40 protein-coding genes and 1 pseudogene (1 of these 41 cut by a window edge) are annotated in these 47,106 nt (G+C 43.9%); 13 read left to right on the top strand and 28 right to left on the bottom strand.

From position 1 onward, the window contains the following. Positions 1-420 precede the first annotated feature (420 nt). The 4 genes from Q3W13_RS02300 (at position 421) to Q3W13_RS02285 (ending at position 5,626) form a co-directional block, all read left to right on the top strand. On the top strand, positions 421-1,956 hold the full coding sequence (locus Q3W13_RS02300) for an IS1182 family transposase (protein WP_302861021.1): 1,536 nt from the start codon (positions 421-423) through the stop codon (positions 1,954-1,956). A gap of 443 nt (positions 1,957-2,399) precedes the next feature. After that, on the top strand, positions 2,400-2,675 hold the full coding sequence (groES, locus tag Q3W13_RS02295; protein ID WP_302861020.1) for a co-chaperone GroES: 276 nt from the start codon (positions 2,400-2,402) through the stop codon (positions 2,673-2,675). A 103-nt stretch (positions 2,676-2,778) separates the two neighbouring features. Further along, the gene (gene groL, locus Q3W13_RS02290) at positions 2,779-4,410 is read left to right on the top strand and encodes a chaperonin GroEL (protein ID WP_302861019.1); all 1,632 of its coding nucleotides are present in this window, start codon (positions 2,779-2,781) and stop codon (positions 4,408-4,410) included. Positions 4,411-4,819: 409 nt separating this feature from the next. Continuing rightward, positions 4,820-5,626: a mechanosensitive ion channel family protein gene (locus Q3W13_RS02285; protein ID WP_302861018.1), complete on the top strand. Its 807-nt coding sequence runs from the start codon at positions 4,820-4,822 to the stop codon at positions 5,624-5,626. A 54-nt stretch (positions 5,627-5,680) separates the two neighbouring features. Here Q3W13_RS02285 and Q3W13_RS02280 read toward each other — a convergent pair whose 3' ends face one another. From Q3W13_RS02280 to Q3W13_RS02255, 6 genes are all read right to left on the bottom strand, one after another. After that, positions 5,681-7,027, bottom strand: a complete 1,347-nt coding sequence (locus Q3W13_RS02280; protein ID WP_302861017.1) for a DUF58 domain-containing protein — start codon at positions 7,025-7,027, stop codon at positions 5,681-5,683. A 95-nt stretch (positions 7,028-7,122) separates the two neighbouring features. Next, positions 7,123-8,100 carry a MoxR family ATPase gene (locus Q3W13_RS02275; RefSeq protein WP_302861016.1) on the bottom strand — a complete coding sequence of 326 codons (978 nt, stop codon included), beginning with the start codon at positions 8,098-8,100 and terminating at the stop codon, positions 7,123-7,125. A gap of 2 nt (positions 8,101-8,102) precedes the next feature. Continuing rightward, positions 8,103-9,281 (bottom strand): DUF4350 domain-containing protein, encoded by a 1,179-nt coding sequence (locus tag Q3W13_RS02270; protein WP_302861015.1) that lies wholly within the window; start codon positions 9,279-9,281, stop codon positions 8,103-8,105. Continuing rightward, complete coding sequence (locus Q3W13_RS02265; protein ID WP_302861014.1) at positions 9,278-9,973, bottom strand: DUF4129 domain-containing protein; 696 nt, start codon at positions 9,971-9,973, stop codon at positions 9,278-9,280. Before Q3W13_RS02265 ends, Q3W13_RS02270 begins: the two co-directional genes overlap by 4 nt. A 43-nt stretch (positions 9,974-10,016) precedes the next feature. After that, a complete protein-coding gene (locus Q3W13_RS02260) occupies positions 10,017-10,889 on the bottom strand; it encodes a hypothetical protein (protein WP_302861013.1) in 873 nt (290 codons plus the stop codon). Next, on the bottom strand, positions 10,873-11,850 hold the full coding sequence (locus tag Q3W13_RS02255; protein ID WP_302861012.1) for a stage II sporulation protein M: 978 nt from the start codon (positions 11,848-11,850) through the stop codon (positions 10,873-10,875). The genes Q3W13_RS02260 and Q3W13_RS02255 overlap by 17 nt, the downstream gene beginning before the upstream one ends. 80 nt (positions 11,851-11,930) lie before the next feature. On the opposite strand from Q3W13_RS02255, the gene Q3W13_RS02250 reads away from it, so the two are divergent. Next, the gene (locus Q3W13_RS02250) at positions 11,931-12,656 is read left to right on the top strand and encodes an RDD family protein (protein WP_302861011.1); all 726 of its coding nucleotides are present in this window, start codon (positions 11,931-11,933) and stop codon (positions 12,654-12,656) included. Here the strand turns inward: Q3W13_RS02250 and Q3W13_RS02245 are convergent. The 3 genes and pseudogenes from Q3W13_RS02245 to Q3W13_RS02235 all read right to left on the bottom strand — a co-directional run bounded on the left by Q3W13_RS02245 (position 12,638) and on the right by Q3W13_RS02235 (position 13,492). Next, entirely contained in the window at positions 12,638-12,787 is a 150-nt protein-coding gene (locus tag Q3W13_RS02245; protein WP_302861028.1) for a hypothetical protein, read from the bottom strand. The genes Q3W13_RS02250 and Q3W13_RS02245 overlap by 19 nt on opposite strands. 3 nt (positions 12,788-12,790) lie before the next feature. Beyond that, positions 12,791-13,003, bottom strand: a pseudogene (locus tag Q3W13_RS02240) (DUF2752 domain-containing protein); the annotation flags it as partial. Further along, positions 13,004-13,492, bottom strand: coding sequence for a DUF5684 domain-containing protein (locus Q3W13_RS02235; protein WP_302861010.1), 489 nt, complete (start codon positions 13,490-13,492; stop codon positions 13,004-13,006). A 118-nt stretch (positions 13,493-13,610) separates the two neighbouring features. On the opposite strand from Q3W13_RS02235, the gene Q3W13_RS02230 reads away from it, so the two are divergent. The 3 genes from Q3W13_RS02230 to Q3W13_RS02220 all read left to right on the top strand — a co-directional run bounded on the left by Q3W13_RS02230 (position 13,611) and on the right by Q3W13_RS02220 (position 16,929). Beyond that, the gene (locus tag Q3W13_RS02230) at positions 13,611-15,038 is read left to right on the top strand and encodes an L-serine ammonia-lyase (protein WP_302861009.1); all 1,428 of its coding nucleotides are present in this window, start codon (positions 13,611-13,613) and stop codon (positions 15,036-15,038) included. 150 nt (positions 15,039-15,188) lie between these two features. Continuing rightward, positions 15,189-16,490 (top strand): aminotransferase class V-fold PLP-dependent enzyme, encoded by a 1,302-nt coding sequence (locus Q3W13_RS02225; protein ID WP_302861008.1) that lies wholly within the window; start codon positions 15,189-15,191, stop codon positions 16,488-16,490. Between the two features lie 43 nt (positions 16,491-16,533). After that, positions 16,534-16,929 carry a glyoxalase/bleomycin resistance/extradiol dioxygenase family protein gene (locus tag Q3W13_RS02220; protein ID WP_302861007.1) on the top strand — a complete coding sequence of 132 codons (396 nt, stop codon included), beginning with the start codon at positions 16,534-16,536 and terminating at the stop codon, positions 16,927-16,929. Between the two features lie 8 nt (positions 16,930-16,937). Here the strand turns inward: Q3W13_RS02220 and Q3W13_RS02215 are convergent, their stop codons facing one another. From Q3W13_RS02215 to Q3W13_RS02205, 3 genes are read right to left on the bottom strand one after another with little or no spacing between them, the layout of a single operon-like run. Further along, on the bottom strand, positions 16,938-17,663 hold the full coding sequence (locus tag Q3W13_RS02215) for an SGNH/GDSL hydrolase family protein (RefSeq protein WP_302861006.1): 726 nt from the start codon (positions 17,661-17,663) through the stop codon (positions 16,938-16,940). Further along, complete coding sequence (gene lipB / locus Q3W13_RS02210; RefSeq protein ID WP_302861005.1) at positions 17,660-18,406, bottom strand: lipoyl(octanoyl) transferase LipB; 747 nt, start codon at positions 18,404-18,406, stop codon at positions 17,660-17,662. The genes Q3W13_RS02215 and lipB overlap by 4 nt, the downstream gene beginning before the upstream one ends. Position 18,407: 1 nt before the next feature. Then, entirely contained in the window at positions 18,408-19,043 is a 636-nt protein-coding gene (locus Q3W13_RS02205; protein WP_302861003.1) for a 4'-phosphopantetheinyl transferase superfamily protein, read from the bottom strand. 237 nt (positions 19,044-19,280) lie between these two features. On the opposite strand from Q3W13_RS02205, the gene Q3W13_RS02200 reads away from it, so the two are divergent. From Q3W13_RS02200 to Q3W13_RS02190, 3 genes are all read left to right on the top strand, one after another. After that, positions 19,281-20,123, top strand: a complete 843-nt coding sequence (locus tag Q3W13_RS02200; protein WP_302861002.1) for a phytanoyl-CoA dioxygenase family protein — start codon at positions 19,281-19,283, stop codon at positions 20,121-20,123. A gap of 80 nt (positions 20,124-20,203) precedes the next feature. After that, the gene (locus Q3W13_RS02195; RefSeq protein WP_302861001.1) at positions 20,204-21,394 is read left to right on the top strand and encodes a Gfo/Idh/MocA family protein; all 1,191 of its coding nucleotides are present in this window, start codon (positions 20,204-20,206) and stop codon (positions 21,392-21,394) included. Between the two features lie 141 nt (positions 21,395-21,535). Continuing rightward, on the top strand, positions 21,536-22,234 hold the full coding sequence (locus Q3W13_RS02190; protein WP_302861000.1) for a head GIN domain-containing protein: 699 nt from the start codon (positions 21,536-21,538) through the stop codon (positions 22,232-22,234). A gap of 199 nt (positions 22,235-22,433) precedes the next feature. Here the strand turns inward: Q3W13_RS02190 and sprA are convergent, their stop codons facing one another. The 14 genes from sprA to Q3W13_RS02120 all read right to left on the bottom strand — a co-directional run bounded on the left by sprA (position 22,434) and on the right by Q3W13_RS02120 (position 44,244). Next, positions 22,434-29,636 carry a cell surface protein SprA gene (gene sprA / locus Q3W13_RS02185; RefSeq protein ID WP_302860999.1) on the bottom strand — a complete coding sequence of 2,401 codons (7,203 nt, stop codon included), beginning with the start codon at positions 29,634-29,636 and terminating at the stop codon, positions 22,434-22,436. 25 nt (positions 29,637-29,661) lie between these two features. After that, positions 29,662-30,246, bottom strand: coding sequence for a Holliday junction branch migration protein RuvA (ruvA, locus tag Q3W13_RS02180; RefSeq protein ID WP_302860997.1), 585 nt, complete (start codon positions 30,244-30,246; stop codon positions 29,662-29,664). A 179-nt stretch (positions 30,247-30,425) separates the two neighbouring features. Next, entirely contained in the window at positions 30,426-32,705 is a 2,280-nt protein-coding gene (locus tag Q3W13_RS02175) for an NADP-dependent malic enzyme (protein ID WP_302860995.1), read from the bottom strand. 178 nt (positions 32,706-32,883) lie between these two features. Next, the gene (locus Q3W13_RS02170; RefSeq protein WP_302860992.1) at positions 32,884-34,296 is read right to left on the bottom strand and encodes a lytic transglycosylase domain-containing protein; all 1,413 of its coding nucleotides are present in this window, start codon (positions 34,294-34,296) and stop codon (positions 32,884-32,886) included. A gap of 138 nt (positions 34,297-34,434) precedes the next feature. Next, positions 34,435-35,859: an Asp-tRNA(Asn)/Glu-tRNA(Gln) amidotransferase subunit GatA gene (gatA, locus tag Q3W13_RS02165; protein WP_302860991.1), complete on the bottom strand. Its 1,425-nt coding sequence runs from the start codon at positions 35,857-35,859 to the stop codon at positions 34,435-34,437. Positions 35,860-35,969: 110 nt separating this feature from the next. Then, on the bottom strand, positions 35,970-36,158 hold the full coding sequence (gene tatA / locus Q3W13_RS02160; RefSeq protein WP_302860989.1) for a twin-arginine translocase TatA/TatE family subunit: 189 nt from the start codon (positions 36,156-36,158) through the stop codon (positions 35,970-35,972). A gap of 33 nt (positions 36,159-36,191) precedes the next feature. Further along, positions 36,192-36,710: a twin-arginine translocase TatA/TatE family subunit gene (locus Q3W13_RS02155; protein WP_302860987.1), complete on the bottom strand. Its 519-nt coding sequence runs from the start codon at positions 36,708-36,710 to the stop codon at positions 36,192-36,194. Positions 36,711-36,768: 58 nt separating this feature from the next. Continuing rightward, on the bottom strand, positions 36,769-38,064 hold the full coding sequence (locus Q3W13_RS02150; protein ID WP_302860986.1) for a murein hydrolase activator EnvC: 1,296 nt from the start codon (positions 38,062-38,064) through the stop codon (positions 36,769-36,771). A gap of 14 nt (positions 38,065-38,078) precedes the next feature. Continuing rightward, complete coding sequence (locus Q3W13_RS02145; RefSeq protein ID WP_302860984.1) at positions 38,079-38,903, bottom strand: DUF4292 domain-containing protein; 825 nt, start codon at positions 38,901-38,903, stop codon at positions 38,079-38,081. Beyond that, complete coding sequence (locus Q3W13_RS02140) at positions 38,881-40,653, bottom strand: tetratricopeptide repeat protein (RefSeq protein ID WP_302860982.1); 1,773 nt, start codon at positions 40,651-40,653, stop codon at positions 38,881-38,883. The genes Q3W13_RS02145 and Q3W13_RS02140 overlap by 23 nt, the downstream gene beginning before the upstream one ends. A 78-nt stretch (positions 40,654-40,731) precedes the next feature. Further along, the gene (gene dut / locus Q3W13_RS02135) at positions 40,732-41,166 is read right to left on the bottom strand and encodes a dUTP diphosphatase (protein ID WP_302860980.1); all 435 of its coding nucleotides are present in this window, start codon (positions 41,164-41,166) and stop codon (positions 40,732-40,734) included. Then, positions 41,163-42,647 carry a polysaccharide biosynthesis C-terminal domain-containing protein gene (locus Q3W13_RS02130; protein WP_302860979.1) on the bottom strand — a complete coding sequence of 495 codons (1,485 nt, stop codon included), beginning with the start codon at positions 42,645-42,647 and terminating at the stop codon, positions 41,163-41,165. Before Q3W13_RS02130 ends, dut begins: the two co-directional genes overlap by 4 nt. A 44-nt stretch (positions 42,648-42,691) precedes the next feature. Further along, entirely contained in the window at positions 42,692-42,967 is a 276-nt protein-coding gene (locus tag Q3W13_RS02125; protein ID WP_302860978.1) for an acylphosphatase, read from the bottom strand. A gap of 101 nt (positions 42,968-43,068) precedes the next feature. Further along, complete coding sequence (locus Q3W13_RS02120) at positions 43,069-44,244, bottom strand: amidohydrolase family protein (RefSeq protein ID WP_302860976.1); 1,176 nt, start codon at positions 44,242-44,244, stop codon at positions 43,069-43,071. Positions 44,245-44,371: 127 nt separating this feature from the next. Here Q3W13_RS02120 and rlmN point away from each other — a divergent pair, with 127 nt between their 5' ends. Further along, on the top strand, positions 44,372-45,424 hold the full coding sequence (gene rlmN, locus Q3W13_RS02115) for a 23S rRNA (adenine(2503)-C(2))-methyltransferase RlmN (protein ID WP_302860974.1): 1,053 nt from the start codon (positions 44,372-44,374) through the stop codon (positions 45,422-45,424). Between the two features lie 60 nt (positions 45,425-45,484). After that, on the top strand, positions 45,485-46,183 hold the full coding sequence (locus Q3W13_RS02110; protein ID WP_302860972.1) for a ComF family protein: 699 nt from the start codon (positions 45,485-45,487) through the stop codon (positions 46,181-46,183). A 175-nt stretch (positions 46,184-46,358) separates the two neighbouring features. Here the strand turns inward: Q3W13_RS02110 and Q3W13_RS02105 are convergent, their stop codons facing one another. Both Q3W13_RS02105 and glyA read right to left on the bottom strand, forming a co-directional pair. Then, complete coding sequence (locus Q3W13_RS02105; protein WP_302860970.1) at positions 46,359-46,748, bottom strand: response regulator; 390 nt, start codon at positions 46,746-46,748, stop codon at positions 46,359-46,361. A 104-nt stretch (positions 46,749-46,852) separates the two neighbouring features. Further along, positions 46,853-47,106, bottom strand: partial view of a serine hydroxymethyltransferase gene (gene glyA, locus Q3W13_RS02100; RefSeq protein WP_302860969.1) — the final stretch only. The gene runs 1,039 nt beyond the window's last position; the window shows 254 of its 1,293 coding nt (coding positions 1,040-1,293); the start codon falls outside the window, past its right edge; it ends in the stop codon at positions 46,853-46,855.

The following is a 47,106-nucleotide window of genomic DNA, read 5'->3' as shown; positions in this document are numbered from 1 at the left end:
TGGACGAATGGATACGCAGACGGCTTAGGCTTATTCTGTGGAGACAATGGAAACGCAGATGGACGAGGCGAAATAAGCTAATCGCTGCTGGTTTAAGCGAGCAACGAGCAGTTGAATCTGCCTTTAATGACCGTGGGCCATGGTGGAACTCGGGAGCCAGTCATATGAATCAAGCCATTTCAAAGCGCTACTTACAGAAACTGGAACTTGTTAGTCTGCTTGACAGGTACTTAGATTACAAGAAATCAGTAACTATTGGAACCGCCGTATACGGAACCGTACGTACGGTGGTGTGAGAGAGCGGTGAAACGAATAAAAGTTTCGCCCTCTACTCGATTGAATAATTTATTGGAATAAAAAGGCTGTCCTGTTGATATAATGATTTGATTTTCATATATTTATATATCAAAACAAAGCAGTATGCGTTCTAAAAGACCTGTTTTTAAGCCCTATCAGCAACGCCAGTTGCTGGCCATTCCGCCAACGCTTGATGAATTAGTCCCGGCAGCACACCCGGCGCGGGTAGTGAACGATGTGATCGACAGGCTCGACCTGGAGCCATTGTTAAAAGCCTATCATATCCGCGGCAGTTCGAGCTATCACCCTCAGATGCTGTTAAAGGTACTGGTATATGGCTATGTGACCAACACTTACTCCAGCCGAAAGCTGGCCGCAGCCTGCCGGGAAAGCGTTTACTTGATGTGGCTGAGTTCGATGAGCTATCCTGATCACAACACGATCAACCGTTTCCGGGGCGTGCGTTTGAAACATGCGCTGCGCGATGTGTTCGAAGATGTTGTAAAACTGCTGGCAGAAGAAGGCCTGATCAGTATTGAAGAAGTGAACACGGACGGAACAAAGATAGAGGCGAATGCCAACCGGTATACCTTTGTCTGGAAGAAAGCTATTCAGACCAACAAGGAAAAGATGAAAAAGCAGCTTTCTGAGATATGGGACTATGCCCAAAGCGTAGCAAAGGAAGAGGACAGGCTGCCTGATCCGCCTGACTTTACCCTCATTGACAGCGAAAAGGTCAATGCCACAGTAGATAAACTCAATGAGAAGCTTTCCTCCCGTGAGGATGTTTCCAGGCAGGTCAAAAGCAAACTGCGGTATATCAGCAAGCATTACCCACAGGCCATTGCCCGCTATGAGCAGCAGGAAGCCCTGCTCGGTGAACGTAACAGCTATTCCAAGACTGATACGGATGCCACTTTTATGCGCATGAAGGAAGACCATATGCGTAACGGGCAACTTAAACCGGGGTATAATGTTCAGATATCTACCTCCAACCAGTTTATCGTCAATTACACTATTCATTCCAACACTACCGACACCAATACATTAGGAGCTCATTTAGCGCAACATGAAGCCAGCTTTGGCAAAGCACCACAGGCACTTACCGCAGATGCCGGATACGGCTCAGAAGAGAACTATACCCTGCTTGAACAAAAAGGCGTCACCGCCTTTGTCAAATACGGAATGTTCGATAAAGAGCAGAATGAAAATCACAACCGCAAGCACCCCTTTTCCGCAGATAAGCTTTTCTATAACCGCGAACAAGACTGTTACATCTGCCCGATGGGACAGCAGATGTATTATATCGGTAATGGCAAAAGGAAAACCACTACCGGATTCGTGCAAGTCAGCCGCCGTTATCAGGCGCGGAATTGTGAGGGCTGCCCGCTTAATGGTGTATGTCATAAGTCTAAGGGCAACCGGATCATAGAGGTCAACGAAAACCTGAACCGCCTTAAACTAAAAGCGCACAGCTTGTTAAACAGCGAGGAAGGCATTGAAAGGCGAAAGAAGCGCTGCTTTGACGTGGAACCCACTTTCGGCAATATCAAACATAATCATGGCTTTAAAAGGTTCCTTCTGCGTGGCAAAGAAAAAGTTGAAATTGAATGGGGTTTGATCGCGATTGCTCAAAATCTGAGAAAAAAGGCTGCCTGAAAGCCTTTTTACCCCCTTTAACCCCGACCCTTCGGGTAAATCCAGTCTGAAAACAGAGCTCCTAAAACGATAACTCGCCCAAACAAGAAAATATCCCTAAAATGAAAAAGACCGCATCACTTTATTTGTGATACGGCCTCGTTTTTTTTGCAACAGATTGAGTTAATATCGTTGTTCGCACATCCTGCATTCGCGCCTCATCCTGCCAGCTCAATGGAGGAGGTTCATGATGCCGCGACGAGGTGAGACATTTCTATTGAAACTATTGAAGCACTGACATCATGACACAACGATATTATGTCATTGTTAATAATAAAAACACTACGGTGATATTAAGTGACAATTGAACAGTTATGCTGTCAATTTTTAACTTTTCGCCTGCTTGGCACAATTGATGATGCTCAAGAGCGAAAACTTAAATTATAATTTAATAAAGTATAACTATGTCATTAAACATTAAACCTATCGGAGACAGGGTGGTAGTAGAAGCCGCTGCCGCCGAAGAAAAAACTGCTTCGGGAATCATAATCCCGGATACTGCAAAAGAAAAACCACAGCGCGGAACTGTTGTAGCTGTTGGTGCGGGTAAAACAGACGAGCCTTTGACTGTAAAAGTTGGTGACCAGGTTTTATACGGAAAATACGCCGGTACCGAAATTACTTACGAAGGCAAGGAATATTTAATTATGCGCGAAAGCGATATTTACGCGGTACTGTAATTGTTATAAAGTTGCAATGTAGAAAGGTTGTAAAGTTGCCTTTCGACATTGAATATCCGAACATTAAAACTTTACAACACTCAAACATTCAAACAAAAAAACAATGTCAAAACAAGTAAAATATAATGTAGAAGCACGCGATGCCCTGAAAAGAGGCGTTGACGTATTAGCTAATGCTGTTAAGGTAACATTGGGTCCTAAAGGCCGTAACGTAATTATCGACAAGAAATTCGGTTCGCCGGCCATCACTAAAGACGGTGTTACAGTTGCTAAAGAAATTGAACTGAAGGACGCTCTTGAAAACATGGGCGCACAAATGGTTAAAGAAGTAGCATCAAAAACTGCTGACATTGCAGGTGACGGTACCACTACTGCTACCGTACTGGCCCAGGCCATTGTAACTGCTGGTATTAAAAACGTTGCCGCCGGTGCAAATCCAATGGATTTGAAGCGCGGTATCGACAAAGCTGTTGCAGTTGTTGTTGAGGATTTGAAAAAACAATCTCAGGCCGTAGGTGACGATAACAACAAAATTCAACAAGTTGCTTCTATATCTGCCAACAACGACGAAGTTATCGGTGCGTTGATTGCTGAAGCTATGGGTAAAGTTGGTAAAGACGGTGTTATAACCGTTGAAGAGGCAAAAGGTACTGAAACCGAAGTTAAAACTGTAGAAGGTATGCAGTTTGACCGTGGTTATCTTTCGGCTTACTTTGTTACTAACACTGATAAGATGGAAGCTGAAATCGAAAATCCTTATATCCTGATCTACGACAAAAAGATCTCCTCGATGAAGGAATTGCTTCCTATCCTTGAAAAACAGGTACAAACCGGTAAGCCATTGTTAATTATTGCTGAAGATCTTGACGGCGAAGCGCTTTCAACTTTGGTAGTTAACAAAATTCGCGGTTCGCTGCGCGTAGCTGCGGTTAAGGCGCCTGGCTTCGGCGACCGTCGTAAAGCTATGCTGGAGGATATCGCTATTCTTACCGGCGGTACAGTAATCTCTGAAGAAAGAGGCTTTAAATTGGAAAATGCTGATCTTAGCTATTTGGGTACAGCAGAGAAAGTTATCGTTGATAAAGATAATACTACCATCATTAACGGCAGCGGCAATGCAGAAGAAATTAAAGGCCGCGTAAACCAAATAAAAGCCCAGATTGAAACCACAACTTCCGACTACGATAAAGAAAAACTACAGGAGCGTTTAGCCAAATTATCAGGCGGTGTTGCTGTGCTTTACGTAGGCGCTGCTACCGAAGTTGAAATGAAAGAAAAGAAAGACCGTGTTGACGACGCTTTACACGCAACCCGTGCCGCTGTTGAAGAAGGCATAGTTGCAGGTGGTGGAGTTGCTTTCATCCGCGCTGTTGAAGCTCTTGCAAATGTTAAAGGTGCAAACGAGGACGAAAATACCGGTATACAGATTATCCGCCGTGCTATTGAAGAACCACTTCGCCAGATCTGCGAAAACGCTGGTATCGAAGGTTCAATTGTAGTTCAGAAAGTTAAAGAAGGTACTGCTGACTACGGTTACAATGCCCGTTCTGATAAATACGAAAACCTGATTGGCGCCGGTGTCATCGACCCAACCAAGGTAGGCCGCGTTGCATTGGAAAATGCAGCTTCAATCGCTTCGATGTTATTGACTACCGAGTGCGTATTGGCTGATGATCCTGAAGAAGCACCTGCAGGCCCTCCGATGGGCGGCGGCGGCATGGGCGGCATGATGTAAGCCCATTAGTCTAAAGTCGTGAGTCAATAGTCTTAAATCAGGAGTTTTTGGCTCAAGACTAAGGACTTTAGACTCAAGACTTATTAAAAGAAAACCCTGTCTGAAATAACAGACAGGGTTTTCTTTTGTGTACATAACTACTACCGTCATCACAACGTAAACGGACTGTCATGTATTAATCAAATGATTGATTAATCGATATCAGCGTCACAGAAACCTGTATTTTTGTATGCCTGATCAAAAAAAGCCGCTTAGGCACAGCTTTTGAATAGAAATGAGTACCATGAAAAATATTACAGAAACAGCAAAACACATACAAAGCCAGATAATTGACTGGGTGTTGTTTAAAGGCCCCGAACTTTTTATTACCATTTACGGTAAATAATAATTCATTATTTTCGCACTCGCTATGCATGCGAGGCTACAAAACTATTACAACCTGGTTTACGATTGGCTCCTGATAAACGGAACCAGGCTCATCGGCGGATTTATCGTCCTGATAATCGGTCTTAAAACCATCAAATTCATACGATTGCGGCTACGGGCGCGAATGGACAGGCGCCAGGTGCACTCTGCCCTTCAGCCATTTTTTTTAAGCCTCTCTATAACCTCGCTTTATATATTGCTGGTTATTACCATAACCACTATTGTAGGCATCCCGTTGGCCACATTTACTACCATCATTGGTGGTTTTGGTGTTGCACTGGGCCTGGCCTTGTCAGGAACGTTTCAAAACTTTGCAGGCGGCGTCCTGATCTTATTACTCAAGCCATTTGAACTTAATGACAGTATTGTAGCACAAGGCCAGGAAGGCAAAGTAACGTCTATCCAGATATTTTATACCGTTTTACTTACTATCGACAACCGGACCATCATTATCCCCAACGGCAAATTATTCAACGAAGTTATTGTTAACGTAAGCCGGGAAAACCGCCGCCGCCTTGATTTTGAATTCAGACTGGGTTATAGTGCCGATATTGAAAAAGCTAAAACAATTGTAAGCAATATCGTTGCAAACACTAAAACAATCCTGGTCGATTTTCCTGTAAGAATTGGCATAGTAAGCCTTGATGTTGACAATATCCGCTTCACCGTGAATGTGTGGGTAAAACCTGATGACTATTTGTCAACTAAAATTGATCTGATGGAAAATATTATAAAGCAGTTAGGCGCAGCAGGAATAAGCTTTCCGAAACCAGGATGGGATAGAGCGTAATTTACAAATTACGATCGACGTACGATTAAAAAACAGTGAACCGTCATCCGCAAATTAAATTTTCTGCCTTGCCTTTAGCTCCAGGTATCGGTTAACCGTATTTACAGTTAAGTTCTGCGGAGTTGTCAGGATAGACTGTATATTATATTTTGCCAGTTCCTTTACAATAAGTTTTTTATCATAAACCAACTTTTCTGCGATAGTTTTAATATAGATGCCTTCCACATCAGAAGCCGGCTCCTCGGTTAGTCTTTTCAGTTCGGTGTTTTCGAAAAATACAACCAGCAGTAAATGAAACCTGGCGATGCGCTTTAAATATGGAAGTTGCCGTTCTAACGCATACATACTCTCGAAGTTGGTAAAGAATACTACCAGGCTGCGTTGCTTAATAACATTGCGGATGGTGGCATACAATAACTCCATATTCGTTTCCAGGTACCGCGTTTTTTCCTTATACAATACTTCAAGTATCTTGTTGATTTGAGTTGGGCGCTTATCAGCAGGAACCACTGCGCCAATTTTTTCGGCAACCGTAATCAAGCCTGCTTTGTCTTCTTTCAATAAGGCTACGTTTGATAATACCAGGCTGGCATTGATGGCATAATCCAGTAAACTTAAACCCTCAAAAGGCATTTTCATCGCCCGCGACTTATCTATTACACAGTAAACCTGCTGCGATTTTTCGTCTACGTAAGCATTGGTCATCAACGCCCCGCGACGGGCCGTAGCTTTCCAGTTAATAGTGCGGTAGTCGTCGCCCTGCACATAGTTTTTCACCTGTTCAAACTCAAGACTGTGGCCGAGCCGCCGTATTTTTTTTATACCGAGCTCGCTCAGGTTATTTGATATAGCCATCAACTCATATTTGCGCATCTGAAGAAATGACGGATACACCGGAAGCACTTCTCCCTGGCTGAAATTATATCGCCGCCTGATCAACCCTAGTGAAGTGGACACAAATACGCGTATGTAGCCAAATTCATACTCGCCGCGACGCGTAGGCCGTAAACTATAGCTGATCAGTTTCCGCTGCTGTGGCTTTAGAGACGTCGTAAACCAGATATCTCTTTTTTGGAACTGAACCGGTATTTCGTCTATAATGCCGATATTGATAGAAAATGGATACCAGTTCTCGGCATAAATTCCCAATTCATTTTCGTCGCTGTTACTCAATCGCTCGGGGGCGTGCCGCTTGGCAAATACCCCCTTCTGCGTCCGGTAAAGCATAATTAAATCAGCAAAAAAAAGCAGGCTCAGTGTCGCAAACGTCAGTTCGGGCACAATTTGCAACCACGGAAAAAAGAATGCCAGCAAAAACAGTACGACACAGCAACCCAACCCGGCAAAAAGGCGGCTGGTTAAAAATAAATCGCTGTAAAATAACCGGAATACTTTTTTCACTTGTTATTATTTAAAGCGGACAGAGAGCGGAGAAATGCAAGTGGTTAAAACCGTCGTCCCCGGTTTGCTCTCCCCTCTCTCCTACCCAATGACCACTACCTCGGCACCTCAACCTTTTTAATGATCTGGCCAATTACATCATCCGGCGAAACGCCCTCCATTTCTTTGTCGGGTGTAAGCATAATCCGGTGCCGTAATACCGGGGCTACTACGTAATTAATATCGTCAGGCGTTACAAAATCACGTCCCTTAATTGCGGCGACTGCCTTAGCCGCATTGATAATCGCCAGCGACGCCCGGGGCGAGCCGCCCAGGTACAACGATTTATTATTCCGGCTTTCGTGTATTATTTGCGCAGCGTAAACCATCAGTTTTTCTTCAACGTGTAAGCCCCGCACAACCGACCGTAATAAAACAATGTCACTTGCAGATAATACCGGCTTAATACGGCTCAATTGATCGGTTGTTTTCTGCTGATGCTGCTGGTTAAGTATTGCAATTTCCTCATCAAGCGTTGGATATTTAACCTCTATCTTAAATAAAAATCTGTCGAGTTGTGCTTCTGGCAAACGATATGTTCCTTCGTGTTCAACCGGATTTTGCGTGGCCAGTACAATAAACGGCTCGTCCATTTTATAAACCTGGCCATCCATGGTCAGTTGCCGTTCCTCCATTACCTCGAACAAAGCCGACTGCGTTTTCGCCGGAGCCCGGTTGATCTCATCGATTAAGATAATATTACCGAAAACCGGACCAGCCTTAAACTCAAACTCGGTGGTTTTTGGATTAAAAACTGAGGTCCCCAATATATCAGACGGCATCAAATCGGGGGTAAATTGTATCCTGGAGTATTTAGCGTCAATTGACCTGGCTATGAGCTTTGCTGTAAGGGTCTTAGCCACACCCGGTACTCCTTCAATCAATATATGGCCTTCTGCAAGAATCCCCGCTATCAATAAATCAATACTTTCCTGCTGGCCAACAATAATAGTGAAAAGTGTTGCCTTTATCTGCTCAACCGCGGCGGTTAGCCTGCTAAGGTCAGTTCTTTGTTCAAATATTTCATCTTCCATAATTACCTGGCTTGATTATAAAATTGTTCTATCTGTTTGTTTAATTCTATTAGTTCCTGGTCGCTCGCGCGGTACTGCACGTTCAGGTAGTTTATAAATCGCACAAAATCTCTTGCAAATGAGGGTTCGAGGTTAAACTTGTTAATGATTTTTTCGGTAAAGTCATTATCAAGCTTGTTGGTTTTTACCTGGTGTTCGTCGCGCAGCCACGTTAAAAAGTATAGTATTTTCTTTTGGGCAATATTGGCACTGTTACGTTTTTCATAATACAGTCCTCCTACTACGTTCACAAACTCGAGTGAGGAGTTTTTTAGCGGCTCTATCACCGGGATAATGCGCTGGCGGCGTTTGATCTCGTAAAGTACAAATAGCAGCAAGCTGAACAAAGTAATATAATATGCCCATTGCAATACGGGGTTTGACAGGAACACCCGCATAGGCGAATCTTCCCCCACATCGCCCTGGGTGTAATATTCGTCAACCGCGAGTTTTTCGGGATTCTTCAGAAATGATAAGGCCGTTTCCACATATGTACGGCCGCTGGCAGTGAGCAAGCTGTAATTGCTGAAAAACCTCGGGTTAGCACACAGGTACAGGTTCCCGCTGCCGTAAGTATACTTTATAAAATTCGCCTTTTTTTCCTGGTTCTGACTTATCACAACAGCGTGGGTTGTGTCGAATTTCGAAAAATAGGTGTCTGCTATATTTTTATCGATGCTTATAGGCTTTTTAGGGTTAAGGGCAGGGCTGCAAAAATCGACGCCGGTAAATGTGCTGAACATACTGGTATGGGGTTCCGTTGTAACGGAGAGTTTTTTCTGAAATACATTACCAAAGTCTGCCGCCGCTATGAACACGTCGTTACCTTTTTTTACATAATCGATCAGATGACTATACTCGGTTTTTGATGGTTCAATATCACGGCAGATGATCAGATAAGCAGAGTTTGCGAGGGAGTCATCAACGACTACGTTATAGATAGGCCGCCGGTACCGGGTGATAGCAGCACCCGGGAAAATATCTTTCAGCCGGTCATTCAAAATATAAGTACCAAACGGTATCTTATCTTTGCTGCTTAAGGTTTCTGCCCAGTCCACCGCTTTTGGGCGGTTAAATTGCGCCACAATGTAAATGATCAAAATTACACCTCCGGCTATTAAATATGTTTTCAGGCTTTTCATGACAATTGCTTTTTGAAGTTTTGAAAAAGCAGGTCGATATCTGCAAAAGCCTGTTGATTTATCGGAAAATTTCCGTACCACACATATTCAAATCTGTTGGTAAGCAAGCTGAAGGCACGTCGCTGTTCGCCATTTTTTAGCTCGTATAAATATGCAGTGTTAGTTTTATCTATTTCCCATTGTATCAGTTTTTTGTCGCTTAACTGTTTTAGGCACTTCAGGTACAATAGCCTTACAGCCAGCCGGTAGTTATGGTGAGTCAACGCTTTTTCAACTTCGGCATCAAAATCAATTCCATGAATATCCTCCAGCGACTCGCTGTATGGAACGGCAACTTTGGCTGCCTCGCCGCGCCATAGCCGTATCGGGTCAAGCCCGAGCGATTTAAATATTACATAAGCCAGGAACGCAACCGACCCGCCAATCAGCAAATACTCTAAAATCTTTCCTCCATACGGTATACCCCTAAATAATCTTGTTATATGGTCCCATACCCAGTCCCAAAAAATCTTCCAGAGGGTCGGCTTGCCGGTGCCGGGGCCATTATAATTGAAATCTTCGTCTGTGCTATATTTATTTATTGCCTTTTGATCAAAGTGTTTTATAACTATTTTTGAGCTGTCGGCAGTCGTTTTCAAAGAGACCTTCGTTTTCTGCGGCACGGCAAATACGTTGCTTATAAAAAGCAGCATTATTATCAACGTACAAAAAAATGCTGTTGGCCGATGCATAAAATCAATATTCTTCGGTTGGCAGATCAGATACTTCATCTATGTTCATCCCGAACTTCTCTATGCGGCTTAGCAGGCCAGTACCTTCTTTTTGCTCTTCAAGGTTAAGGTAGCAAACAGTGATCGCTATACCAGGTAATACATAAATCAACATCAATATGCTGCGCATGATACTGAAAAAAACGATAAGCGGTATTTGGATGCTTTTAAGTGATAAAAAACGTGTGCCCATTGCAATCACGCTAATTGGGTAGCCAGCCATTAAATTAGCAACATATACTATTATCCACATAATAAACAGGACGCCGAAAACCTGCCACCAATTTTCCTTTATTAACCTAAAGCTTTTATTAAAAGCGTAACCAAATGATGCATTTTCGATAACTATGATGGGAACAATAAGTACCAATATTGGAGACAGGTAGATACCGGGTATGAGGCAAAGCACCAGGCCAACAACAATCATGATAAAAACCATTACACTGCTCCCAAAGGCTCTGAAAAAGTAATATTTAAAGTAACCCCACACCTCGGCAAAAGTCGGCTTTACATTATTTTTTTGCAGGTAAACCGAGATATAGCACAAGGTAACCAGGTAAATACAGCTCTGCTCTAAAATAGCTACTAATGCGCTGATCATAACGCTAAAAAGATAGTTAAAGCGGCCTCCCTGTAAATTTTCGTAGCGCCCGCTATAAATATCCGACATTTTAAGGTAGGTGGACATAGTTGTTACGCAGCTCAGTACAATAAAAAAACCGCAAATAATAAGCAGCGATGCGAAAAGCGGCTTTAGATTCTCTCTTAAAAATACAAAGCTATCGTTTATTACCTGGCCAAAATCTCTTACACGTCTTAGTTCAATAGGCTGTCTCATTAATAATTGGGTTATTGCGATTTAATTTTCGGTTGAGGTTGGCAGGGTACAATATAACGTACCATATAATAAATACGAGCGACGATATTAATATCGCCAGGCTTTGCCAAACGGCCATTTCAGTATGCCGGGTAACAAAACCTTCAAAAAAAGCAGCGGTTAAAAATATTGGTATAATGCCAATGGCAATTTTCAGTCCGTCTTTGGCCCCGTTTCTTAGCGACACCATCCGGGTATGTGTTTTCGGAAAGAGAATACTGTTACCCAGTATCAGGCCTGCCCCGCCCGCTATAATTATCGCCGAAATCTCCAGCGTGCCGTGCAGCCAGATTACCATTATAGATTTAAAGCCAAGCCCTTTACTGAAAAAATAATATTGGAATGAGCCCATCATTACGCCATTAGCCATCAACTGGTAGATGCTTCCTACTGAAAGGAAAATTCCCATAACAAATATTATCAGCTCAACTTTAATATTGTTTAGCGCGATCATAACAAACATTAAAAAAGGGCCCTCCTGCTTATAAACGCCAAAAGGATCGCCTTTAGCTATATTTTCGTTGGTCATGTTCACATACCCGTCTCCCATTATCAGCCGCACAAAAGTGTTATCATATTTAGCGGATAAAGCGCCCATTAAACTAAATACAATAAAGAAAAGGAATGAATAAAGCAGCGGTCTTCGATGTTTATAAAATATCAAGGGCAGCTCGTATCGCCAGAAGTGGATAAACCGGTTAGATTTTTCCTTTTTGTTTTTATAGATTGACTGGTGAAAAGTTGCAGCAAGTCCATTCAGATATTTTGTGGTGTTTGATTGAGGATAAAATGTTTTAGCGTAGGCCAGGTCGTCGGTAATGGTTATAAATGATTCGGCAAGCTCATCCGGGGTTTTCGACTTTGAATCCTCATAGTCTTTCCACCGTTGCGTATTTTGTTTTATAAACAGGGCTTCTCGCATCAACTAAATTTTTGTTTAATGTAAATACAAATTTTTAAACTGCATTAATTTATCCATAACAAATTTATATTTGTTAGCAGATGGAAATAATTACCGTACATACCGCCCAGAATATCGACATCGATTATGAGATCGGCGGCCTTGGGGAGCGCATACTGGCTAAATTGATCGATTATGCCATATTCCTTCCCTTTTTGTTTATAACCATATTTTTAGCTCCCGTGCTGTCAAGTGAAGCTTTGGGCATTTACGGTATCGCGGTATACACTCTTTTTGTATTTTACGATCTGATATGCGAAGTTTTTTTCAACGGTCAAAGCCTGGGGAAGCGCATTATGAAGATTCGTGTTATCAGTCTCGACGGCGCCCGGCCAAGCTTCGGTCAATATCTGCTTCGCTGGTTGTTCAGGCTAATTGATTTTGCTGCTACTGGCGGACTTGGAGCGCTCGTCAGCGCAGCCATTACCGAAAACGGCCAACGCATCGGTGACCTGGTTGCCGGCACGGCGCTTATCCGGTCTGTTCCCCGCACGCAGAATAAAGATATGGTTTATGTTAAGGTAGATGATGGCTACGTGCCTGTTTTTAACCAGGTAAGCCAGTTGAGTGATAAAGATATTGCCCTGGTGCACGAGGTTATTACCACTTACTACAAAGCGGGGAACAGTGCCATCGTATATACGCTTGCCGAAAAGGTAAAAACAGTTTTAGGCATTGCCCCTCCCCCGCAAATGAACAGCCTTGTTTTTTTGCAGACGCTGATAAAGGATTACAGCTACTATGCAGCTCAGGCCGATAGCCTGTAATGGGTGTAAAACAGCCGCATTTTATAACAGTAGCTGCCGATTATCAGCAGGCCGACTACCATAAACAATGTTTTCTTAAGGATATTTCCTGAATTGTCCAGTTTGAAATAGCCGTCAGCAGCAATGTACATCGCGAGCAGGATTAGTGGGATGGCGGCCGGATATAAAGTTAGACTTTTATAAAAATCGCCTTGGATAAGCGCAATAACCGACCGCTGAAAGCCGCAGCCGGGGCAATCAATCCCTGTTAGATATTTAAACGGGCAGGGTATTAAATGGTTTTGCAGCCAGCTAATAAGAGTAAGCCGGCTGCAAAAAAGTAGGGTAGCATTTATGCTCAATAACATTTAAGACTGCGGCGGAGGGTTATTATTGCTGAATGGGTCCTGGTAGTTACTTGGCGGAAATGGATTAACCGGGTTATTCATGTTACGCGCTTCGGCAGCGGATGGCCCCAGATAGGGATAATTACCAAAGCCTAATATCGGCCAAAATATAAAGCCTAATAGCAACAGGCCAATGGTAAAGCCTTCGCTCTGCCCAAAACTTTTGCTTACCAGGTTAAGTGTCCAGATTACAAAAATGATGTTAACGCATGGTATAAAAAATAAGATTACCCACCAAAGCGGTTTGCCTACAATCTCCAGCATGACAATAATGTTGTAAATTGGAATTATGCATGCCCAACCTGGCTTACCGGCTTTTGAATAAACTTTCCATTGGCCGATTATAGTTATTACACTAACTATAATAATGGGGATAAGCATAGCTAAAATAATAGCCATGAATGCACCAAAGGAATCGACCGAACTCGAATCGGAATTGTAATCTTGCATTGTTTTAGGTTTTAAGTGAGTGTTATTTTTATGCAAAATATAAAAAAACCATAAAAAATAACCGTTTCTGATTTTTTTATTTGAAGCCTATACAAGCTTAATGTATTAAATTTGACACGTGCAAAAAGAGCAGATCTCCGTTTTTGATATTTTTAAAATAGGTATAGGCCCCTCCAGTTCGCATACGCTTGGTCCCTGGCGCGCTGCGCAGCAATTTGTACAGTCGCTTGGGCAAAAAGAAGCGCTGGAACAGACTGAACAGGTAAAGGTTTTATTGTACGGCTCCCTGGCCAAAACCGGCCACGGCCACGGTACAGACATCGCCATATTGCTTGGCCTTAGCGGCGACGATCCGGTAACTTTTGAAGTAGACCAGGTTGATCCTAAAACGGACATTATCAGAACCTCACACAAACTAAATCTTGGTAATAAAAAGGAGATCAGTTTTTATTTCGACGAAGACCTGCTGTTTTTATATAATGAAAGTTTGCCATTTCACCCTAATGCTGTAACATTCCAGGCGTTTTTAAGCACTGGTACTGCTGTTTCAGAAACGTATTATTCTATCGGCGGCGGCTTTGTAGTAAAAGAGGGCGCTGACGGTCCGCAAAAAACCGAAGTTGACCTGCCTTTCCCTATTGATACAGCGAATAACCTGTTACACTGGTGCATCAAAACCGGCCTCAAAATATCCGAGGTAGTGATGGAAAACGAATTGGCCTGGCGCAGCGAACAGGAAACCATTTCGGGCGTGTTAAATATTTTCAAAACGCTCAGGGAATGTATCTACCGTGGCTGCCACACTCAGGGCACGTTGCCTGGTGGATTAAATGTTGCCCGCCGGGCCGCCGCACTGAATAAGCGGCTGATAGGCAGCAATACTTATAGCAACTACGACGAGTGGATCACTGCCATCCGCAATACAGGTAATAGCTTTCAAAATATCCTGGACTGGGTAAGTTGCTTTGCGCTTGCCGTGAACGAGGAAAATGCTTCATTTGGTCGCGTAGTTACCGCACCAACCAACGGGGCGGCGGGCGTAGTGCCTGCTGTATTGCAGTATTATATTGTATTCTGCGATGGCTACCGCAATGAAAGTATTATCCGCTTCCTGCTAACCGCTTCCGAAATTGGCAGCATATTTAAAAAAGGCGCCACACTTTCGGCGGCAATGGGCGGTTGCCAGGCGGAAATTGGTGTATCATCGGCCATGGCCGCGGCAGGCCTAACCGAGTGCATGGGCGGAACACAACGCCAGGTTCTAATGGCCGCCGAAATTGCTATGGAGCATCACCTCGGTCTCACCTGCGACCCAATCGGCGGCCTGGTACAAGTACCCTGCATTGAGCGCAATACCATGGGCGCTATCAAGGCCATCACCGCATCGCAGCTGGCCCTGCAAACCAACCCCGACAATGCCAAGGTGAGCCTGGATGCTGTAGTAAAAACCATGTGGCAAACTGCACTGGATATGAATTCCAAATACAAAGAAACATCAGACGGCGGGTTAGCTATAAATATCCCGATAAGCTTGCCGGAGTGCTAAAAGTGTTCCCGCAGTCTTTTTAAAAGCGGCGTGTCTGTTTGAAGTTAGCTACCTGCGAGTCAAAGCGAAATCTTACCTGTTTACAAGGGGTAATATCTGCAATCTTAATGTTTGCTTTCTCCATTCTAAAATCATAGATTCGTTAGTACTATGACCAACCACCGCAGAACCTTCATTAAACAGGCAGCCGCCCTTGCCGGCGCTTTTTCTGTAAACAGCCTCTTTAACCAGGCCCACGCTGCTGACTGGGCTGCAGCATCAAAGAATGTTGACCATCTAACTGCTGCACAAGTTGCGGAGGATGAAGAATACTGGAGTGTTATTCAGCGATCATATTCCGTGAACCCCAATATTATTAATCTGAATAACGGCGGTGTCTCGCCGGCCCCTATTGTGGTACAGCAGGCCGTTGAGCGGTTTAATCAGTTAGCCAATGAAGGCCCTTCCTATTTTATGTGGCGCATACTCGATCAGGGCCGCGAACCATTGCGTGAGAAACTGGCTAACCTGGCGGGCGCCGATCCGGAAGAAATCGCCGTAAACAGGAACGCAACCGAAGCGCTCAACACTATTATATTAGGCCTTGATTTAAAAGCCGGAGATGAGGTGGTTGGCACTAAGCAGGACTATCCGCACATGATACAAGCTTACAAGCAACGGGCTATGCGCGAAGGTATTGTATACAAACAGATCAGCTTCGACTTTCCGATTGAGGATGATGCACAGATTGTAAAGGCATACGAGGAGGCTATCACCCCAAAGACCAAGCTGCTGCATGTTACCCACATGATCAACTGGGTAGGCCAAATAATGCCGGTTAAAAAAATAAGCGACATGGCTCACGCCAAAGGTATCGAGGTAATTTGCGATGGTGCGCATTCCTTCGGGCTGATGGATTTTAAAATACCGGATTTAGGCTGCGATTATTTTGGTACCAGTCTGCACAAGTTCCTCTCCGCCCCTATTGGCAGCGGTATGATGTGGATGAAAAAAGAAAAGATAGGAAAAGTGTGGCCACTGCCCAGCAGCGGCGAGCCGCACAGCAAGGATATCCGCAAGTTTGAAGAGTTGGGTACGCGCAGCTTTCCTATCGAGCAGGGTATCGGCGAGGCTATTAATTTTCACGAAGGTATCGGCCCTAAACGAAAAGAAGAGCGCATCAGGTTCCTGAAAAATTACTGGGCATCAAAAGTTCAGCAAATACCAAAGGTAAAACTGCATACATCATTAAATCCAAAATATTCCTGCGCTATCTGCGGAGTAAGTATCGACGGTATGACGCCAGGTCAGTTAGATTCCGCGTTGTTCGAAAAATACAAAATACATACAGTTGGTATAAACTGGGAAAACATCAGTTGCGTGCGTGTTACCCCTCATGTTTATACATCGCTGCACGATTTGGATAAGCTGGTAAAAGCCATTGGTGAGATAGCCTCGAAAAGCAAGACCTAATGAAGCCCCCCCGCCAAATGTAAAACAAGCGGTACCATTTTATATGGTGTCGGATATGGAAGCCTCGATGAGCTTTTATGTAGATGGATTAGGTTTTGAAGTAAAAAATACCTGGACGCCACGCGGTAAAATCGAATGGTGCTGGCTGGAGCGCGATGATGTTGCGATTATGCTGCAGGAGGCCCGGCTGGGTGAAGGCGATACTTTTCTTTCGGGTAATAAACCGGGTGCCGGTATCTCCATATGTTTTATGTGTGATGATTCAATCGCACTTTACCACCAGTTTAAAGACAGAGGAGTTAATGTAGAGGAACCCTTTGTTGGTAATGGATTATGGGATACAAAAGTAAACGCCCCTGATGGTTATGTGCTGCATTTTGAAAGTGTAACCGATGTGCCGGAAGAAACTAAATATTCCGACTGGCAAAAGAGCCGGTAAGTCTACTTTTATTGAAGTCTTTTTCTTACTTCCGGTACCAGCGCATCAACCCAAAGTTTATACATAGCACCAGACGGATGCAGCCCATCATCGGCCACTAATGTCAGGTCGGTAGCGGCTTTCTTTGAAATAGGGTTGATGTCAATATAATTTGGCACATGCGCTTTGGCGGCCTCTTGTTTGTTAATGGCGTTAAATTCGTCGATATCCGGTCCGATAACGCTATCCCTTCCACCTGCAAATGGCGTTACGCCCCAATCTGGTATCGACAACACAAACACTTTGCTGGTATCGCCCTTAGCAAAATCTATAGCTGTATGTAATAGCTGAGCAAATTTTGTCCTGTAATTTTCTTTGCTTCGATGCTGATACTGATCGTTAACACCAATCAGAAGTGTTACAAAATCATACTTCTTATTTTTAAAATCGCTCCGACTGATGGCGCTAATCAAATCGTCGGTAGTCCAGCCTGTGACGGCAATAATATCGGGATTTTCTACGTCCAACTTAAAGCTATTCAATAGTGTAGTAAGCTGGTACGGAAATGATTGTGACTGTGGCACCCTTTCGCCAATAGTATATGAATCACCAAGAGCAAGATAGGTAACAGGATCTGTCATGGGTTTTGTGGTGGTTATGGTATCGGCACTTTTCGGTGTAATCGGTGAATAATCCTTTTTAGTACAGGCTGATAAAGTGGTTAATGTAATCAGTATAAGTTGTATCGCTTTCATTCGATCATCTCCATATCAAACAATACGGAAATATGACGCTTTAAGATTTTTTTTACTTCATTTATGTCGACTTCACGGCCCAGTTCGCGTTGCATACTGGTAACATCCTTATCATCTATGCCGCATGGTACGATGTTCTTAAAATAATCCAGGTTGGTGTTCACATTAAAAGCCAGCCCGTGCATAGTCACCCAGCGACTGCAGCGCACGCCAAGTGCACAAATTTTGCGGGCTCTCTCATTATCCGCATCAAACCATACACCAGTATAACCCGGATACCGCCCTGCGGTAAGCCCGTAATCGGCAAGTGTCAGGATTACCGCCTCTTCTAGTGTACGAAGGTAAAGGTGGATATCTGTGAAAAAATTGTCCAGGTCAAGAATTGGATATGATACGATCTGGCCAGGCCCGTGATAAGTTATATCGCCGCCGCGGTTAATGGGATAGTAAACTGCCTGTTTATCTTTTAAACCCTGTTCATCCAAAAGCAAATGTTCCGGCTTACCGCTCTTGCCAAGAGTATAAACGTGTGGGTGCTCGCAAAATACCAGGAAGTTCGGCGTCTCTATCGAAACACAACTGTCATAAGCATGCCCGGTGTTAGCAGCAGCTTCAACTTGCATATTACGGAGTTCGATCTTTTGCTTCACCGTTTCCGAAAATATTGCTTCCTGCCTGTCCCAAGCTTCTTTGTAATCAATCAAACCCCAATCCTGGAAATAAACCTGTTTATTTTTCATCATATCAGCCTTTCACGTAACCAATCATATAGCCATCGTACTGAAGATACCCCGCCTCATATTTTATGTCGATATCATCCTTCAACAACCTTGCATTAACCCATCCGTGCCCTTCAAACTGGAATGGCTCCAATAGAATATTATCTGCAAACGATACTTCTTTCTGTCCATAACATTTATAAATCGCTTCCTTGGCACACCAGCACACATATAACTGCCTGATCTTATCTTTGTCGTTAATAAAAGCCAGTTCCTCATTACGCATAAATTTATGGGCTATCCGCTCAACTTTCTGCTTAACCTGTTCTATATCAATACCAACCGGCCTCCTGCCAATCATCACCGCAGCATAATCGAATGAATGGCTTAAGGAAATGTGGTAAGGAAGGTCAACCAGGTAAGGCTTACCATGCGAATCCACTTTACAATCTATATAATCTTCTGTCCGCAGCATTTTACGCAGCAGCACACGGGTGCCCAGCCAATGCAGGTTCCGTTTTCCAACCTTAAGGCTTTCATAATGTGCTTTTTCCTGCTCGTCCAGGCGTAATTGGCTTAACAGTTCATCTGCCTCCTCCTCAATTTTCCAGATTGCAAATTCTGTATCATCATCAACCTGTTGACAGTATGCTATAGCCATAATAGTAAAATTGCAAAAAAGCCTGACAAACTTATAGCAAATTACGTTAACTTGTGTTGACTTTTGGTAATTATGCAATATAAGAGTCAAGAGCCAGGAACCAGGAATCAAGACAAAGCTCTAAAATCTGCGATAGTGATAAAATTACACTGACAAATTCTATATGGTTTTATATCTTATCTATTGACTCCAGGCTTTGGGTTCCAATCCAATTATAAATTACTGCTTAACAAAATCATGCTGACTGAAAAACTCACACCCGGCCAGGTGGAACAATATAAACGCGATGGTTATATCATCATCAAAAATTTTTGTCCTGCCGAAGAGACAGAAAAGTTATATAAAGCCGCATTGGACGATGATGTAATGCATAAAAATGCACTCGACCTAAACGACCAGACCGGCAAAAAAACGCGTCTGTCGCTATGGTTTACGCCTGGAAACGATGTTTTTGGTTACCTTACCCGTAGCGAAAAGATGATAAGCATTGTGCAGCAATTGCTTGGCAATGCGGCGCCGGTATGTCATTTCCATTCCAAGCTTATGCAAAAAGAGCCGAAAGTAGGGGGCGCCTGGGAATGGCACCAGGACTACGGCTACTGGTACAAAAATCAGTTTATGTTTCCCGATGAGTTGATCAGCGTAATGGTAGCGCTGACCCAAGCCAATAAACGGAACGGCTGCCTGCAGGTAATAAAGGGCTCACACAAGTTGGGCAGAGTAAACCATGGCTTTGCGGGAGAGCAGGTCGGCGCAGATATGGTAATGGTGAACAACGCTCTAAAGACCATGGAACTGGTTTACGTTGAGTTGGAGCCAGGCGATGCTTTAGTGTTTCACAGCAACTTATTGCACCGTTCTGAAGCTAATTTGTCTGATAAACCACGCTGGTCAATCATCTCCTGTTATAATCTGCAATCAAACCCGGCTTATAACGAAACTTCTACCTCTTACTCAGTTCCGGTAGACGTGGTTCCTGACGAAGCGATAATGAATTGGCAGGCTGACTCTTTATCCAACGCCGACTTTCTAAAAAAAGAAAACGACCCGGCACTAAAGGATACGGGATGGGAGAAATAATGAGCGGATGACTGATTTGAATACACTATTCCACCAAAACAACTTCAACTTTTACAACTACTAAAACCAATACAACTATTATGAATATTGCTATGCTCGGTTCGGGATTTATTGCCCGGTTTTACGCGGATTCGTTAAAAGCGCAGCGCGCCAAGGATAACCTCGTAAGCGTTTACTCCCGGAATATTGAAAAAGCCAGGAAATTCGCCGATGATTATAACCTGTCGTTTTACAGCGACAATATGGAGGAAGTTTGCAGCCGTGAGGATGTGGACGCTGTGATCATCTCGCTGCCGAATAACCTGCACAAAGCCGCTGTTGCCGCTTGTGCCAAAGCAAAAAAGCACGTACTCTGCACCAAGCCCCTCGGTCGCAATGCAGCAGAAGCGAAACGCATGCTCGACCTGGTTGAGGGCGCAGGCATAATGGGCGGTTACCTGGAAGACTTATGTTATACGCCAAAATATTTAAAATCTCTTAAATCAGTAAAGGATGGCAGCATTGGCAAGGTGCTGTTGGCTAAATCGCGTGAGGCACACCCCGGCCCGCATAGCGACTGGTTTTGGGATCACGAGCAATCCGGCGGCGGCGCCATTGTAGATTTAGGCTGCCATTGTATCGAGATTGCCAGGGGATTTATCGGTAAGGATGTCCGTCCGGTTGAGGTAATGTGCTGGGCAGCTACGCAGGTGCATCCCATTAAGGCCGAGGACAACGCCATCGGTTTGGTAAAATACGCTAATGGCGCTCTTGGCCAGTTCGAGGTTAGCTGGTGTTTTAGGGGTGGCATGGACTTGCGCGATGAGGTGATGGGAACCGAAGGCACTATCTGGCTCAATAACTTTTTACGTACCGGTTTCGAAATGTTCAGCACCGGCAAAGGCGGCTACATTGCCGAGAAAGCCGAAAGCAGCAGTGGCTGGTTGTTCCCTGTCGGCGATGAGGTGCATGAGCTGGGTTACACCAACATGTTTACCGATATGTTCAACTGTATCGAGAATAAATCTGAGCCAATGGAAACCTTTTATGACGGCTACATTGTGAACGCAATTATTGATGCGGCTTATCAATCGTCTAAAAGCGGCAAATGGGAGCCTGTTCAGATTGATGACTGGCGCGGCAGCAATGATGCAGACAGCGGCCCGGCAACCACATCATACGATGATACTTATTACCTGATAAAGAAGGAAATTTTGCATTCAGGCGAGTATAAACTGATATTAAAACATAAAGTGACCGGTGAGGTGGTAGTAAGGGATATCAAGGAATAATGTGTTGGCATTAACTATTTGAGACTCTTAAGGTTTTGAAACCGCAGGAGCCTCTTTCAGTTTCTCAAAAATAAAATTGGCTGTCGTGCAACGTTTGCACCTGGCGACACATCTTATTGATGAATACTTAACCAGTACATTATGAAAAGAATAGTTTATACAATTGTTGCGGCAATGTTGGTAGCGGCAACTTCTATTAAAGCCTCTGCGCAATCGGATGAGTCACGCTCTGTTTCGGGATTTAATGGCATTGGCTCGGGTGGCCCATTTGACGTGCATGTAAAGATCGATGGTACTGAAAGCCTTAAAATAAAGGCAAGCCAGGAAGCTATCAAAGAAATTGACACGTATGTAAAAGATGGTAAGCTGCAAATAAAATTCAAACATCACGACCGTTGGAATGACCACGATTTCGGCCGTATCGATATTTACATTACTGCAAAATCATTATCATCATTAGCCAATGCCGGCTCGGGTTCCATTAAAGTTGATGGTTCAATAACCGGCGATGCTACGGTGGCGCTAAGTGGTTCAGGAAACATATCAACCTCTGTAAAGGCCAGTAGGTTTCATGTAGCCATCAGTGGCTCCGGCTCAGTTGATCTTAGCGGCACTGCCAATGAAACTAAAGTTTCGATTGCTGGTTCAGGCGATATGAATGGTAAACGGTTTAAAACCGCCACTGCCAATGTTTCTATCGCCGGCTCGGGCAATGCGCACTTTGGTGCAGATAAAACCGTTTCAGCAACTATCGTAGGCTCAGGCAACGTTTACTATTCAGGCAGTGCAACTGTCGAAAACACCCGCACTGTTGGTTCAGGCCGGGTAACCAGGGAATAACCAATCAAAAGCCCTATCAAAAGCACTTTAATAACTTATACCATAAATTTTCAAGACCGCTGTAATGGCGGTCTTTTCGCGTTAATTATACCGGTGATATGGGCAATTGTATCTGCAGGAAATACCCCGGCCTTCAAACAGCTTTCACAAACCTTGCGAGGGCGCAGACTACCCTTTTTAATGGACGATAAGATCAGCCCTACTGCAGCAACAGTTTCAAATTCACGCCAAAATTGGTAAATGCCGTATTAAACGTCTGCGAGGTATAAGGCCGCGTGATATTTGAATCGTAAAAGATATTCAGGTTAAAGCGCTGGTTAATGACGTAATCGATAGAGGGCCGCACAGTTATGTTCTGTGCGCCGGATGATACTTCGGCAGCCTGCACATCGGCGCGGTATATCAGCGTTTTGTTGTCCTGTAGCGAGAAATCTATCTTAAAGTTTACGTCGTTATCCTGTTTGCCGCTCATCAAACCAAAAGGGAATCTGAAATTCTTGGCGTGATAACCCCAGCCAAATACAAATATATTTTCGTTCTGCTGCGCAAGTTGGCTATTAAGCAGGCTTAAACTTAAGGCCCTGCTCTTACGGTACTCTATATTCGCAGTCATGTTGTTTTTAAACCTCGCGGACATACCGATCAGCGGCACGAACTGTTCAAAAATGGTTACCTGCGAGAACTGGTAATAAGGCAGAAAATCGCCGTTTGCGTCCCGTGAGCTGACAGCGCCATTGGCCGCCTGGTATTGCAAGAGTGTACTGAAACCGGCAACGCTGTAGCTTGAGCGATAACCGTGTGATACATCAAACGAATCGAACAAATCCATAAAGAATGGCACATGACTTAAGCCATTATAAGTTATCTGCCAGTTGGGAATTGGTATCCTGGGGAATTGACCCAAACTTACCTTGCTGGCATCCTTGCCACTATATGCAGCCATAAAAGCCGGTACCAGCACGTTCTGCGAATTGGCGCTGTAGCCATCCGTAAAGCCGTTGGTGGCAGGCGCCGTCGAATTAGGGTTTTGGGCGCCCAGGCGCTGCGATATAACCGCACGGTTATCCAGAAACTTCTGATAGGTTGGCGAGCTGTTATCAATGCCTTTAGGTTTGGCAAATGCGGTCCCTATGGTTAAAATAGATATGGTATAATCGCCGGAAGTTACCGGGTTCAAACTTTGAATATTATTTGTACCATCCAGCGATTTAAAGTTAGTCTGATAAGTATGATCCTGCGTTTTTGATGCCTGTAGCTCAATGCGGAGGTATTTTACCGGCTCAAAAGTACCTTTCAAATTCAGGTTCTCGTTCAGTGTTTTTACATACAGTTGGTTTTGCAGCGTGTCTGTACTGATCCAGCCGTTAGCAATGGCCTTCTGGCGCAAGTCAGCCTGGCTGCCCAGCAGGAAACCTATGCCAGGCGCACCATAGTTTAAATCCTCACCCAGAAAATTGGATTGCGGCAAATACCCCGGAATGAACGTGCCCTCTGTACGCGTATAGGAACCGCTCAAGCTCCTGGTACTGGTTAACAAGCCAACCAGGAATTTTGTCAGCCCGTTTGAGTTATCCGGGCCACTCAATCTCTTTATGAACTTAAACTTATTATAAAACTGATCGAAGTTCAACGTTGGGTTCAATTGTATGGTACGCGCGTTTTGTATACTGTTACCAACATCATATTGCGGGCTGTTCAGCGTAAAAAGGGGCGCGGTTTGCCATCTGAAATTAGTGCTATAGTTGGCTGTAAGCGATGTCCAGTCCATCCCCGGAATCTTGGCTACCGGCACCGTATATCTGAAGTTAATGGTATGATTATAATTTGTTGTACGGCCAAGGCGCTTCAGATTTTCCCACAGGGTATCCACTTTCATGCCGTAGGAGTCGCGGTTTGTTGGTTCATCAATTACAGCAAGATTGGTTGCATCTATATCCATGGCCAGAGATTTTGACAAATTCCAGCCAATGCCATAAACGCGTGTAACGGTAAATGTCTTATTGAACGTTGTAGGTATCGGAATAAAATTATTCGGATCGTTATTGCGCAACGTGTTTTCCGAATAAAAACGATCAAACGTTATACTAAAATTCAAACGGGACGGCAGTAAGCTAAAATTAATATCCCGGAATAATGCCAGCAGGTTATTTTTTATGATCTTGGCGAAGGGGTTATAATATTTCGGCTGGGTAGTATAGTTGTAATCTAACTGAAGCTTGTAAGTTTTCTCGAGGTCATTTTCGGTAGTAAAATCATGATGCTGATATTCCGAATAGGCATAGGTTGCATCAAAATTCGAAATATCGTAAACATGGTTCTTCGCCTTTGGATCTGTTTTGGCCACATGCACGTTGGTAAAACTGATGCTTTTACGCAGCGTGTAATCCTCTGCGGCATTTTTTATAGAGTCGCGCGTATGCTGGTCGGGCGCAGCGGCAATTACAGCCTTTAGCTTTAAATCGGGCGATGCCGGATCATATTCCGGTGTGCTTACCTGCTGCGATACATTCACGTAAGCCGGAATATGTACACCTGCTTTGTCAGGAAAAAATTTACCGAGTTCCACATTAGCAGCTACGTCATACACCTGGTTATCGTACAAGCTCCTGTCTGCCAGCCTTGAGTCAAGCGCGCCAAAACCCACAGAAGTTTTGCTGCCTGATACGGTTACGTCGGCAAAATCGGCAAGCTTTGCATTTACCCTGGCAGTTGCAGCCCATCCGCCGCTCTGATCAAAATTGGTCAAACGCAGCTCATCGAACCAAACAATGGCGCTTTTATCTAATCCGTCATCGTTGGTAGTGTTTGATGCTGATTTAAGCGGATTACGTACACCCAACATTACAGCAGTCAACCGGCTAAGGTCTGGCTGACCAACAATGGTAATTTTATTTACACCATCGCTCATGGTGAACGGCAAAGTAAGCGGCCATGGCTTACCCTGGTATTTTGCATTGTTACGCGCCAGCTTAGCGTTGGTTAACAACGAAAGCTGCAGGTTTAGCTGGTTAGCATCAGGCCAAACCGAATTTGGCGCTGCCGACCCCGGCTGAGTAACTTTCAGCGGTATCTCGTATTCATAATAGTTATCTACATAATCAACGCCAAGACGGATAAATGCGCTGACTTCGTTGTCTCTAAGCTGAGCGCCTTCAGCATGTATGAACATCTGCAGATTTTTGTATTTCCGCAGATCATTATTAAACAAACGGAAGGCTGCACGCGAATAGCCATCCCGCAAATCGGTAACCTTTAATGATAACGATTGCTCATTCAACCGGGTATTCGCCTGTATATTGTTATAATCTATCTGGCGGGTTATTCCCGGGGGCACCACATAAGGTATTGAAGGCCGGTTACCGTTTTGTTCGATATTCACCGTCTCCACATCCAGCTGCGAATTATCCAGCGGAGGGTTCACAATTGACGGATCGGCTATAACATTATTCGGATTATTCTCGGTGTTAAATGCGCGCCATTCGCCGCGTACCAGCTGCATCGAAGCAAAACGCAATACCGCAGTATCCGCAAAGCCAGTCATAAACATACGCATATAGCGAATGGATTTAAAATCCTGTATATTGTTTACTGCCTGGTCATAACTGGTAATGGGGATTCTGAATTGATACCAGGTCACATCTGTCTCTTTTCCGTTAGCTAATTTCACATGAGATGTCACCTTATCGCTTACATATTTCTTTCCAATGGCTAAATCGCCGGGACGGATTGATACGTGGTACTGAAAGTACTCATCGTCCTGGTCCATATTGTTATCATGATTAACATCTTCACCATCTGGCAGCGACGTAGAAGCCGATGTTTGCAAACCAAGCAACGCCTGAGACTGCTCCGCCGTCGGTGAATTCCCATCGGTTCCGTTATAACGGCTATAACGTTTCAAAATACCTGCACCGGCATTATCCAAATCCGGCCCCTGGTAATATTGGTAATCATCAGAAGACGGGTCGGCGCTAAGCGCGGCAGCTGCCTGTGCATTCAGCTGACTTTTTGCAGCTTGCACAAAACCGCCAAACTTCTTTTGCTCATCGGCGTCAGCCATACCATCCAGACCTACATCCTGCAGCGCACGCGAAGCAGGGTTATTGTCGAATGCATTAACCACCGGCTGTAGCTTTGATACCCTCCCCCAATTGGTTTCCTCAACATTACTATAGTTACCATCAACAGGCAAACCATTTTCCAGGCTTTTACGTCCATCTTTCAATATATCTTCAGAAATATTTCCGAGGTTAAAATACAAGTCACCGCCTGAAGAGTTCGGCTTGTAGATAAACGGGTCGAGCATCCAGAATTCGATATACTGAACGTTCAGCGATTCGAAATCATTGGCATTTATCCCGCGCATAATCCCTCCCCATTTCTCTTGTGGATTCTGCATGGTACCATCAGCGTTCATACCGGTAGTGCGGTAGTTGTACGGGCCGCGCACCATGGGATAATAGGCCAGATCCAGCGTCGAGATGTTAAGCGGCTGGCCTGTCGGCGATTGCTTAAACGGATACACCTCGTTAATTAAAATCTGCCTTACGTAATGGTTCGAAAGCTCATTGCGGCTTACATTAACCTTCCCTGAATTAGTGTAAAATATCGGGTCAATGTTGTAAAATGCCAGCCGGGCCCTCCTGTAACCATAACTTATGTCATTAAAGTTCGCAGCCTCCGGAAAAAGCTGTGGCGTACCGGATATCTGCCATGCATTGGCACTTTTTACGTCGATTATCGATTGGCTGTTCTCAAAATCGTCCAGATAAGATGTTCCGCCTTTAGCGCCCGCAAAATTCAGTATCGACGGAGTACCGGGGAGCAATTTGGCAAATTCGCCGTTAAAGCTTATCGATGATGGCGCTTTGGTATGTATGAACGGCAGCTTATCCACCAGGCGCGTTAGAAACCGCGAGTTCGAGTTATAATTTACGTCGAAACCATAAATCGTGTTAGATATGGATTCCTCCCCTATAATCTCGTTTTGAGTAATAGGCTGCTCTGTAAGGTGCATCAGGGTTGCACCTAAAGCCAGGTTATCATTCACCTTGTAGTCGAACCGTGAGCCGAAAAGTGACTTTTGCTGAACACCGAAAAGCTCGTTATTCTCAACTTTTACAGTTATAGGTTGTCCTGAAGATAACAGGGCCGTATTTAATACACGAATACGACCGGCTCCATAGTCAATAGTGTAGTCTGTACCTTCAACCAATTTTAAAGTACCGGCGCTCACTACTACTGAGCCCTGCGGAATGTTGACCGCATTCAACTGGTATTCCGACCCGGCAGTGGCGGTATAGGTGCCTTTTATCAGGTACCTGTTCAGCTGCGGAAAAAATTGCTGCGCAATGGTTTTAGTAGAGTCATACAATTGCTGGTAAACATATCGTTTGGCCAGGTCTGCTTCCGCAGGCGTAAACTGCTTTGCCAAGTCAGAACCGAAGGGTTCCAGTTCCGGGAACATTATCCGCCCGTTTTGAGAGTCGATAGTAATTCCCTCCAGAAAATCAAAATAGCCATCCGGTTTTTTGTTTTGCTGCATGTCCAGGTTATCCAGGCCCGTAAGTTGCAGCCAAAGCCTGCTCTTTGTATTTTGGCCTTCCTCCATGGCTGTTTTTTCTATTCCGGATTTATCGTCTAACCGGGTTACTGTCAGCCTGAAATCCTTTGGGGCAACCTGGAATGAGTTTAGGGAATAGATATTTTTCATCATCAGTTTCCACGTAGGCAAGCTGGTCTTTAGTAGCTGATTTTTCAGCAATTTTACATACAGCACCTTCGGGTTGGTATTATCCACCGGTACATCACTCGAAAACTCACCCACCTGGTACTGCACGCCATTATATGTGTATTGGTAGGCCACAGCCAGCACCTCATCGTTATTCAACGGATAGTTAAGGGATATATAACCCAATTGCGGGTGCAGTGTAAACTCCTTTTCGGTCAGCTTGCGGGCGTAAGTTAGCTTTGCATAGTTGTCTGATGCGCCGGTAGTTTTAAAATAGGTACTGATAGTATTTTGCGGGTCATTAGTCAAACGTGTAGCGGCAGGCAGATTATCAAGAAGGTTATTTGACTGCTGCGGGAAACCTGGCCCTTTAAATCCGGCAGGCAAGCCTGAATAAGATGAGCCGCCATGAACCAGCGTTTTGTTATAAGGGTTGTTTTCGCCCAGATCTATCAGGGCAAGTACATCGCGCGAGTTGGTAGTGTTATTTGTGCGGTTGGTCGTCCAAACCTCAATCCTGGTGATATTTATGTTTGACGATATGATTGGAATATTGGCCAGCGCCTTATTGTATTGGTTACGGAAAAATTGCGACAGAAAGAAGTGCCTGTTCGCCTCATAGTCAGCCGGCGTAAATTTAAACTGTCCTTGCTGCGATCCGTTGGTAATGGTAATGGTTTTAGACTGCGAACGCTGCTGCGACATGATAGCCGTAACATCCAGCTTGCCGAATTTTAATTTTGTTTTCACCCCAAAAAGTGCCTGGCTGCCCGTTATCAATGTGGTGTTCAAGGGCATGCTGACTGTACCGGCTTCTATTTTTTGAATAATTTCATCAGGCCGTCCGGTATAATCCAGCTTTATCTGATTTTCAAACTGGAATTGAGCATCGGTATTATAATTAGTTGTAACCTTCAATTTATCGCCAATATTACCGGTAATATTCAGCTGTATTTTCTGATCGAAATTAAAGTTAAACTGCGTCCGCTGCCTGGTGTTGTACAGCGGGTTTTGATTTTTATTTATCTGCCCCGCAAGTATGGCCTCGGCCGATCCCTGGGGCCTAATGTCAATAGTATTGCCGCCGAATATCTGGTCGAAAGTTTGGCTTCTAACTTTTATTTGCGGGATAAAGCCCGGTTGCTGCGACTGATATGCGTAATTATCAGAAAGCTGCCTGAAATTGGAGCGGATGCTTTCCCTTTCGCGGTAATGCAGGTACTGATCAAACGACATATAAACCGGTGGCCTGTATAATAAATTGCCCACCCGTTCATACATGATATATTGGTTCGTTGCAGGGTCATATTCAAATGTCCGTACAAGGTTATAGGGGTCAAAATTAAATATACCTTCACGATAGCGGCTATTTTTAGACTCCTCTACCTTACCTGAAAGTTTACCTTTGGTAGTATCGGTATTCTGCTGCAGTTGCGTTGCCGGGGATTGCTGCGGGTTGGTTTGGAGCCTGTTAGTCTGTCCGGGCTGCTGGCCGGCTGGCACCGGTTGCTGCCCCGCGGGCGTTTGCTGTTGTTGGCCAAATGGTATTGGCTGACCGGGCGGGTTATTTGGCTTTGGCGGTGTTTGCTGGGCCAACAGACTACCGCCCCCGCAAAAAGCGAGGTTAATCAAAATAAACACAGCAATTTTGAGGGTATAATTTTTAATCAAGGCCCCGCTTTAAATAACACCTAATTTATAAACTTTTTAGCGCAGATTTTATTAGTTGCTCAACGGTTAGGTCGCTGTTATTTCTATTAACCTCATGGTCAATTACTTTTTCCGCTGCATTTCGCGCAAAACCCAGCATCACCAATGCTGCCAAAGCTTCTTCACGAACGGTTTTGTTTAACGGAACTGTGCTTAAGGTATCAGGTCCTTCTTTTTTCAGCTTATCCTGAAGCTCCAATATCACCCGTTGGGCTGATTTTGGGCCGATGCCTTTGATACGCTGTATCAACGCTACATTTCCGGAAATTATTGCATTCTGGATCTCTTCAGGCGTAATAGATGACAACATCATGCGGGCCGTATTCGGCCCTATACCGGATATTGATATCAGATGTAAAAAAAGGCGGCGTTCCCCCTCGTCGATAAAGCCATAAAGGGTGTGTGCATCTTCCTTAACATGCAGCCATGTGAAAAGCTTACAGCGTTCAACATCGCCGAGTTTTGAATAAGTATTGAGCGAAATATTAATATGATAGCCCACTCCCCCCGCATCAATTACCACAAAAGCAGCGCTTTTAAAGGTAAGTTTTCCATCAATATAAGCGTACATAATTTATCATTGGCAATAAAAAACACTTCCGAAAGGTAACAGGAATTTTATGGTTTCGGAAAAAAACTTATCCCCAATTTATCTGAATTGTTAGTTTTTTAGCCCGGCAGCCGTAAAAGTCAGTAAATTCAGAAGGAAGAAACAATCTTATAACTTGTCTTTCAAATCCTTCGAACTCCCTATTTTTTCTCTTCCCCTTTTTCCTGTGCATCAACCACGGCTATTGTTATCATATTCACAATCTCCCGAACGGAACTACCCAATTGTAAAACGTGAACCGGCTTCTTCAAGCCGAGCAGAATGGGGCCTACAGCTTCGGCACCGCCAATTTCCTGCAGCAATTTGTAAGCGATATTTCCAGACTCAAGGTTAGGAAAGATCAATGTATTAGCAGGCTTACCCTTTAATGTCGAGAAAGGAAAATTGTCGGCAAGCAAATCGGCGTTTAAGGCAAAGTTTGCCTGCATATCGCCATCTACTATCATATCCGGGTATTTTTCATGCAATATGCGTACGGCCTCAATGGTCTTTTCAGGAATAGGGCCGCGGTTTGCGCCAAAGTTCGAATAAGAAAGAATTGCAACCCTTGGATCAATATTAAACTTACGTACCGAGCGTTCAATCAGTACGGTAATGTCAACCATATCCTGCACCGATGGGTTAACGTTAACTGTAGTATCTCCAAAGAACACGGGTCCTTTTTTGGTGATCATCATATACATACCAGCAACCCTGCTAACCCCTTCCCCTGTGCCGATGATTTGTAAGGCGGGCTTTATGGTGGTTACATAATCTTTGGTCAGGCCGGAGATCAGGGCATCAGCCTCGCCAAACTGCACCATGCACGCCCCATAATAGTTACGGTCGTGCACCAGTTTTTTCGATTCGTAACGCGTCACACCCTTTCGTTGCCGTTTGGTATACAGGTATTCCGCGTATTCGTCCAGCCGCTCGCAATTTTCTGATGGGTCTATAATATGCACATCGCCCAGCTCAATGTCATTGTCCCGCATTATTTGCCTTATCTTGTTTACGTTACCCAGCAAAATAGGCGTGGCTATCTTCTCTTCTTTTACTATTTGGGCTGCCCTTAGTATTTTATATGTGTCTGCCTCTGCAAAAACTACACGTTTAGGATTTGATTTGGCCTTATTGGTAAGATTGCGCAGCAACTTGTCATTTATACCTATACGCGACCGCAGATCTTCAACGTAGCCCTCCCAATCGACTATAGCTTTTCGCGCTACACCCGACTCCATGGCCGCACGGGCAACCGCAGCTGAAACCTCCGTGATCAGGCGCGGGTCCATCGGTTTAGGGATAATGTACTCCTTACCAAACTTAAGCGTAGTGGTGTTGTAGGCCAGGTTGACTGATTCAGGTATCGGCATCTTGGCAACCTCAGCTATGGCATTTACAGCCGCAATTTTCATTTCCTCGTTGATAGCGGTCGCACGAACATCCAACGCACCACGGAAAATATAAGGGAAGCCCAAAACATTATTTACCTGGTTCGGAAAATCGGAGCGGCCCGTCGCCATCAATATATCTTTACGCGCAGAGGTAGCAATATCATAAGCGATCTCTGGCTGCGGGTTAGCCATAGCAAACACGATAGGGTTCTTTGCCATTGCCTTCAGCATATCCGGCGTAACCACATTCCCGGCCGATAAACCCACAAAAACGTCTGCCCCCCTCATTGCATCAGCCAGCGTGTTAATATCAGTACGATTGGTAGCAAATTCAAGCCTTATCTCATCCAGATCAGTCCTGTTTGGAGTAATAAGGCCGTTAATATCGAACATTACCATGTTCTCCCTTTTTACTCCAAGCGCCAGGTACATTTTTGAACAAGAGACAGCCGCCGCGCCTGCCCCATTAACTACCATCTTTATCTTATCGAGCTTCTTGCCCTGTATTTCGCAGGCATTTTTCAACGCCGCTCCCGAAATAATAGCTGTTCCATGCTGATCATCGTGCATCACCGGAATGTTCATTTCTGCCTTAAGCCTGCGCTCTATTTCGAAGCAGGTAGGGGCTGATATATCTTCCAGGTTGATACCACCGAACGTTGGCTCAAGCGCCTTCACAATATTCACAAACTCGTCAACCGTTTTGGCATTCACTTCCAGGTCGAAAACGTCGATATCGGCATAAATCTTAAACAAAAGGCCCTTTCCCTCCATAACAGGCTTGCTGGCTTCGGGGCCGATATTACCCAATCCTAATACGGCAGTGCCGTTGCTGATTACACCTACAAGGTTTCCTTTGGCTGTATATTTGTATACGTCGTCAACATTGTCGGCAATGCGCAGGCAGGGCTCGGCCACGCCGGGCGAATAAGCCATAGTTAAATCTCGCTGCGAATTGGTGGGCTTGGTAGGTACTACCTGTATTTTCCCTGGACGACCTTTTGAATGATAATTCAGCGCATCCTGGTTACGGGCGGGTTTGTTCATCTTCTCAGTTACTTGGGATGTCAAAAGTACGGATATTTTTGATTTCGGAAGCCGGATTTTCGATTTCGGCTGTTTTTGAGTTAAACGCAAAACGTTATTTTATTTTAAAATAAAAGCGGATCTGACTGAACAAATCCGCTTTTCAAATTCAAAATCTAAACTCCGAATTCAAAATCGCCTAACCCTTATTAATCTTTATCATCATTCCCGGCTGCAGGTTGTCTTTTTTAAGATTGTTCCACTCCTTTATCTTTTCGATATTGGCGTCGAATTTATTTGCAATACTGGTTAAGGTATCGCCGGTTTTCACCTTGTACGTTACGAAAGTGCTACGGGTGGCCTTAACAGCGGCAGGTTTTTCTTCGGGCATATCGGCAGATTCTTTTACCTTTAACGTTTGCCCGACCACAGCCTTGTTGGTGTGCAAGTGATTCCAAACCTTTATATCCTGTACTTCTATGCCATAAATGTCGGCTATTTCGCTTAATGTTTCGCCGCGCTTAACTTTGTGATAGGACGGCAACTCTCTCTCGCGCTTCGGCTCATGATAAGCAGCATAAGTCACGGGCGTTGTTGCCTGAGAAGTTGCCGGCGTGCTATTCAACACGTCGTACAATGCAGCGTATTGGGTTTTATCAACCTGAGGAATTATCATCCGGCGGGGTTTCGCGGCTGTGCCATTAACAATTTGCCTTTTGTATGACGGGTTTAAAATAGTAAGCGCGCCTAAATCAATCTTTAACGACTGAGAAACTGTAGTTAACGGCAGGTATTTGTTAACCAATAGCGTGTCGGTTTTTAGCGCAATATTGCAGGCTTCAGGCACAATATTGTGCTTGTTGTAGTAGTTCATTACATAGGCAACAGCTATAAAGGCAGGCACGTAATTCCGTGTTTCCCTGGGCAGATACTGGCGAATGCTCCAGAAATCGGCAGCACCACCCGCTTTTTCAATAGCCCGGTCAATGTTGCTTTTTCCGCAGTTATAGGAGGCTATTGCCATCAGCCAATCGCCAAACTCCTGGTAGGCATCTTTCAAATAGGCAGCAGCGGCGTAAGTGGCCTGAATGGGGTCGCGGCGCTCATCAACATAATCATCCATGTCCAGGCCATAAAGCTTAGCGGTGGTGAACATAAACTGCCATGGGCCTGTCGCTCCGACCCTCGATATTGCATACGGGTCCAACTTGGATTCAACTATCGAGAGATACTTAATTTCATCAGGTATCCCCGCATCATGAAAAGCTTTTTCATATATAGGGAAATAATATTTTGATAACCCTACTACCTTCGCCATCTCATCGCGGTTGTGCATATATATGTCAATATAGCTCTGCACATACTCATTGTAGTCCAGTGGGACGTCTTTTTTTATCGAATCCAGGCGGCGCTTGTATAGATTGTTGCTTTGATAATTAAGGGTTCCGGGTTTATCTACAACCGGCAAAATGGTAGTATCTGCATTACCCTGTACGTCATTTAAAATCCTGCTGTTTTGAAAAACATTTGCCGAAAAAGCAAAGGCGGCGGGCGCTGCACCAATGATTTGTAATAATACCAGGCAGAAAATAAGCGTTAGCGTTTTCTTCATTCTTTGGGATTTAACTATCAATAGTTCCAATTAGGATCAGTAGCCAGGAAGTAGGCGTCAAATTAAACGTTATTATCCGTAAATCTTTGCCGTTAGTCCTTTATTCCCGGCTCTAACATTTACTAATATATAAATTTTCTATAGTTCAAGGAAATATTTAGAAAAATTTAATAGCTCCTGCTCGTCAAAATGCTTTGATAATAGTTGTAACCCTAACGGTAAACCCTTGCTGTTATTGCCGGCCGGTAATGATATGGCCGGCGCACCGGTTAATGAAGCTTGTACGGTAAAAATGTCAGAAAGATAGGTTATAACGGGATCTTTTTCTTCCCGGCCAAGCGGAAATGCAGGTTCCGGGGCTGTAGGGACTAAAATAAAATCATATTCATTTAAAATAGCGTTGGTTTTTTCCCTGATAAGACGACGCACTTTTTGAGCCTTTGCAAAATAAGCGTCATAATAACCGGCGCTTAGCACAAAAGTGCCCAGCATAATGCGGCGTTTAACTTCCTTACCAAACCCTTCCGAGCGGGATTTTTTATAAGTCGATTGCAAATCAACAGCATCCGGGCTGCGATAACCGTAATGGACACCGTCATATCTGGAGAGGTTAGATGATGCTTCGGCCATCGCCAAAATATAATAGGCCGGAACCAGATAATCCAGGTAATCAAACGCTATCGGCTTAACGGTATGACCTTCGGCACGTAGCTTTTCGATGTAATCGATAAGGCTATTTTTTACTTCGCTGTCCACACCAGGGCTTGATAGCGCCTCCTGCAGATACGCTATTTTTTTAGGCGCAGGCTTCTTAAAATCGCCGTTAAACTTAGGGGCATCAACCCGGGCAAGTGTACTGTCATATTCGTCAGGTCCGGCCATCACATCCAGTAGCAAACCCGCATCCTCAATTGAGCGGGTTATCGGGCCCACCTGGTCAAAGGACGACGCATAGGCGATGATCCCGTACCGTGATATACGTCCGTAAGTCGGCTTTAAACCTATCAAACCGCAAAATGAAGCGGGTTGTCGCACCGAGCCGCCGGTGTCTGTACCTATAGCGGCATGGCACATCCCGGCCTGGACAGCCACTGCTGACCCGCCCGACGAACCGCCGGATACACGGGTTTCATCAGCCAGGTTTTTCACCGGACCAAAAAATGAAGTTTCATTGGCTGCACCCATTGCAAATTCATCGCAATTGCAGCGGCCGATAATTATAGCGTCCTCGGCCAGCAATCTCTCAACAATGGTAGCGGAATATACAGAAGTAAAATCTTGAAGGATTCTTGATGAGGCGCTTACCTTGTGCCCCTTGTAACAGATATTATCTTTTATGCCGATAACCATGCCGGCAAGCTTACCTGCAGTTCCCTGCTTTATACGCACATCTACTTCTTTGGCGCGATTCAACGCTTCCTCTCTAAACACCTCGTTAAAGGCATTCAAATGGCTGTTTACCGCTATATTACTAAGGTAGCTCTGTACGAGTTTTTCAACTGTAGTTTTTCCGGCAGTTATATCGTTCTTTATCCCGCTTAACGAGGTATAAGACTTAGTCATGGGCCGAAAATAAAAAACTTATCCATTGAATGTATAAATATTCAACAGATAAGTTAATATTAATAAGTTCCGGCGGGGTTCCCGGAAGCGTTGCTTTTCTTTTTTACAACTTATGCTTTTCTCTCTTCGCTTGTATTGGTGTTCGAAGTCGAGTTGCTGCTTTCCCCATTTTGCGCATCTTTAAATTCTTTCATGCCCTTACCTAAACCTTTCATTAGTTCAGGAATTTTTTTACCGCCGAACAGAATTAAAATTGCAATGATGATCAGAATAATTTCTGGTGCGCCTAATCCACCCATGATGTTTTATGTTTAATTATGATTTAATATTTATTAGCTATTCTCCGTATTTCCTGTCGAAACCTGTTCATGACCAACGCCATGGACACTTTCAGTTGCAGTACTTGTATGCGCTTCGCCGTTTGCACTGTGCAGGGCATCATGAGCAGCTGCTTCGTGGTTTCCGGCTGTAGCGTCGTGCCCGGTATCATGTGTCTCTGCTGTGGTATGCGTGGCGTTTAAGTAACTATCATTAACCGACATGGTATTTTCCACAGGTGTAAACCGGCTCGCAGGGCTATCATTTTCGCTATTTTCAGTTGCCTTGTCCTCTACCCTGGTTACTTCCTCTATTCTTTTTTGTTCCTCGCGCTTTTCCTCATAACTGTTTATCTGATTATTTATTTCGCGCTTAACACCGTCAGAAGCATCTTTAAAGTCGCGTATTCCTTTCCCCAGCCCGCGTGCTATCTCAGGCAGCTTCTCGCCACCAAAAAGCAACAAGGCGACAAATATGATCAATATCATCTCGGATGACCCGATATTTAAAAATCCCAATACTAAACTATGCATACGGATGATTTTAATATAGCCTGCAAATATAGGCAATTTTAAATTTATAATATTCAAACTAATTTCCTGAAAGCCAGATTTTAGGGTTAACCGGTGTACGCCCTTTATACAAATCAAACTCTACCACGGCCTCGCCGGTTGCTGGATCGGTAGCAACCGTACCTATCGATTGCTTGGTGCTCACTTTTTGTCCTTCGCGCACCGTGTACGACTTTAAGTTAGCATAAGCGGTAAAATACTCGCCATGTTTAATAACCACCAGCCAGGTACCGCTTATGTTCACAATACTTGAAACTTCGCCCTGGAAAACCGCCCTGACGGACGACCCCGGGTTGGTCTTTATATACCAGCCATTGCTTTCATTCTTTATACCGGTTTCGTCGTAATAAGTACCAAACCCTTGTTTCAGGCTGCCGTTTGTAACCGGCCATGGCAGCGAGCCCCTGTTGTCCAAAAATTCATTGGATAACCTGGCGGCTTCCGGGGTAGCATTCAGCACCTCGTTATCCGACGACCTTTTGGTTATCGTCCTTGTTTTAGGTGCAGGCGCTTCCCTGTTCTCGGCCTTAGCTTTTGCTGCCGCTGCGGCAGCGGCGCGTTTGGCTTCTTCCTCGGCCCTTCGCCTCGCCTCCTCGATTTCACGGCGGATTGCAGCTGAAATCTCACGATTGGTCCTTAGTATCTTTCGCTGTACCTCTTGTTGTTGTTTTTTTAGCTCCCCCTCGTGCTGCGAAAGGTTGGCAACTACCTGTGTTTGGGTCTTCTTCTCATCGCCAAGCGTCTTCTTTTCCTTTTCCTGGTCGATCAGCAGGCTATTTTTTTCCTTTTTGTTCTTGTCAAGCTCATTTATCTTGACGTGTAACTCCGTCTGAGTTTCTTTAATATAGTTTGCCTGGCGTTCACGGTACGTTCCTATCTGCTGTAAATACTTTAAACGCCTGTAAGCTTGGTTAAAGTCTTTCGCAGCGAAAATAAACATCAATTTATTATATGCGCTCTGGTTGTGATAAGTAAACAGAATCATAGCGGCATATTCCTTTTTCAACTGATCGAGCTGCCCTTGCAGGTTGCGCACAAAGTTGTTGCTTTCTGATATCTGATTATCCAGGTTACGCACCTCCGAATTAATAGTCGCTATTTTTTGCTCACGTATGCTAATTTGCTGCTTCAAAAGGTTAAGCTGTTTTAAAGTCGCCTTCTTATTGCTGGCAGTTTCCCGGTATTCGTTATTAAGCTGATCCAACTGTTTGGTTAGTGCTTCTTTTTGCTTTTTCAGTTCGGCGCTGCTTTGGGCATGCACAGAAAATGCTGCAAAAACAAAGAATATAATCAAAACCGCTTTTAAATATCTCATTATATAATGCGTTGTTAATCTGCCGGTGTGTACCGCGATGGAATGTTGAATGGAAATTCCAGCGGCAGATCAAAGTCTATTTTTATAAAATGCAAATTAACCTGCATTTTTTTATCTTTTACTGATGAGTTGATATCTATTTGCGATGGCGTAACCCGGTTCGTTGCCTGTATGAACGCGCTGTTGGTAACCTGCAGCGACTGACCGGCAGCCTGGTTGCTTAAATTTGTTTGAGTAACCTTTAGATCCGGACCAAGAATCAATTTAAAAACCATCTCGTTCAAACTGCCGGTTAACGTGATATTGCCATTGGCTGAATTAAATTCAGCATCTTCCGTAAGCAATTCCGGTATCGCATTACCCATCATCACCGATTCCAACGTTTTGTAATTTACCTGCTTGCCCGCATATTTATTTACATAATTAAAAGGTTTGCGCAGGTAAACGCTTTGCAGCTTATTTATCAGCAGCAAGCTGTCAGGCGTAATCATAGCGCGGGCTACTTCAATACCGGCAATCGCAGTAACAGATACCCAAATTTTTTTATCACGCTGTATCCTTATGTTCAGCGTTACATCGTTACTATTGCCGTTTATGTCCAGCCTGGTTTTTGCCTTGCCAGAGAACGTATTGAAATTTGTTTGAGCAGCCCGTATCGCCGCTAGCCGGGCGGTTTTTGTATTTACAGCGTTGGCGTTTGAAACGGTATCTTTTGCAACCCTGTTTACCAATATCTGCTTTTTGCTTTTACAGCTAAAAACCAGCAACAAGCAGCATAATGCTATTAATTTGACAGAAGAGCGGATAGCTAATCCGTTATTCAATATACTTTCTCTCATTTATCTTTTGTTCCAAAAACGGCGACTTGCCGCCGGCATCCTTAGCTTTTTTCCAGTAATCAACTGCACTGTCCACGTTCCCTAAATAAAACAAAATATCCCCATAATGTTCCATTTTGGTGGCAGTTTTGTCCTTATCGTCAGCTAAAGCTTTTTCAATCCAGATTTTTGCACCTGCATAATCTTTCTGCCTGAATAAAATCCAGGCATAGGTATCCTCAAATGAAGCATTCTTAGGCTGAAGTTCATTCGAATGCTTCGACATTTTTGCTGCCTTCTCCAAGGCTTCACCTCTTAAGGACAGATAATAGGAATAATTATTCAGCGTGAATGCATTATCCGGATTATAGGTCAGGGCCTTATCATAAGCCTCGTCCGAACTTTTGTTATCCTTTAAATCGTGATAACAATCGCCCAAGGCCGAAAAACTCTGCGAAAGTAGATCCTTATCCTGAAGTTCCAGTGAAGTTGCATTTTTTATGTAATCCAACGCTTTGTGGTAGTCTTTTTTTTGCAACCAGGCCACCCCAACCAAATAATTCATCCAGGCCTGGTTCGGAAAAAGGGACAGGGAGTTTTCCCCATCCTTTATTGCAGCGGCAATGTCGTTATCCGCAAGATCGAGCCGCACAAGTTGTTCTTGCACCTCGTAGACCTGCGCATTCAGCGCCACCGATTTTTGGTACATTACCCTGGCCTCTTTACTTTTATCATTTTGCAGTAACATATCGCCATAAATAGAAAATGCGCGGGCATCGTTCGGGTGTGCGGTAATTAACAGCTTACTTAATTCAAGTGCGCTGGCCCGGGCGTTGGGGTCCGGAAAACGGGGCAGGTATCCGCCAATAATCTTTATCTTTTGCTCAATGTCAAGATCGGGAATGGCAAAAGCAAGGTTTAACTCATTATAGCTGGCGTCGATATTCTTTTTATCCCGGTAAATATCGGCGAGGGCCAGATGTACCAAGCCACTATTAGGCTTAATTTTCTCGCCGTCCTGCAAAATTTTAAGCGCTTTATCAGGCTGGTTATTCGAACTGTAAAGCTGCGACAAAAACAGGTAGTACTTTATCTGGGAAGGATCATTAGCAATCATTTGCTCCAGCTGACGGGCGGCCAAATCAATCTTATTTTGTTTCAGGTAAATTTTCTGCCGGTTGGCCAGCAAATCGTCAGTTATGCCGGTTTGCTCTTCAATCTTTTTGTAAACCGCCAGTGCTTCATCGTATTTACCCTGATAAAAAAGTGCATTTGCCTTGTCATAGTAATAGTCGGTTTTTTCTGGATCAAGCCTTATCAGCTCATTAAATACATTTTCCAGCTTGGCGTAGCTGTTGCTCTTCTCATAACAGTCTGCCAGTGCAACCCAATACCATTCGTTATCGGGATTCACAGTAACCGCCCTTTCGAGCAAATCCTGCGCACCGGCATAATTCTTTTTTAGTTTTTTTATGATAGAAAGCTCATATAACGTGGCATCATTCGAAGGGTCAATCTGCATGATCCGGTCAAAAAACTCGGTGGCCATGTTATTATTATCGATGGCTTTCTCACGTAAGGCCGAAAAGAAAAGTTGCTTTACCGTAGCACTATCAGTTGGAGTCAGATGCTTACCTGCAACTACTATAACTTTTTTATCCTGGCCATTCGAAGACAGAATCAAGAGACAAAAGACAAGGGTCAAAACAGCCGCAGCACAGGGGGTATACCGCCTGCCTATTTTAAAATATCTTGATTCTGAAACTTTCATCCTTTGTCTTATCAATTCTTTTAAGATTCTGAATCCTGACTCAAAGAATCTACTGCTACTCACCACTGCTACTGCTAACTACTTATGCCCTGTATGCCCGTATCCGCCAGCGCCTCTCACAGTTTCGTTCAACTCTTCGGCCTCTTGCCATACCACCCTTTCGTGGCGAGCCACTACCATCTGGGCTATCCTGTCGCCGGTATTTATTTCGAAATCCTGGTCAGAATAATTTATCAGCAACACTTTAATTTCACCGCGGTAATCGGCATCTATGGTTCCGGGTGAATTAACTATACCTATGCCATGCTTAAACGCCAAACCACTGCGGGGGCGTATCTGTGCCTCAAATCCTTCAGGCAATTCAATAAACAACCCAGTTGAGACTAATCTGCGCTCCATTGGTTTAAGCTTAATGGCTTCGGAAAGGTCAGCGCGAAGATCCATCCCGGCTGCGTGAACTGTTTCGTATGCGGGTAAGCTATTTTTCGATTTATTAATAATCCTGATATTCATCGCCTGTTAAAAATAGCTTTTAATTCTTTTCCTTCTTTTAAATAAGCGCCGGCTATAAATAGTATAAACAGCAGGTTCCCTGCAAATATATTACGTTTAAATACATAGAAAGATAAATAAACGAATACAACCGAAATTATAATATAAGCCAGGTTCTTTTTCAGATTATATGGGATGGGATAGTTTTTTTGCCCCCATATATACGACATGATCATCATAGCCGTGTAAGCAGCAAATGATACCCATGCTGATGCCATGTAACTGTATTTTGGTATAAACAGCACGTTAAAGATAATGGTAATAATGGCGCCGATACCCGATATATACAAGCCGTACTTAGTTTGGTCAGACAACTTGTACCATACAGAAAGATTCATGTACACGCCGAGACTAACATAACCGAACAATAACGGAGGGACCACGCCGAGCCCTTCCCAATAATTGTGGTTCGGTACATAGTACTTTAATATCTGTATGTTTGCTACTATACCGACAAACATCAGGCAGATGGCTATCACAAAATAATCCATAATACGGGCGTAGGTTTGCCCTGAATTTTTGTTTTTTGCGTGATTAAAAAAGAAAGGCTCGGCGCCCAGTCGGAACGCCTGAACAAATATGCTGAGGAAGATAGATAACTTTGCACATCCTGAATAAACTCCCACGTCATGCTTGGCAATGTTGTCACGCAATAATTTGCCCAATAGCAGTTTATCAAGATTTTCGTTGATAATAAATGACAGGTTTGCAATCAATACGGGCCAGCTGTAACCCAGCATATCGCCAAATATTACCCGGTTAAAGTTAAACTGCACCATCATCAACTGAGGTAGTAGCATCAGAAAAGTAACCAAGCTTGCAGCAATATTTGATATAAAAACATACCCGATCCAACCAGGATGATACCAACCTGCCATCCAATCCGCACCTGTCAAATTATGGTTTATCCAAAACGGCACACCGAAAATAAGTATCAGGTTTAATGATAGCATTACAGCAATATTCACAACTTTAACCAAGCCATATTTCATTGGCCGGCCGTCGGCGCGCAGTTTAGCGAAAGGAAGCACACAAAGATTATCAAGCACCAATACCCAAACAAAATACCTGATGTACCTTTCGAACTCCGACTGAGGCGTATCCCCAAATTTTATAAAGCCGGCTATTTGGTGCGCAAACGGATAGACACATAAAAAAAACACGGCAGTAAGCCCCGCAACGGCCCAGAAGCTGTTGTTGTAAACCTGGCGTTTATTCTCCTGCACTTTGTTCAGGTATCGGAAAAAAGTGGTTTCCATGCCAAATGCCAGTATTGCATTTAAAATTGATGCATAACTGAACATGGTAGTGAAAATACTATAGATACCGGGGTTATAGGCTGTGGTGTAAAGCGGCGTCAGCACAGAGCCGATTAACCGCTGGATAATGGTACTTAATCCGTAAATGGCGGTTTGCCCTGCAAATTTTTTAGCGGTCGACAATGGTAATATTAAAGAATTTTGATGTTATCAGCCTGGATTGCTTACTATCTTTTAATCACTTCAAAATTACGATAGTTTTTCAATTCGCCTTCATTAGTTTCAACAGAAGTAACCTCCGCATTTTCGGGCCCTTCACGGCACCAGTCCAAAAACATTCCAAGCGACATTTTGTCGCCCTCGGCTTCGATAAAAACATCGCCATCAGGCAGGTTTTTTACAATTCCTTTAACACCAAGCTGGTCTGCAACAGCCTTAGTAGATGCACGGTAGAAGACGCCCTGTACTCTGCCTTTTATGGTGATTTTGAGATGGGTTGTCATTTGGTTAAAATGGTGAAACGCTGCAATGTTAAGAAAGTTTGCGAATTCTTAGTCATGCTGTTTATGCTATTGGTAACACCGCAACGTTACACCTTTCAACGTTAAAACAATCGCTTTACTTTCGTTTCCGGTGTTATTTTCCATCCATCAAGACCGGTTATGAGGTTAAGTCCGGGAGTTTTTCCAACCTCTATCGAGCCTTTTTCGTTATCAATACCGAAATATCTTGCCCCGTTCAGTGTCCCCCACTCAATAAGCTGCTGTGTGCTTATTACCGGAAACTTCTCCTGTATCGAACGCATTTCGTTTAAAATACACAACTTATTGTTGGATGCAAGACTATCAGTACCGAGGGTAATATTATAACCCTGACCAATGAACAGCTCTATCTTGGGTAGCCTTCCCTCAATATAAAGGTTAGCATTAGGGCAAAAACAGAAATTTATCTTTTTGTCGAAACGTTTGATAAAGTAAATGTCTTTCAAATTTGTACATGTATTGTGTACCAGTAAAATTTGTTGCTTGTTTGTAAGCAAGGGCAGTATGGATTGTATCGAATTACGTGCCTGCGGCTTGAAGTGCGTTATATCTAACCCAAAATGGGCATATAAATCGTTAAAGGTGCCCTGCTTATACCTGTAAAATTTATTTTCGTCCTCGCATTCCTGGTTATGAATGCTAATAAGATTATGGCCGGTTTCAGAATGTTTTTGCAGAAGTTTAAACAATTCCTTCGATACGGAATACGGCGCATGCGGGGTAACAGAGCATGGCAAAGGCTTAAACTCATTCATTAGCGCGAGGGCGTTCTCAAACACCTCGTTTGCACGGCCGGGTAAAAAGCCAAAGGTTTCGATAAAGGTATGGTAGTATAGTTTACTATTTCTTTTTTTATCGATTGTGACATTGGTGTTCGAAATGTCGCCTACGGCTACAATACCGTTTTCGTACATTTCGGCGTCGGCCTGTTCAATGGCATCCAGAACCAGGGCGCTGTCTGCGCCCCGCAGTGCCTGAACATCTATAATAAAATTGACCAGGCCGGCCCGTTGTCTCAACTTTTCTTTAAGATGAGAAAGTTCAAGGTGGCAATGGGCATTTACAAAGCCCGGGCAAATAATACCACTCACCTGTTCCACAGGCGTATCGGGCGGCTCAGTTAGCGTTGCGGGGTCAACAACAGCGGTTATCTTCCCATTGTCATCAACGGTAACAATTCCATTTTTAATTGGATCGGCACAAACAGGATAAACGTAATCGGCTTTAAAACTTTTCATTTAAGTATCAGTAACACTTCCCGTGACAAATCCAACAAGTAAAATACATTAACTTTAAGTTATTGTTTTAAATATAAAAGAATGTCTTTGAAAAAAAGATAGTTTTTTTATTTTGTACCTTTGTACCGTGACCGATACAAGGAAAAAAATAGATATCCGTAGCCTGACTTTGCCTGAATTGCAATTGCATTTTACCCAAATGGGCGAAAAAAGCTTCAGAGCAAAACAGGTATACGAGTGGCTTTGGAAAAAATCATGCTTTTCTTTCGACGAGATGAGTAATGTTTCTAAAGAACTAAGGGCCAGGCTGGACGAGAATTTCATCATTAATAATGTTAAAATTCATAACTCACAGTATAGCGCGGATAAAACTATAAAAAATTCTTTTATTTTACACGATACTCATTTAATAGAAGGTGTTTTAATTCCTACGCCAGAACGGATGACCGCCTGTGTGTCGTCGCAAGTTGGCTGCAGCCTTACCTGTAAGTTTTGCGCAACCGGTTATATGGAGCGGAAACGCAATCTGAATCCTGATGAAATTTATGACCAGGTTGTGCTGATAGACCGGCAGGCACGTGAAAATTATGGCATTCCGCTTTCAAACATTGTTTACATGGGTATGGGCGAACCATTGCTCAATTACAAAAATGTGCTGGCCTCGATAGACAAGATTACGTCGGAAGACGGGCTTAATATGGCGGCAAAAAGAATTACCGTGTCCACGGCAGGTATCGCCAAAATGATAAAAAAATTGGGCGATGATAACGTAAAGTTTAATCTCGCTCTTTCACTGCATGCCGCTAACGATCAAAAGCGCGACACCATTATGCCGATAAACGAGCAAAATTCACTAAAGGCGCTGTCGGAAGCTTTAAAATATTATTACGCCAAAACCAAGAACCCGGTAACCTATGAGTATATCATCTTTGATGGCTTTAATGATAATATCCAGGATGCAGAGGAATTGGCGCAGTTTTGTAAGCACCTGCCCTGCAAGGTGAATATTATAGAATATAACCCAATCTCAATGGCTGCCTTTATTAATGCCGGCGAGGACAAGGTGGGGGCCTTTGCCAATCACCTTAAAAAGCACGGCGTTAATGTTCATCTACGCCGCAGCCGCGGTAAGGATATAGATGCAGCCTGCGGTCAATTGGCAATAAAGGATGCTGTTTGATGTGCGGATATGCAAATGTGCCGGTGTGCGAATAATTATTTGATTTCGTAATTTAATAGCGTGAATTTGCAAAAAACCTATCTCGCCGATTTTGTCTCGCTGCTATTTCCAGAGCTATGCGTGGCCTGCCGCGAGACATTGGTAACCGGCGAAGATTTACTGTGTGCCGGTTGCCGCTTCAATTTACCATATACCAATTTTCACCAGCAGCCAGATAATATTGTGGCACGCCAATTTTGGGGCAAAATAAAGGTTGAGGCCGCTTATGCGCTTTTCTATTTCACCAAAGGCGGCAAGGTGCAAAACCTGATGCATGAACTGAAATATAACGGACAGCAGCGGGTAGGTAACCTTGCCGGGAATATGGCCGGTGATCAGCTCGTACAAAATGACATTTTTAAAGCAATAGATTATATTATTCCCGTCCCACTCCATAAAAAACGGATGCAAAGGCGCGGCTATAACCAAAGCGCCTGTTTTGCCGGGGGGCTGGCAGCAAAGTTAAATGGTGTGGTTGAACTTGACAACCTGGTGCGCATAAAGGCTACCGAAACACAAACCCGCAAATCAAGGTTCGCGCGATTTCAGAATATGCAGGAAGTATTCACTGTCAAAAATCCCGAAAGATTGGAAAACAAGCATATCTTACTGGTAGATGACGTTGTTACCACCGGGTCAACGCTCGAAGCCTGTGGTGCAAAACTGCTTGAAATTGAAGGGTTGAAATTGAGTATTGCTACTATTGCTTACGCGGAGTGATGATGTGCGAATATGCAGATGTGCGATTACAAAGTATGTGTAAATTTATTATTGATTTGAAGACATATTAATTCGATAATTTGAAAATGGAGAGAAGAAAATCTTCAAATCAGCTCATTATCAAATTTTCAAATTTTTCATCCGCACATTAGCACATCCGAAATCCGCAAATTAATTATACTTTCTGATAAGCGCTCAGCTTTTCGAAAAGGCTTTTTGGCTCAAAAGGTTTAAGGATATAATCATTCATCCCCGCATTGCTCATTTCTTCTTTTTCTGTACTTAGCATAGATGCGGTAAGCGCTATGATAGGCAGTTGCTGAAAATAGCTGTCCTGTTGTGCCCGGATTATCTTAGTGGCTTCTATCCCCCCCATTTCCGGCATATAAACATCCATCAAAACAACATCGTAATTTTTATTGGCAGTTACCTTTTCCACAGCCTGGCGGCCGTTTTCGGCAAAATCAGCCTGTGCTCCCCATTTTCCCAGTACTTTATTAATTAAAAGCCTGTTGATGTTGTTATCATCTACAACCAGCACATTTATATTAAGTTCGGTTTCCACTTTTCTTTAAATTAATATGGGTAAATTATGGCCTTATACGAAGCTAATGCAAAAAGGTTGTGATTTATATATAGAGACGCAACATTTTGCGTCTCTATAAAAAGCTAATCTATCTCCGTATGCTTCGCACGATACAGTGGGTAATCGTGCATCAGCTTATGAACTTTTTTACGTACTTTCTTGAGGTTTTCCTCATTTTCAGGGTCGGTGATCACCTGGTCAATCAAGTCAACAATTTCCGCCATTTGTTTTTCTTTCATTTCGCGGGTAGTAATTGCAGCAGTTCCTACCCTAATACCCGACGTGACAAATGGTGATTTATCATCATAAGGCACCATATTTTTATTTACCGTGATGT

The organism is Mucilaginibacter sp. L3T2-6, assembly GCF_030519355.1.
Taxonomy (GTDB): domain Bacteria; phylum Bacteroidota; class Bacteroidia; order Sphingobacteriales; family Sphingobacteriaceae; genus Mucilaginibacter.
Note: the sequence above shows the minus strand (reverse complement) of the source record. Positions and strands in the feature narration are given on the sequence as shown.

What these genes read in the sequence shown, in the direction of transcription:
- Q3W13_RS02300 (WP_302861021.1), top strand. Translation starts at nt 421, where the DNA reads ATGCGTTCTAAAAGACCTGTTTTTAAGCCCTATCAGCAACGCCAGTTG.
- groES (WP_302861020.1), top strand. Translation starts at nt 2,400, where the DNA reads ATGTCATTAAACATTAAACCTATCGGAGACAGGGTGGTAGTAGAAGCC.
- groL (WP_302861019.1), top strand. Translation starts at nt 2,779, where the DNA reads ATGTCAAAACAAGTAAAATATAATGTAGAAGCACGCGATGCCCTGAAA.
- Q3W13_RS02285 (WP_302861018.1), top strand. Translation starts at nt 4,820, where the DNA reads ATGCATGCGAGGCTACAAAACTATTACAACCTGGTTTACGATTGGCTC.
- Q3W13_RS02275 (WP_302861016.1), bottom strand. Translation starts at nt 8,100, where the DNA reads ATGGAAGATGAAATATTTGAACAAAGAACTGACCTTAGCAGGCTAACC.
- Q3W13_RS02270 (WP_302861015.1), bottom strand. Translation starts at nt 9,281, where the DNA reads ATGAAAAGCCTGAAAACATATTTAATAGCCGGAGGTGTAATTTTGATC.
- Q3W13_RS02265 (WP_302861014.1), bottom strand. Translation starts at nt 9,973, where the DNA reads ATGCTGCTTTTTATAAGCAACGTATTTGCCGTGCCGCAGAAAACGAAG.
- Q3W13_RS02260 (WP_302861013.1), bottom strand. Translation starts at nt 10,889, where the DNA reads ATGAGACAGCCTATTGAACTAAGACGTGTAAGAGATTTTGGCCAGGTA.
- Q3W13_RS02255 (WP_302861012.1), bottom strand. Translation starts at nt 11,850, where the DNA reads ATGCGAGAAGCCCTGTTTATAAAACAAAATACGCAACGGTGGAAAGAC.
- Q3W13_RS02250 (WP_302861011.1), top strand. Translation starts at nt 11,931, where the DNA reads ATGGAAATAATTACCGTACATACCGCCCAGAATATCGACATCGATTAT.
- Q3W13_RS02245 (WP_302861028.1), bottom strand. Translation starts at nt 12,787, where the DNA reads ATGTACATTGCTGCTGACGGCTATTTCAAACTGGACAATTCAGGAAAT.
- Q3W13_RS02235 (WP_302861010.1), bottom strand. Translation starts at nt 13,492, where the DNA reads ATGCAAGATTACAATTCCGATTCGAGTTCGGTCGATTCCTTTGGTGCA.
- Q3W13_RS02225 (WP_302861008.1), top strand. Translation starts at nt 15,189, where the DNA reads ATGACCAACCACCGCAGAACCTTCATTAAACAGGCAGCCGCCCTTGCC.
- Q3W13_RS02220 (WP_302861007.1), top strand. Translation starts at nt 16,534, where the DNA reads ATGGTGTCGGATATGGAAGCCTCGATGAGCTTTTATGTAGATGGATTA.
- Q3W13_RS02215 (WP_302861006.1), bottom strand. Translation starts at nt 17,663, where the DNA reads ATGAAAGCGATACAACTTATACTGATTACATTAACCACTTTATCAGCC.
- lipB (WP_302861005.1), bottom strand. Translation starts at nt 18,406, where the DNA reads ATGATGAAAAATAAACAGGTTTATTTCCAGGATTGGGGTTTGATTGAT.
- Q3W13_RS02205 (WP_302861003.1), bottom strand. Translation starts at nt 19,043, where the DNA reads ATGGCTATAGCATACTGTCAACAGGTTGATGATGATACAGAATTTGCA.
- Q3W13_RS02200 (WP_302861002.1), top strand. Translation starts at nt 19,281, where the DNA reads ATGCTGACTGAAAAACTCACACCCGGCCAGGTGGAACAATATAAACGC.
- Q3W13_RS02195 (WP_302861001.1), top strand. Translation starts at nt 20,204, where the DNA reads ATGAATATTGCTATGCTCGGTTCGGGATTTATTGCCCGGTTTTACGCG.
- Q3W13_RS02190 (WP_302861000.1), top strand. Translation starts at nt 21,536, where the DNA reads ATGAAAAGAATAGTTTATACAATTGTTGCGGCAATGTTGGTAGCGGCA.
- ruvA (WP_302860997.1), bottom strand. Translation starts at nt 30,246, where the DNA reads ATGTACGCTTATATTGATGGAAAACTTACCTTTAAAAGCGCTGCTTTT.
- Q3W13_RS02175 (WP_302860995.1), bottom strand. Translation starts at nt 32,705, where the DNA reads ATGAACAAACCCGCCCGTAACCAGGATGCGCTGAATTATCATTCAAAA.
- Q3W13_RS02170 (WP_302860992.1), bottom strand. Translation starts at nt 34,296, where the DNA reads ATGAAGAAAACGCTAACGCTTATTTTCTGCCTGGTATTATTACAAATC.
- gatA (WP_302860991.1), bottom strand. Translation starts at nt 35,859, where the DNA reads ATGACTAAGTCTTATACCTCGTTAAGCGGGATAAAGAACGATATAACT.
- tatA (WP_302860989.1), bottom strand. Translation starts at nt 36,158, where the DNA reads ATGGGTGGATTAGGCGCACCAGAAATTATTCTGATCATCATTGCAATT.
- Q3W13_RS02155 (WP_302860987.1), bottom strand. Translation starts at nt 36,710, where the DNA reads ATGCATAGTTTAGTATTGGGATTTTTAAATATCGGGTCATCCGAGATG.
- Q3W13_RS02150 (WP_302860986.1), bottom strand. Translation starts at nt 38,064, where the DNA reads ATGAGATATTTAAAAGCGGTTTTGATTATATTCTTTGTTTTTGCAGCA.
- Q3W13_RS02145 (WP_302860984.1), bottom strand. Translation starts at nt 38,903, where the DNA reads ATGAGAGAAAGTATATTGAATAACGGATTAGCTATCCGCTCTTCTGTC.
- Q3W13_RS02140 (WP_302860982.1), bottom strand. Translation starts at nt 40,653, where the DNA reads ATGAAAGTTTCAGAATCAAGATATTTTAAAATAGGCAGGCGGTATACC.
- dut (WP_302860980.1), bottom strand. Translation starts at nt 41,166, where the DNA reads ATGAATATCAGGATTATTAATAAATCGAAAAATAGCTTACCCGCATAC.
- Q3W13_RS02125 (WP_302860978.1), bottom strand. Translation starts at nt 42,967, where the DNA reads ATGACAACCCATCTCAAAATCACCATAAAAGGCAGAGTACAGGGCGTC.
- Q3W13_RS02120 (WP_302860976.1), bottom strand. Translation starts at nt 44,244, where the DNA reads ATGAAAAGTTTTAAAGCCGATTACGTTTATCCTGTTTGTGCCGATCCA.